The following is a 57,152-nucleotide window of genomic DNA, read 5'->3' as shown; positions in this document are numbered from 1 at the left end:
TTCCTGTTCGTCGGGCGTCGATTGCAGGCAAGTACCTGCTGTCTCCGCCGACAGCGTCGGACTCACGCTCGAAGAAGCCCTGTCCCGTGCGCTCGGTCAGAGCGAGGAAGTGCGGCTGGCCCGCGCCTCCGTCGAGCTGGCGGACGCACAGGTGACCTCCACACGGGCGCAGGCGCTGCCGCAGCTCACCAGCTCTCTGCGCTACACCCGCACCTATTATTCGCCCTTCCAGACGGGATCGTTCACGCTCCCCGATTCGCTCAAGTTCACGCCGGATACCACCGGTTCCATTCTCGAGCGGCTCGCCTACATCGAGCAGAACGCCAAGAATGCGGGACTGGCGGGGATGTCGGGCTTGTTCGGATCGCTGCCGTTGGGGCGGCCCAACACCTACGTCGCCAACCTGAATGCCTCGCAGGTGTTGTATTCGGGTGGCCGGACCGGGGCAGCCCTGCGCATTGCCGCCGACTACAAGCGCGCCGCGCAGTCGGACTACGTCGAACAGGTGTCGGAGATCGCCCTGCAGGTGCGTCGCGCGTATGTGCGTGCGGCACTCGCGCAGCAACTCGAATCCATCGCCCAGGCCGCGCTCGATCAGGCCCTGGCGTTCCAGGCGCAGCAGAAGCTGCGGCTCGATGCCGGCACGGCTTCCGAACTCGATATGCTGCGCGCCGAAGTCTCCGCGGAGAATCTGCGGCCGCAACTCGTCGAAGCGCGCAACGCGGCCGAGGTGGCGGTGCTCGATCTCAAGCGCCTCATCGATCTTCCGCTCACACAACCGGTGCGACTCACGACCGCGCTCGACGCGCCGGCGGCACTGCAGGTGGATACGCTGGCCGAGCCCGATCCCACGCGGGTGGCTGCCCAGCGCGCCTCCGTGGCGGCGGCGGAACGTCAGGTGGCGATTCGTGAACAGCAGGTCTCGATCGCCCGCGGGGCGTTTCTTCCCCAGGTCGATCTCTCCGTCAACTATGGCGCACAGAATCTCCCGCTCTCCACGTTCGGCTTCAACGATAGCCGCTGGCAGCGTGATGTCTCGGCGTCGATCGGGGTGTCGCTGCCGCTGTTCACGGGATTCAAGCGCGGGGCCGATATGCAGCAGGCCCGCATCGAACTCACCCGGGCGAAGCTGCAACTGGGACAACTGCGCGAGAGCGTGCAGCTCCAGTACCAGCAGGCGCGTGGCGAACGTCAGCGGGCCCTGAGCACGATCGCCGCCCGGCAGCGCACGGTCGAACAGGCGCAGCGGGTACACGATCTCACGGTGCTGCGATTCGAGCGTGGTCTGTCCACGCAGCTCGAAGTATCGGATGCACGGCTCGCACTGCTGCAGGCCCGCACGAATGTCGCGCAGGCCATTGCGGACTTCCACATCGCGGACGCCGGCGTGGAGCGCGCCCTCGGACGCCTGCCGGCGGCCGCACGCCTCCCGAGGAGCAACTGATCATGCGCATGCCGTTCTTCGCGCTCCGGGGCGCATCCGATTCCGATGGCCGGGCGACCGGCCTCCTTGCTGGCCACATCACGACTTCCGATGACGGCACGACCCGTCGCTCACTTTCCCGCATGTCTGCCATGTCGACCCCTGTGTCGTTCCGATTGCGTTCTTCCGCGGCGCGTGTCGCCACCGCGGCCATCGTCACGCTGACGCTTGCCGCCTGCGGTGGCGGCAAGGCCGAGAACGCGCCGGCCGCGGCGGCCCGAGACTCGTCCGTCGTGGTGCTGGGGGCCGAGGATGTGGCCGTGGCCCGCGAAGCGGAGATCGGTACCACCATCCAACTGAGCGGCGCCCTGCGTCCCAAGGACGTGGCGGTGCTGCGTGCGCAGGTGGCCGGCACGGTCACCGATCTGCGGGTCGACAATGGCGCGCGGGTACAGGCCGGCCAGCGTCTGCTGTCCATCCGGGCGGCCGGTGTCGTGAGTCAGGCGGCCGGTGCCAAGGCGTCCGTGGCGGCGGCCGAGGCCAATCTGGCCGTGGCGCGCAAACAACTCGAAGCGGCGCAGGCTCTGGCGGCGGCGGGTGCGATGTCGGTCATCGAACGACAGAGCGCGGAAGCCAGCTTCCAGGCGGCGCAGGCGCAGCTCGCGGCGGCGCGCGCCCAGGCCACCAGCGCCGAGGAAGTAGCCGGCCATACCTCGGTGGTGGCGCCGTTTGCGGGGGTCGTGAGTAATCGTCGCCGACAGAACGGAGAGCCCGTGGCGATGAACGACGAACTGCTCACCGTGGTCGACAGTCGTGTGCTCGAGCTGCCGGGCCAGATCGGTGTGGCGGACGCGGGGCGTGTGCGTCCCGGTCAGCGGGTGCAGTTCACGCTCGATGCCTTTGCCGGTGAAACGTTCGACGGGCGCGTGGCGCGCATGGACCCGGTGGCCGACGCGGGGACGCGTCAGGTGGGCGTGTACGTGGAACTGCGCAATCCCGCCGGCCGGATCGTCGGTGGACAGTTCGCGCGCGGACGCATCGATCTAGGTGCGAGCCGGTCGGTCGTGGTGCCCATCACCGCGGTGGTCGATGCGGCGGCCGACGGTACGGGTGGATCGGTGTTCGTGATCGTGGACGGCAAGTTGGTGCGCCGTCAGGTCGTGGTCGGATCGCGTGACGATGCGGCCGGTGTGATCGCGATACGCAGTGGAGTCGCGGCGGGTGAACAGGTGCTGCGCACGCCCACGGGCACGCTGCGTGAAGGCGCGCCGGCCCGCGTCCTGCCCGCCGATGGTGGCGCAGCCAGCACGCCCGCGACGGCGCCGGCCGCCGCGCCGGCATCTGCCCCCACCCCGAAGGACAGCGCTTCCGCGTCGAAGGAGTAATCCATGTCCACACAATCTCCCGGACAATCCCCAGGGCACGGCACGGGTGGCGGTGGCCTGAGCGGCGTGGCGATCCGTCGGCCGGTGTTCACGACGATGATCATGGTGGGACTCATCGTGCTCGGCATCTTCGGCTATCGCCGGCTTGCCATCGACGAGTTCCCCGATGTCGACATCCCCGTGGTGACTGTCCAGACGGTGTATCCCGGCGCGTCGGCGGAAGTGATCGAACGTGAAGTCTCGCGGCGCATGGAGGAAGCGTTCAATCCCGTGCAGGGCGTGGACCGCATCACCTCGGTGTCGCTGGAAGGTGTGTCGCAGGTGATCGTGGAGTTCGACCTGGGGCGCGATGTCGACGTCGCGGCGCAGGACATCCGCACGAAGATCGAGACCATCCGCCGGGATCTGCCCCAGGACATCGATCCGCCCATCGTGCAGAAGCTCGATCCGCAGGCCCAGCCCATTCTCTCGCTGGCGCTGTCCAGCAAGACGATGCCGCTGGTGAACCTCACGACCTATGCCGACGAGGATCTGCGCCGACAGCTCGAAGCGGTTTCCGGTGTGGGTGAGGTGCGGCTGGCGGGTGGCCTGGCGCGCGAGATCCGCGTGAATCTGATGCCGGCCGAACTCGAGGCGCGCGGCATCACCGTGCCCGAGGTGATGGCCGCGTTGCAGGCCCAGAATCTCGAAGTGCCGGCCGGACGCGTGGAGCAGGGCGCGAACGAGCGCATCGTCCGTGTGACGGGACGCATCACCGACGCCCATCAGTTCGAAGACGTGATCGTAGCGCTGCGCAACGGACAACCGGTGCGTGTACGCGATGTGGCGCGAGTGGAGATCGGCACGGAGGAGGAACGTTCGCTCTCGCTCGTCAACGGTGAGCGCGCTGTGTCCATCGACGTGGTGAAAGTCTCGGGCGCCAACACCGTGGCCGTGGCCGACGGGGTGCAGGCGGCGCTCGCGAAGCTGCGGCCCACGTTGCCGGCCGGTGTGGAACTCCAGGTCATCCGTGACAACTCGGTGAACATCCGCCACTCGGTGGACGACGTCATCAAGGAACTGCTGCTCGGCGCGCTGCTCACCATCGTCATCGTCATGCTCTTCCTGAACGACTGGAAGGCCACGGCGATCACGTCGCTCGCCCTGCCGGTGTCGGTGATCTCGTCGTTCGTGCTCATGAGCATCCTGGGCTTCACGCTCAACATGATCACGCTGATGGCGCTGTCGCTGTCCATCGGTATCCTGATCGACGACGCCATTGTGGTGGTGGAGAACATCGTGCGTCATCGCGAGATGGGGCGCGATCATTTCACCGCGGCACGCACGGGCACGACGGAAATCGTGCTGGCCGTGCTTGCGACGACGCTGGCCATCGTGGCCGTGTTCGTGCCCGTGGCGTTCATGCAGGGCATCATCGGCCGCTTCTTCTATCAGTTCGGTCTGACCGTGGCGTGGGCCGTGCTGGTGTCGCTGTTCGTGTCCTTCACCCTGACGCCCATGCTGAGCGCCTGGTGGGGAGTGAATCCGCACACGGCCGGCGCACACGGCAACGTGATCACCCGCACCATCGGGTCGTTCAACACCTGGTTCGATCGGCAGGCGACGAAGTACCGCTCGGTCATCACGTGGGCCTTGAATCACCGCAAGTCGACCATGGCGATCGCCGTGGCCAGCCTGGTGGGGGCATTCGCGCTCGTGCCCTTCATCGGCGGCGGCTTCATGCCCGACACCGACAACTCCGAGTTCGTCGTGCAGATCGAGACGCCGGAGGGCCAGAGCCTGGCTTACACGCGCGAGAAGGCGCAGTTGGCCATCGGGACGCTGCGCGCGTTGCCCGAAGTCGCGTACACTTATACCACGGTTGGCTCGGGCGCGACGGGTACTGTCACCAAGGGCGAGATCTATGTGAAACTCACGCCGGCTGCCGACCGTTCGCGGTCGCAGCAGGAAGTGATGGTGACGGCCCGCGAGCAACTGGCTTCGCTGCACGGGCTGCGGTCGAGCGTGCTCGTGGCCGGTGGACTGGGGGGATCGGTGGCGCCTATCGCCGTGGAAATCCGTGGCCCCGACGTGAACGAACTGCAGCGCATCTCGCAGCTGGCCATGACCGAGATGCAGCAGATCCCGGGCGTGGTGGACATCAAGTCGTCGTTGGGTGATCCCAAGCCCGAGTATCGTGTCGTACTCGATCGTGAGGTGGCCAATCGCGTCGGTCTCGACATCAGCGGGGCGGCGGCCACCATCCGTCCGCTGATGGCCGGCCAGACCGCCACGCGGTGGGAAGACCCCACCGGTGAAGAGCGTGATGTGGTGGTGCAATTGGCGCCCGAGTTCCGGCAGACGCTCGACGATATCGGAGCGATCCCCGTCCCCACGGCGACCCGGGGCGTGGGTGGTGTGGCCACCGTGCCGCTGCGTGAGGTCGCGCGTATCGAACAGGGTGAGGCACCGGCGCAGATCGACCGCAAGAGTCTGTCCCGTATCGTGACCATCGCGGCGAACACGGCGCCCGAGCTCTCGCTCTCGGACGCGTCCACGCAGATCACTGCGCGTCTCAAGAGTGTGCCGCTGCCGGCGGGCTATTCGATCTCACTCGGCGGCGAAACCGAGCAGCTGGCGGAAACCGCCGGCTATGTGGTGGAAACGCTGGTACTGGCGATCATCCTGATCTTCCTCATCCTCGCGTCGCAGTTCGAATCGTTCACACAGCCCGTGGCGATCATGCTGTCGCTGCCGCTGTCGTTGGTGGGCGTGCTGCTGGCGCTCATCATCACCGGTTCCACGCTCAACATGATGTCGATGATCGGTGTGATCATGCTCATGGGGCTCGTGGTGAAGAACGCGATTCTGCTGGTGGACAACGCCAACGAACGCCGGGCAGGCGGCGCCGGTCGTTTCGAAGCGCTGGTGGAAGCCGGGGCCGTGCGACTGCGTCCGATCACCATGACCACACTGGCCATGGTGGTGGGCATGATTCCGGTGGCGCTGGGGCTTGGTGAGGGCGGTGGGTTCCGCGCGCCGATGGCCCGCGCGGTGATCGGCGGTCTGATCACCTCGACGATGCTGACTCTCGTGGTGGTGCCGGTGGCATACAGCTATCTCGACGACATCGGCGCGTGGGTGAAGCGTCGTGTGGTGTCGCCGGAGCGTGAGCGGGAGATCGACGCGGAGCGTGAAGCCGCAGGGCTCACGGCGGGTCCCACCTGGGGAGACTGACATGACCAGACGTGTGCGGACGGATCGATCGGATCGTGCGGTTCCACTGGCCGGGGAGGCGCGTTCGCGCCTCCTCGATGCCGCGGCCCGGGTATTCGCGGAGCACGGCGCCGCCGGCGCCACCACGAAGCGCATTGCCGAAGTGGCGGGGGTGAACGAAGTGACGCTCTTCCGGATCTTCGGTTCGAAAGACGCGTTGCTCGACGCCGCGCTGCATGCCTGCGCGGAGGAGGCGGCACCCACACGGTTGCCGACGTGGCCGGTCGATCCCCAGCAGGAACTGGCGGAGTGGTGCGACGCCGAAATCCGTCGTCTGTCGCGGGCGTCGAAGTTCTGGCGCCAGTGCCTGGCCGAAACGGGTGAGCGACGGCATCACGCCGATGACGCCGGCACCGTGCTGGCGGCCAGTGCCGATATCGTGCGGGGCTACGTCGATCGGCTGTCGCGACAGACGCTGCTGGTGGACGCCGCGGAACGTGAGGCGGCCATCAGCATGCTGGTGTCGGCCGTGATGAGTGATGCGCTGGCCCGCGACGAAGTGCCGATCTTCGGGTGGTTGCCACGGGACACCGCCGCCGCGCGGTACAGTCGGACGTTTCTCCGCAGTATCGGATGGCCCGTGGACGAGATGCTGACTGCTTCCGGTGCGCCAGCGCGTCTGCGGTGGGAGTGGTTCGAACCATCGGAGTGGTTCGATGCCGATGAAGCCCCGGAAGTCACATCGGCCGGGAGCTGATCGCCGTGTGGTCCCGGTCGCGATCCGTGATGCGACCATCGTCACCGCGGTGAACAATGCGATCGATCGCCCAGGCGGCGTGTGAGCACACGATCGGGTGCTCGTGCGCCGTCATGGCTTCGAGGGTGGGCAGATCGTCCGGTGTGCCGACATTGCCCAGGACGACGCAGGCATTGCGTTGCAGCATCCAGAGTTTGGCACGTTTGATGGCCGACCCGCGGAACGTCGTGCGGTAGTCGTCGGCGTCCATCATGAGAATCGACCGGGCCAGCGCGCGCGGGTCGCCGTCGTCGAAGAACGGACGGGCACGAAAGGCCTCGAACCGGATGGGCTGACTGAATCGCTCATTCCACGGACAGACGTCCTGGCAGATGTCGCAGCCATAGATCCACGAGCCGACCGCCGAACGCAACGACTCGGGAATCTCCTCGCGCAACTCGATGGTCAGATAGCTGATGCAGCGACGCGCGTCGAGTTGGCGCGGGGCCGTGAGGGCTTCCGTGGGACAGGCGTCGAGACAGCGGGTGCAGCGTCCGCAGCGATCGGCCTCGAACGGTACGCTCGGTTCGAGCGGATAGGCGACGAACAGCGAGGCCAGAAACACGAACGAGCCCGCGCGCGGTGTGATGAGCATCGTGTTCTTGCCGAACCAGCCGAGTCCCGCGCGCTGGGCCAGATCGCGCTCGAGGACCGGGCCACTGTCCACATAGGGGCGGGCATCGATGCGTTCCCCGGTTTCGTGCTCGAGCCAGTGATGCAGCTCGCGCACACGTTCGCGCAGGTATTCGTGGTAGTCGTCTCCGCGGGCATATCGGGCAAACACACCGGAAGGCTCCTGTCCTCCGTACGATGCGGCCAGGACGACGGCATGCGTGGCGCCGGGATGGGGCCGTCGGCTGTCCTGCCGCAGGGTCGCGCCATCCCCGGCGAGATATCCCATCGTGCCATGATGTTCCGCGGCGATCCACCGGTCGAAGGCTTCGCGCGTTTCCGGTTCACCCAGCGCCGCGATACCCACGGCGTCGAAGCCCAGGCCGTAGGCTTGCGCGATGAGGCGATCGCTCAGCGACAACGGGCCGATCAGGGTTGGCGTCCGAGCCAGCGCGCGTAGGCAATCACGTCGGCCGCCGGAGGCACCGTGTGTTCGTCGCCATACGCCGTGTACATGCGCCAGCGCAGGTAGCTGGTGGCCGGCAGAGGCAGGAATGGCGGACGGCGATACCAGTGGCGATGACGGAAGCGCCAAGCCATGCGGAGCAGGTCGATCGCCAGGGCCGGATTGGCCATGGCGCGCAGTGTCAGAGTCGTCGTCAGGGAGAACCACGCCATCCCGACAATATAGCCGCGGCGCGAACCCCCGATGCCACGGACGTGACGGGCTCCGGTGAAATCGTTCGCACTCGTCCGCTGCGCCGATCAAGGGGGGACGTCAGCCGGCCGATACTCTTTCGAGGACGCCGACGTTGGTGCCACAACTGCGGGCCATTGCTCCGCCGTTGCATCAACCCCGTTTCCGGCCTGGCTCCCCTGCGGACGCCGTCGTCGGAAATGGAACCACCTGCCTCGTCGTCGCGTCATGTCCGAACCGTCTCCCGCCGTATCACTTCGCCCGGTGCGCCTGCGCGTCTGGTGGGGCGATGTGCTGCAGTTCGTGGTGATCACGGTACTGGTGGAACTCGCGCTCTACGAGGCGGTGGTTCTCGCCCCGATCGATCTCAGTGACGGGATGCGCGGGCTGCTCAATGCGCTCGGGCTCGCGCTCATCATCGGCCCGCTCGTGGGATGGACGCTCTACCGGCGTCATGTCGATGCCCGCCTCAGTCGTGTCCGGACGGGGACCTTCCGCGTACCCGGGAGCCCGCATCGACGCGTGCGGATCGCTGTTCATTGCTCGCTGCTCGTGTTCGCGGCGCTGGTGGGCGCGGCGCTGTGGGGCTATCTCGAAATCGAGCGAAACCGCCGTGACGATGGTGAACTGGCGGCGCTGGTCGAAGCCAATCACATCGATTCGCTGACCGGCCGGTTTCAGGCGCTGCAGCAGCATCAGGCCGAGTCGGCCCACCGCCGGATTCACGCGGCGTGGGTGATGGCGGCGTTTTTCGTGGCCATGCTCGTCGGCATCGCCCTCGTGGTCATCGAACCCGCCGTACGGCTGTTGCGCCGTCAGCATCTGGCGGTGACCACGCGGAGCGTGGAGCTCGAGCAGGCGCGGGTCCAGGCCGAGGCCGCCAATCACAGCAAGAGTGAATTCCTGGCCAACATGAGTCATGAGATCCGCACACCGTTGACGGCCATTCTGGGGCACGCGGATCTGCTGCACGAAGAGGCGGTGTCGGGTGGGGCGTCGTCGGAACGGCTGCAGGCGCTGGAGACCATCCAGCGGGCCGGCGGACATCTGCTCACGGTGCTCAACGACATTCTCGACATCTCCCGCATCGAAGCGGGCCGTCTCGACATCGAACACGTGGAGGCGGAGCTTCCGGCCATGCTGCTGGAGGTGGAGAGTCTCATGCGCGCCCGTGCGGCGACGAAGGGACTGATGCTCGAAACACGCCTCTCGACCGAGGTGCCGACGCGGATTCTCGTCGATCCGACCCGGCTCCGGCAGATTCTCATGAATCTGACGGGCAACGCCGTGAAGTTCACCGACCACGGCCGGGTGACCATCGAGGCCGGTGTGGAATCGTCGGCCGGCCGGAACTGGTTCGTCGTGACCATCGACGATACGGGTCCGGGCATGTCCGAGGAGCAGGCCACGCAGCTCTTCCAGCCCTTCACGCAGGCCGATGGCTCGGTGACGCGGCGGCATGGGGGAACGGGGCTGGGGCTCATCATCTCGCGCCGGCTGGCCGCACTCATGGGCGGCGATGTGCGACTGATCCACACCGCGCCCGGACGGGGATCGCGCTTCGAACTGCGTCTGCCGCTGCTCGCGGTGCCCGATGCCGAACGTACCGCGGAACTCGACAGCACGCGGCAACTGAGCACCGTGAGCGGGGATGCGCGGGACGGCAAACACGATGCGAATCGTACCAATGTCCCGGCATTGCGCGGACGGATTCTGCTGGCGGAGGACGGTGAGGACAATCAGCGTCTCATTGCGCTGTTGCTGCGTGTGGCCGGGGCGGAGGTGACCGTGGTGCCCAACGGACGACAGGCGCTGGAGGCCCTGGACTGGGCCGCGGCAGCCGGCGCGCCATTCGATCTGCTCATCACCGACATGCAGATGCCGGAGATGGACGGTTATACACTGGCGGGTACGCTGCGGGCGCAGGGCGCCGGCATTCCGATCGTCGCACTGACGGCGCATGCCATGGCCGAAGACCGCCAGCGCTGTCTCGATGCCGGTTGTGACGACTATGCCAGCAAGCCGATCGATCGGCAGGCGCTGATCGCCACCTGCGCCCGGTGGCTGCGAAGCCAGGAGGAAATTTTCCCGGTGATTCTGCACAGCGAGATGACGGGGGATCCCGATCTGGCACCGCTCGTCGCACGATTTGCCGATGCGCTTCCGCAGCGTGTGGCGACGATTGCCGATGCATTGCAGGAGGGACGTCTCGATCGGGCCGCCCATGCCGCGCACCAGCTCAAAGGCGCCGCGGGCAGCTACGGATACCCGGCGGTGAGTGATCTGGCGCGAAAGCTCGAACGGCAGCTGGAGCAGCAGATCGGGCAGACGACGACCAATGACGGATCGACCGGATGCGAGTCGACCCTGGAGCAATTGCAACACCTGGCGCTCGCGGCACGACGCGGCGCGGAGGCGATGGGCTCCACCATGACTTCCGAAAGCACTTCCGAGTGTGTGACATGACGATGGAACGACGACGCAACGACTGGAACCGGATCATGCAGGAGCCGGCACGTGTCCTGCTGATCGACGACGACCGGGATATCCACGCGCTCGTCGAAGCCATGCTCCGGCCGCTCGGCGTGCAGTTCGCCAGTGCCGTCGATGCCGGCAGCGGTATCGAGGCGGCCGTGGCGATGTGCCCCGATCTCATTCTGCTCGATCAGGAACTGCCCGACGCCACCGGCGTGGAGACCCTGCCGCGCTTGCGGCTGCATCCGTCGCTTTCCGAGGTGCCGGTCATCGTCATCACTGCCAGCGAACGCCGCGAGGTGCTCGCGGCCTGCTTCGAGGCAGGGGCATCGGACTACATCCGCAAGCCGTTTTTCGGCGCCGAGCTGCGGGCGCGCATACAGTCGCTCATCGAACGGCGGCGTATGCTCGACGATCTCGGACGGGCGGCACATATCGATCCGCTGACCGGACTGCCCAACCGGGCCCTGCTGCAATGGCGCCTGCAGCGGGCGATCGACCGGGCGCGGCATGACCCCGATGCCGCGTTCGCGCTGATGTTCATCGATTTCGATCGGTTCAAGCTCATCAACGACAGCCTGGGACATGCCGTCGGTGATCTGCTGCTGACCGAACTCGCGCAGCGGTTGCGCAACAATCTGCGGGTGCAGGACAGTGTCGCGCGTGAAGTGGCCGGTCCGACCGTGGCCCGGCTGGGTGGTGACGAATTCATCGTCATTCTCGACGGGGTCCCCGATGCCGACGCGGCGGCGACGGTGGCCGACCGTCTGATCGAACTCATCGAATTGCCTTTCCATCTCGAGCAGCACATCGTGCGCTCCAGTGCGAGCATCGGCATCGTGCACAGCAACGGCGGGTACGAAGAGGCCGCCGACATGCTGCGGGACGCGGATATCGCCATGTACGAGGCCAAGTCCCGCGGCAAAGGCTGCCATGCGCTCTTCTCGCACGAGATGCGTGATGCCGTGCGCTATCGGATGCAGCTCGAGAATGCGCTGCGGGAAGCGATCGGCACCGAGCAGATGTATCTCGCGTATCAGCCGATCGTGTCGCTCGAGGATCGGCGGCTCGAGAGCGTGGAGGTGCTGTTGCGCTGGAAACATCCCGAACTGGGGACGATTCCTCCGTCGGAGTTCATCCCGATCGCGGAGGAGACCCGTCTGATTCTTCCGCTGTCGGATATCGTGTTGCGCGAGGCCTGTCGGCAGTTCATGGCCTGGCAACGTGAAGCACCGGAGCTCGCACCGCGATATCTCAGCGTGAATCTCTCGCGTGTACAACTCGCCGATGCGCAGGTGGCCGCCCGCACCTTCGCGATTCTCGAGGAAGCCGGCATGCCGCCGGAATGCCTGCAACTCGAAGTCACGGAATCGCACATCATGCAGCAGCGGTCGATGGCCACGGATCTGCTGGCGCAATTCAAGGCGCACGGTCTGCGACTGGCCATGGACGATTTCGGGACGGGATATTCGTCGCTGTCCTGTCTCCAGGAATACCCTTTCGATGTGCTCAAGGTCGACCGGACACTGACGGAGAACATCAGCCGGGGACGGGGCTATTCGGCCTTGCTGCACGCCGTGATGTCGCTGGCGGACAACCTCGGTCTGGAAGTCGTGGCGGAAGGCATCGAACGGGTGGAGCAGCTCGTGCTGCTGCAGGCGCTGGGATACACATATGGGCAGGGATACCTGCTCGCGCGACCGCTCCGGGCGGACGCGCTGGTGGCGTGGTGGAATGCCAACGCCAGCTCACGGGAGGCGGCATGAAAGACGTCGTTATTCGCGTCACACTGAACCAGATCGGTTCGCTGGCCACCCTGCCGGATGTGGCCATCCGGATCATGCGGATTGCCGAGAATCCCGCGGCGACTGAGGAGATGGTGCATGATGTGCTCACCACCGATCCGTCGCTGGCCGCGCGGGTGCTGAAGGTGGTGAACTCCGCGTTCTATCGGCGACAGCGGGAGGTCTCCACACCCCGGGCGGCCATCCGGCTCCTGGGCATCGGCGCCATCCGGAACATCGCGCTGGCGGCCAGTCTCCATCGGCTGTTCCGCGGACGTCGCGGCATTCCGGGATTCGACCCCGCGGACCTGTGGGCGCACAGTGTGGCCGTGGGGACGGCCGCACGCGCCATTTCGCTGCGGACAGGAGTCGGTCTGCCCGAAGAAGCGATGCTGGCCGGCCTGCTGCACGACATCGGGGTCATCGTGGCCATGCAGGCCTGGTTGCCGGAATTCTCGAGGGTGATCCGGCGTGTCGGCACACCGGGCGCTCCATCGTTTCGCGCGCTCGAACTCGAGGAGATCGGTGCGACGCACGAACAGTTCGGCGGCGCCCTCTGTGAAGCCTGGCACTTCCCCGAGTCGCTGGCGCTGGCGTGCCGGCATCACCACGATTTCACGACTCTGTCCGGCGACGCGCAGCGGTGGAGCGCATTGGTGCATGTGGCCGACGCGCTGGCTGCCCGCCTGGAGATCGGCTTCGTCCACAGTGTGGAGGGGGATGCTCCGCGGGCGCAGGCACTGACCCTGCTCGGGCTCGATCAGCTCGAACTCGAAGCGTTGCTCGACGAACTGCATCGGGAACTGCCGCAGGCGACCACGTTGCTGGCCGCGTGACGATGTGCTGTGGTGCCTCGCGGGACATCCCATGGTATCTTTGGTGGATGAACCTCGACGAGTATCAGCAACTCGCGGCGCGTACGCTGGGGCGCGACCGCACGCATGAACAGCAGCTGGCCAATGCGGCGCTGGGATTGACGGGAGAAGCGGGTGAAGTGGCGGAGGTGATCAAGAAACATCTCTTCCACGCCACGCCGCTCGACCGGGATGCGCTGGCCAAGGAGCTGGGCGACTGCCTCTGGTACATCGGGGCGTTCGCCACCGTGCTCGACATGTCGCTCGCGGACATCGCACAGCGCAATATCGACAAGCTGCGCAAGCGGTATCCGGAAGGCTTCGACCCCGAGCGCAGTCGCAACCGGACGGAATGACACGGCGCGGGGATCACGCTGCGTCAACACGAGGCGGTGCAAAGTCAGCGCAGAATCACCGTCGATTCAGCGGGCGCGCAGGAAGGAACGTCCTTCGAATGCGTGGGTGCCCGGCACGCCGAGGAGATCGAGCGCACTGGGCGCCACATCCGCCGTGCGTTGGGGTGTCCGTGCGGGAATGACATCCAGCAGCAATGGCGCCAGCATCTGTTCGCGCAGCAGTGCGCCATGCGTGGAGACGTGGGTGACTGGCTCGTAACGGGCGCGCAGATCCCAACCCTCGGCGGCCGAGATCAGGATGTCTCCTGCGCGCGCCGAGGTCATGAGCAGGGAGAGCTGCACCAGTGCATCGGGGTAGGGCGAGGGTTCGGTCACCGTCCAGGCGTCCGACGCATCCAATGCCGCGTGGGCGCCGCCAAGGCACAACGGGTCGCCACCGTCGATGGGGGCATACGACCACCGCTCGAGAGCGAAATGCGCCGATGGCTGGTGAATGATCCGCGCCGCGCCGCGCTCGGCATGATGGACCCGCGTGATCGTTGGCGACTCGGCCACCGCCAGCAGATCCACCGACGGACGGGCCAGCAGGCGCATCAGCAACGTATGCCAGCGCGGCTCGTGATCGGGCCACCAGCGCCGTGTCCGGTCGCCCGGGGTGAGATAGAGGTGAGCCATGGCGTTGCCGCCCACCATGAGCGCAACGTCGGCGCGGCGCGTGAACAGTCCGGGATGTGCGAGCACGCGCAGGGATTCGCTCTCCAGCCACCCGTGCAGGTCATCGTGGTGTCGCACGGTTGCATGACCATGATCCCCCACCACCCAGATGTGCAGGGCATCACGCCAGACATCGCGCGTGGCGATCGCCAGCGCGCTGGCCGCGGCGTGTTCGATGTCCTGCACCGATCGGCGTACGATGTCGGCGAACGGGCCGCGCTGGTGGGCGAATTTGTCGGGACTCGTGATCGCCAGCACGGAAAGACGGGGACGTACCTGTGCGAAGCGTTCGAGGAAATGCCGGGTGGCGAGTTGTTCCACGCGCCGCCATCCCTCGAGGTCACCGCGGAAATGGGAGGGTGCGGCCCGGAACATCCACGCAATCGATCGACCGATGCGTCCATGAGACGCCCCCCGGGCGAGCATGCTCATGGCCGAGAGTGACGGGCGCACGAGTTCCAGCAGAGTGGGGATGTTCGGGTCCACATCACGGTCCACGTGCCAGATGTCGATTCCGGCATAACTGCGGGCCGGCGCCGGAGCCCAGGAGAGCGAGCGGGCCCGATCGTACCACCGGAGACCCGGCAATCCCGCACGCGCGGGGTGCCGCCCCATCAGAAACGGAACGTACGCCGGTCCCGTGACGGAAGGGAACGATGCCGTCACCGTGTGGTAACTGCCTCGGGTACGCAGGGCGGCAAGCGTCGGCAGGTCGCCCTGATCCAGGCATTCCGCCAGCACATCGGGGCGCAGTCCGTCTGCCACGATGAGCAGCAGGTGCCCGGATGAGGTGATATCATGCATCATGGGCTCACATGGTAGTACATGGACCGTGCTGCCGGTGCCCTGTTTCTCTCAATCGAAATTTCCATGGCCACGTCGCGTCGTTCAGCTGCGAAGACCACCACTGCGAAGACTGCCACTGCGAGAAAGCCCGCGCCGCGGACTGCGGGCGGCAAAGCGGCATCGCCCGGTACCCGAAGAAAAGCGGAGTCGCAGTCGCTCGAAGGATTGATGGAGCGGACGGAAGAAGGACACCGCAAAGCCGGTCGCGAGCCCGCGACGGGACGCACGCTGGTGTCCAGTGGAGCGCGGGCCGTGCGACGCATGGATCCGCGTCTGGTCGATCAGGCCATCCGCGATCGCCCGATGCTCACGGAAGACGAGAAGCTGCTGCAGGCCCCGACCAACGATGCGCCGTCGTTCACGGTCAGCGATCCGTGGCGTGTCATGCGCATCACGTCCGAATTCGTGGAAGGGTTCGATGCACTGGCCGACATCCAGAAGGGCGTCACGATTTTCGGATCGGCGCGTACCGGCCCCGATGATCCGCAATACCAGGCGGCACGGGAAACCGCCCGCATTCTCGCCGAGCATGGGTTCTCGGTCATCACCGGCGCGGGACCCGGCATCATGGAGGCCGCGAACAAAGGCGCGAAGGAAGGGAACGGACATTCGGTGGGATGCAACATCGAACTGCCTTTCGAACAGGGTGCCAATCCATATGTGGATACGCTGGTGAACTTCCGCTATTTCTTCGTGCGGAAGACGATGTTCATCAAGTACTCCAATGCGTTCATCATCTTTCCCGGTGGCTTCGGCACGCTCGACGAATTGTTCGAAGCGCTCACGCTCGTGCAGACCGGCAAGATCTTTCAGTTCCCGATCATTCTGTTCGGACGGCACTACTGGGCCGGACTGGTGCGGTGGATCAGTTCGCGCGTGGCAGCGGAAGGAAAGATTTCTCCCGGTGATCTCGATCTGCTCACGCTCACCGACGATCCCGCTGAAGCCGCGCAGGCGGTCATCGATGCGCACGCTGCGCAGACCGGCGAACGTGCGCCGCGCGTGGAGGCGTGAACACGGGAACCTTTGTGCGCGGTCGGGGTGTGGGCACCCTTCCGGATGGTTTCGCTCCGATGGCTTGAACTCCTGAGGAGAAGTGCCATATTGCCCCTCATAGGAAACGCGCCCGGCCGGGAACGGCCGGGCGCTCGCCTTTTTACCCGCCCGAGAGCTGAAAACGTATGTTTCAGGAACTCATCGCTCAGATGGCGCGTGAAGTGGAGAAGCTCACGCATGAGCTGAACGTCACGCTCCCCCATGAAATCCGGAAGGCCGTGGAGCTTGGCGACTTGAAGGAGAACAGCGAGTACAAGGCGGCGCTCGAACGACAGCAGTTCGTACAGGCGCGCCTTGGACAGCTGACCATGCGTGTCACCAAGCTGGCCAATATCGACGTGGCACTGATTCCCGCCGACAAGGTCGGCCTGGGATCGAAGGTGCTCGTCGAGGATGCGCAGACGCGTTCGCGCGAAACGTTCGAACTGGTGTTCGGCGATGCCGGCGAATTGCAGGACGGACACGTCACGATGGGATCGCCCATCGGTCGCGCCCTGCAGGGCAAGGGGGTCGGTGAAGAAGCCATCCTCAAGCTGCCTTCACGGATCCGCAGGCTGCAGATCGTGGAGTTGTACACCATTCACGATCGCACCGCCGACGACCTGCTTTGAGCGTGTCGGATCACGCCCGCATGGACGGGCGGATGCTTCGCGTGGAGTATGTCGAACGGGGGCCGGCGCTGCAGGATCTGCTGCATCTCGTCGAACGGCCAATGCCGACACCGGGTCCCGGTGAGGCGCTCGTGGCCATGCAGGCGGCTCCGATCAATCCGTCGGATCTGCTCACCATCACCGGACAATACGGCCTCCTGCCTGCGCTCCCTTCGGTCGCAGGCAACGAGGCCGTCGGTACGGTCATGATGGTCGCAGATGATGTGCGGCACATCCGTGCCGACGACCGTGTCGTGGTGCCTCCCGGTTTTGGTACCTGGACCACGCATCTGGTGGTGCCGGCGAATCTGCTCTGGACGGTCCCCGTCGACGCCGATCTGCTGCAACTCGCGATGGTGCGCGTGAATCCGCCCACGGCGGCGCTCATGCTGCGCGATTTTGTCGCGTTGCAGCGCGGCGACTGGGTGATTCAGAATGCGGCCAATGGCAGTGTGGGTGAATGCGTCGTGCAATTGGCCCGCCATCGTGGTATCCGCACGGTGAATATCGTGCGGCGCGACGATGCCGTGCTTTCACTGCAGCCGCTCGGGGCCGATGTCGTGCTGGTGGATGGTCCCGGTCTCGCCGCACGGGTCGCCGAGGCCACCGGTGGTGCGCCCATCCGTCTCGGGCTCGATGGGGTTGGAGGACGGGCCACCGAACGTCTCGCGTCCACACTCGCGGCAGGGGGGACGGTCGTGCACTACGGCGCATCGGGTGGCGAATCGAGTCGTCTGTCACCACGCTCGCTGATCTTCCGCGACATCACGCTGCGTGGTTTCTGGTTGGTCCACTGGTTCCGGCGCACCTCGTTCGAGGAGCAGCAGACATTGTACCGCGAGCTGACGACGCTGATTCAGCGTGGTGAGCTGCGGGTGCGTGTCCAGGCCACGTTCCCGCTGGCGCGTGTGCACGAGGCGGTGACGCTCGCTGCGCAGGATGGGCGGCAGGGCAAGGTGCTGCTCACACCGTAGGGCTGCGGCTGTTGCTTGGCTTCGGCGGGTTTTGACGAGGCGGCGAGTGTTTTGGGGCGCCCTGCGGGCGCGATACCAGCAGGATGCACTGCGGATAAAAGCAGGATAGTCCTCCGCATGAAGCCGGCGATGTCGCGTGACGGATAGGTGGATTTTTTGAATTGAACTGCGGAAAAAACAGCGAGCTCAACGGCACGCCCGTTGTTCCATTTCAAAAACACTCCCGCGACACTCTCATCGCATACACTGGATCGATCCTGCTTTTATCCGCAGTGCATCCTGCTGGTATCGCGCCCGCAGGGCGCCCCCCAACACTCGCCGCCTCGTCAAAACCCCCCGAAGCCGAAGCCAAAGCCGCGCACGCTCGCGCCCCGGTCACGACATCTCGTCGATCGTGAACAGGCGGGTGATGTCGGCATCGTACGCCGCCAGCTGACGATCGAGTTCCGCATCGCTCCAGCCGAGCAGCGTTTGCATGATGGGCGCGATCCGGCGCGCTGCGGTGTGACCATGATTGCGCGTCTCGAACGCCAGATGTGTCCGCCGCACGAGCACGTCGGCAAAGGTGCACGCCCACTCCCGCTCGATGGCGTGTGCCACTTCGGCCGCCAGATAAGGCAGGTCGTCGGAAATCCGGTTGCCCAGCGCCGGCGTACGCTGCACGTAACTCCACACGTTGCGCCACCGGCTGCCATACGCCTGCGCCAGACGTTCACCGACCGCCACGTCGCGCACCGTGCCGCTGGCTTCGGCGGCCACCGCCTCACGTGAGGTGATGTCACCACCGGGCAGGGGCGTGGTGCGACTGCGCTGCTCCATCTCGAGGTGCGCTCCCGCGTGCGACTCGCCCAGTGCCTGCCGGGCATGTCGGAGGATATCCGCCGCCATCGCGCGATAGGTGGTGAGTTTGCCGCCGGTGACACTGAGTTGTCCGTCCGACCGCGTGGTGATGGCATGTTCCCGCGAGGCGGCGTTGGCATTGTGTTCGCCGGCGCGGGCGAGCGCGAGCGGACGGATGCCGCACCACGCGCTGATCACATCGTCGAGTGAAAGCTGGGCGAAGGGGAAGACGCGGTTGATCGATTGCAGGAGATACGTGACATCGGCCACCGTGGCGCGGATCGTGTCGGGCCCGCGACGGGCCGGCTGTTCCGTGGTTCCGATGATCGCGTGGGCGCCCGCTGGCAGCACGAACATCACGCGACCATCGAGTGGCGAGACGATCGTGAGCGCATCGCGGTTGCCGATGCGCTGACGCGGCACCGCCACGTGCGCACCGGCCGACCCGAACACCTGGGCCCCCTGTGCCGTGCCCGTCAACGCGGACGTGGCATCGCTCCATGGACCGGTGGCATTGATGACCACCCGCGCGCGCACGTCGAAGCGGGCCTCCGTCAGGGCGTCTTCGGCCGTGACACCCACGAGACGGCTTCCTTCGTGAAGACCGGCCACCACGCCGCAATGATTGAGCACCACGGCGCCGGCGTCCGCCGCACCCTGGGCATTGGCCAGCGTGAGCCTGGAGTCGTCGGTGGCGGCGTCCCAGTACCGCGCACCCCCCACCAGCGCTTGGCGATCCAGCGCCGGTTCGTACGACAGTACGCCCTGCGTATCGAGTCCCTCGTGGCGATGCACGTTGCGGAAGAGCGCCAGGGCATCGTAGAGCAGCAGACCGGCGCGCACCTTCCAGCGCGGCACGCGGGCACCACGGTACACCGGCCAGGTGAACGCCAGCGGGCGCACCAGATGCGGCGCGAGTGACAGAAGCAGCCGGCGCTCCCGGCTGGATTCGAACACCAGCCCCAGGTGTCCGTGCTCCAGATAGCGCACGCCGCCGTGCACCAGGCGCGAGGAGCGCGAGGATGTGCCGGCGGCGAAGTCGTCCCGTTCGAGCAGGGCCGTGCGATAACCGGCCAGGGCGGCCTCCCGGGCCACACCGGCACCGGTGATACCGCCCCCGATGATGAGAATGTCGAAGGGCTCGCTGGCGAGAGCGGCCATGGCGGCTTCGCGCCACCCCGGAACAGGCTCCATGACAGGCTCCACGACTGGTTCCATGCGCGCACATTGCGCCCGGGGAGAGACCTTGGCCAGCCCCGGCGTCGTTCCCGTCGCCCGCGGCCGTGATGTCCGTCTCCCGGGCGGCGCGCAACTCCGCCCCGCGAACGTTAGCTTCCACGGATGGCCACTCCTGGAAACGGCCGGCGCGTTGCGATTGTCGCCGGTGTGCGCACACCATTTGCCCGCTCCGGCACCCTGCTCAAGGACTACTCGGCCATCGAGCTCGGGCGTCTGGCCGTGGCCGAACTGGTGCAGCGGACCGCGCTGGACGGGGCCCTCACTGATCTGCTGGTGTTCGGCACCGTGATTCCGTCGGTGACCGCGCCCAACATTGCCCGCGAAGTGGCGCTGCTGCCGCACTTCCCCAAAACACTCCAGGCGTGGACCGTGGGGCGGGCCTGTGCATCGGCCAACCAGGCCATCACCGACGCGGCGGACCAGATCGTGCTCGGGCATGCCGACATCGCCATCGCGGGTGGCAGCGAATCGTTGTCCCAGGTGCCCATCCTGCACTCGCGCGGCATGAGCGATGTGCTGGTGGCCGCGTCCAAGGCCCGCAGTCTGTCGCAGCGGGTGTCGATTCTGACCCGGCTGCGCCCGCGCGATCTGGTGCCCATCACACCGGCCATCGCCGAACCGAGCACCGGCGAGACGATGGGGCAGAGCGCCGACAAGATGGCCAAGATCAACGGGATTGCCCGCGAAGCGCAGGACCGGTTCGCGCTGCGTTCGCACCAGTTGGCTGCCAACGGACTCGATGACGGACGTCTGACTGCGGAAATCGTGCCGGTGATGGTGCCGCCCCGGTTCGACAGCATGCTGGCCACCGACAACGGCGTGCGGCGCGATACGTCGTACGAGCAGCTGGCGGCGCTGGCTCCGGTGTTCGATCGGCAATACGGGACCGTGACCGCGGGCAACGCCTCGCCGCTCACCGACGGGGGCGCGGCCGTGCTGCTCATGAGTGAGGAACGCGCGGCGGCGCTGGGGTACACGCCGCTGGCATTCATCCGCTCGTATGCCTACGCCGCGGTGGATCCCGGTGAACAACTGCTGCAGGCGCCCGTGATCGCCGCGCCGATGGCCCTGCGGCGGGCCGGACTCACCCTCGCGGATATCGACCTCGTCGAGATGCACGAAGCCTTCGCGGCGCAGGTGCTGAGCAACCTGCAGGGATTCACGTCGAAAGCGTGGGCCGAACGGGCGGGCTTCAGTGCACCGGTGGGAGAAGTCGATCCCGACCGTCTCAACGTGATGGGCGGATCCATCGCCATCGGACATCCGTTCGGGGCGACCGGCGCGCGCATTCTCACCACCCTGTGCAACGAATTGCAGCGACGCGACGCGCAGTTCGGCATGCTCACCGTCTGCGCCGCGGGCGGTCTCGGACATGCCATGGTGGTGGAGCGCCCATGAGCACGGCCAAGAATACGGACCAGAGTCCGGGTACGGGGATCGACGTGACCACGTTGCCCGGTCCGCTGCTGCTCGAGGACAGCGTCACGGGACTGTCGTTGCGGGTACACGAAGGCATCGCGCTCGTGGCGTACGATCAGCCGGCATCGCCGGTGAACACGCTCAACACGCGGATCGCGCCCACGTTCGAGCAGATCTTCACGCGCATCGATCAGGACGCCTCGATCGTCGGCGCGGTGCTGGTGAGTGGAAAGACCGACAACTGGATCGCCGGCGCCGACATCGACGAACTGCAGCGGGTCACGTCGGCGGCCGATGGCGAGCGTCTGTCGCGCAGCGGGCAGTTGCTGCTGGATCGACTCGCCGGGATGTCCAAGCCGGTGGTGGCCGCGCTGCACGGTGCGACGCTGGGCGGCGGTCTCGAGGTGGCGCTGGCCTGCCGGCACCGCATCGCCACCGAGCATCCCAGAACGGTTCTGGCGTTTCCCGAAGTACAACTGGGACTCATTCCCGGCGCCGGCGGCACGCAGCGACTGCCCCGCACCGTGGGGCTGCAGGTGGCACTCGATCTCATTCTCACGGGCAAGAACGTACGGGCCCGCAAAGCCTGGCAGATCGGACTCGTGCATGAACTGGTGCATCCGGCCATCCTGCTCGACGTGGCCATGCGACGTGCGCGACAGCTGGCACACGGCGATCGTTCGGCGGTGCGTGAACGGCATCACGGCATCGCGGAGTCGTTGCTCGAGGAAAACGCCGTGGGACGGGCGATCGTGTTCCGCAAGGCGCGCGAGAGTGTCATGAAGAAGACACGTGGCCACTATCCCGCGCCGCTGGCCGCGCTTGATGTCATCGAAAAGGGGTATCAGGACACGTTCGCCGCGGGATTGCTCGAGGAAGCCCGGCGTTTCGGCCAACTCGCGGTTTCGCCCGAATGCCGGCAGCTGGTCTATCTGTTCTTCGCCACCACGGCGCTCAAGAAAGACACCGGACTGCCGCCGGGAACCCCGGCAATCCCACGCCCCGTGCACAAACTCGGCGTGCTCGGCGCAGGATTCATGGGTGCGGGGATCGCCTCGGTGGCGGTGCAGGCCGGCACGCTGGTCCGACTCAAGGATGGCTCGCTGGAACGACTCGCGGCCGGTGTGCGGGCCGTGCGGGATGTCGTGCGCGAACGTCTCAAGAAGCGGCAGATCACGCGGACACAGTTCGACGACACCATGTCGCTGGTGGGCGGCACGCTCAGCTATCAGGGATTTGCGAACACCGATCTCGTGATCGAGGCGGTGTTCGAGGACATCGACGTGAAGCACCAGGTGCTGCGCGAAAGTGAACAGGCCGCGCCATCGGCCATCTTCGCGTCGAACACGAGCACCATTCCCATTCACGAGATCGCGCGGGTGGCCAGCCATCCCGAGCGGGTGCTGGGCATGCACTTCTTCTCGCCGGTGCATCGCATGCCGCTGCTCGAAGTCATCGTGACCCCACAAACCGGCGCGGAAGCCACGGCCACCGCGGTGGCGTACGGCAAGCAGATCGGCAAGACCGTGATCGTGGTGCAGGATGGTGCGGGGTTCTATGTGAACCGCATTCTGGCACCGTACCTGAACGAATGCGGACGCATGGTCGACGAAGGCGCGTCGATCGAAGCGGTGGACAAGGCGCTCGTGGAATTCGGATTCCCGGTGGGACCGTTCACGCTGCTCGATGAAGTCGGACTCGATATTGCCGGCAAATCGGGACCGATCATGGAGGCCGCGTTCGGGCCGCGCATGCAGCCGTCGGCCACGTTGCGCGCGGTCATCGCCAGTGGCCGTCTGGGACGCAAAGCCCGCAAGGGATTCTACCGGTACGACAGCGACGGCAAGCGGCAGGGTGTCGACGAGACGATCTACGCCCTCACTCCCGCCGGGCCCCGTCGCCGCACGCTGACCACGGAAGAGATGCAGCAGCGCGCCGTGTTGCCGCTGCTCAACGAAGCCGTGCGTTGCCTGGACGAAGGGATCATCCGATCGCCGCGCGATGGGGATATCGGCGCGGTGTTCGGTATCGGATTCCCCCCGTTTCGTGGAGGGCCGTTCCGTATGCTCGACACGCTCGGACTCGCCGAAGTCGTCACGCAGCTCGATGCCCTGCAGGGCCGGTTCCCCGGGCGGTTCGAAGTCGCCAAGTTGTTGCGCGCCCGTGCCGATCGGCAGCACCCCTTTCACCCGTGAGATGCGGATGACGTCTTCCGAAGCACTGCACCCCCGAACGGTCGAAGTGGTCACCGCGCTCGAAGCGGCCCAGCAGGACATGCACGACATCCTGGCCGCGATTCCGGCCGCGCACCACACCACCGTTCCTCCCAACGGAGGCTGGTCGGTGGCGCAGGTCGTGGAACATCTCGCCTTGCTCGAAGATGGTGTCGGCCGCCTCATCTCGAAGATGATCAAGGAGGTCGAAGGTGTCGACGAAACATCGACCGAACCGATTGCACCGACCATCGAGCGCTTCCAGGTGTGGAATCCCACCCGTCGCATCATCGCCCCGGAGAGCGTGGCGCCCGGAGGCGACGTGTCGCTTGCGGACGCCCTCGATCGGCAATCGATTGCCCGCGGCCGCATGATCGAGGCGCTGGTGCGTGCCTCCGGCCGTGCGCTGGGCACCGTCTCCGCCCCACACCCGGTTCTGGGCCCGCTAAACGGGTACCAGTGGGGACTCATCATCGCACAACACCAGCGCCGTCATCTGCTCCAGATCGCGACCGTTTCCTCCAGCCTGTCGTCCTGATGTCCGCGATGGAACCCACCTTCCGCCGCACCCGCCTGCCCGCGGGCCTCCTGAGCCTTGGCCTGCTCGGTGCCTCCCTCGCGGGGACCTCGATCCTCGAAGCGCAGGACAACACCACGCGCGGTCCGCGCACCCGCGCCGAACGCACGAACTATCTCGAAACGTCCACCCACGAGGAGGTGGTCCGTTTCGTCGATTCGCTGCGCACGATGGGCGCGCCGATCACGGTGACGGAGCTCGCCAAGTCGCCGAACGGACGGATACTGCCGCTGGTGATCGCCTCGCGCCCGAAGGTGTCGACTCCCGCCGAAGCGCGTCGTCTCAACCGGCCGATCGTCTACGTGCAGGCCAACATCCATGCCGGCGAAGTGGAAGGGAAGGAAGCCATGCTCGCGTTGCTGCGGGAATGGTCGTTCGGCAAGACGCCGAACGTGCTCGATTCCCTCGTGGTGATCGTGGTGCCCATCTACAATGCCGATGGCAACGAGAAGTTCGCCGATCAGGCACGCAATCGCGGTGCGCAGAACGGCCCCGCGATGATCGGTGAGCGTCCGAACGGCATGGGGCTCGACCTCAATCGTGACTATGTGAAAGCCGAGGCGCCCGAGACGAAAGGGGCGCTGACGGCGTTCAATGCGTGGGATCCCGATGTGTTCATGGATCTCCACACCACCAACGGCAGCTATCACGGCTACGCGCTCACGTATTCGCCTTCGCTGCACCCGGCGGCGCCGTTGGCACCGTTCACCGCCGACACGCTGTTGCCGGAGATCCGCAAACGGATGAAGGCGCGGCATGGTTTCGAGGTGTTCCCCTATGGAAACTTCTCCTCGGGTGACGGCCGCGAATCGATCACCGCCGCGGAGAAGTCGGGGTGGTGGACCTACGAGCACAAACAGCGCTACGGCACCAACTACTACGGTCTGCGCGGTCGCATCAGCATTCTGAGCGAAGCCTATTCGCACGATCCGTTCGAACGGCGGGTGGCCAGCACGCGCGCGTTCGTGCAGGAGATTCTGTCGTACGTCGCCGAACGTCGTCCGGCGATACTTGCCCGTGTGAAGACGGGCGTGGCGGCGAGCACGTATGCCGCTTCCTCGAAGGCCGCGCGCACGGGGGTGCCGGTGCGTTCACGTTTCTCGACGAAGCCCGATACACAATCCGTGCTGGTGGAGCGTCTCGAACGTATCGCCGATTCCACGCAGCGCACGCAGCCCGGTGTGCCGCTGGGTGTTCGCCGCACGGGAGAGATCACGGCCCAGCGCATGCCCGTGGTCGACCGCTTCGAAGCGGCGCTCACCCGAACACCCGCTGTCGGCGGTTACACCTTCGACGCGAGCTGGACGGCGGTGGCGGATCTGCTGCGTCTGCACGGCGTCACCGTCACCACACTGAATGCGCCACGACAGGTCAGCGTGGAAGTGTTCCAGGTCGATTCGGTGATCAAGTCGGGCCGGCCGTTCCAGGGACATCAGGAGGTCTCGCTGAACGGCAACTGGCGCACGGAGACGCGGACGCTGCCGGCCGGAACGTTCGTCGTGCGTACGGGAACGCCCCGCGATCTGCTCGCGATGTTGCTGCTCGAACCGGAGAGCGACGATGGCCTGGTGACCTGGAATCACTTCGATTCGGGGCTGGCCAAGGGGAAGGATGCTCCCGTGGCGCGCCTGAAAACCCTCCTTCGCTGATCCGCCCCACATGCTTCGCACCGGATTGCTGTACCTCTCGCGCCAACAGCGCATTTTCAATCTCATCAAGAATGTCGGCTTCGCACGCAAGATGGCATCGCGTTTCGTGGCCGGAGAAACCATCGCCACCGCCCTCGAGGCGGTGGCGCAGCTCAATGCCAGGGGGATCACCGCGTCGCTCGATCTCCTTGGCGAGAGCGTGCACAGTGAAGCGGAGGCCCGCGCCACCGGCCGTCAGTATCTGGAACTGCTCGATCGCATCGCCGACCGGAAGTTGCAGGCCAACGTGTCGGTGAAGCTCACCGCGCTCGGTCAGGACATCTCCGACGAACTGGGCGTGGAGGTGGTGCGCGAGGTGCTCACGCGGGCGAAGCAGTACGACAGCTTCGTGCGTCTGGACATGGAATCGAGCGCGTACACCGACCGTACGCTCGACACGTTCGAGCAGCGACTCTATCCCGATTTCCCCGATACGGTGGGGATCGTGCTGCAGAGTGCCCTGCGTCGCACGCTGACCGATGTCGACCGGGCCAACGCCCTGCAGTGCCGGGTGCGCATCTGCAAGGGTGCCTATCTCGAACCGCCCGACGTGGCCTTCCCGGACAAGGCCGATGTCGATCGCCAATACGTGGAGGCGATGCATCGGCTGATGGAACATGGTCGCTATCCGGGTATCGCGACGCACGATGAGAAGATCATCGCCGAAGCCAAGCGGTTCGCGAAGGAGCGGAACATCGCGCCGGAGCGGTTCGAGTTCCAGATGCTCTATGGAGTCCGCCGTGATCTGCAGGACCAGGTCGTGCGGGAAGGGTTCCGCATGCGTGTCTATGTGCCGTTCGGCAGCCAGTGGTATCCGTATCTGATGCGCCGTCTGGCGGAACGTCCCGCGAACATCGCCTTCATGGCCGGGAATATCGTGAAAGAGAGCTTCCGTCGCTGAGGAACGAGTGAGCACTCATCACGGGCATCATCTGCCGCCCGATCATGATGCCGGCGACGAGCGGACGCTCGGCGGCTACATGGCGGTCCACAAACGGCCTGCGGCGTTCGAGGGTGTGGATGGCCACGCCTACTCGGCCGACATTCTCACCGATACCACGGGCGATCGGACCGCGCCGTGGGGCGCATATCTGTTCTTCGTGCGCTGGGGACATGGAGAGCCTGAAGTGCAGGGACATCTCGAAACCGGTTTCATCGTCACGGGCACGAGTGAGGCCGTGGTGCGTCATCAACTCGGCGCCATGCCATTGGCGTCGGTGAAAGCCACACTGGATGCCCTCATTCGTGGACGGCAGACGTGAGTGAGGAGACACCAGAGTCGAGTGAAGGACGGAAGGAACCGGAAGCCCGCGCCGACGTGTCCGCGACGTCCGGCGTGGTGGTGCAGGGAACGGGAGGCGTGTGGGAGGTCTTCACCGAACAGGGGGAGACACTGCTGGCGTCTCTGCGTGGGCGTCTCAAGCACGAAGCGCATGGGGCCCTCAAGCTCGCCGTGGGTGACCGGGTCACCTTGAAGCAGGACGCGCAGCACGCGGACACGTGGGCCATCACGGGCATTCATCCGCGGGTCAGCAAGCTGGCGCGGCGTACGCCGGGAGGCCGCTATGGTGAACGCATCGTGGTGGCGAATCTCGACCAGGTGCTGATCGTCTTCGCCGCGGCCCGTCCCGAACCACACCCGCGCATGCTCGATCGGTTCCTCGTCATCGCCGAAGCGAACGATCTGGCCGCGCGCATCGTCCTCAACAAGATCGATCTCGTGTCACCGGATGTCTCGGAGGGGTTGTTCGCCGAGCATGCGGCCGCCGGGTATCCCATTCATCGGGTGAGTGTGCGCACGGGGGAAGGGCTGGATGCCCTGCGTGACGAGGTGGAGCATCGCAGCTCCGCGTTGTCGGGGCCGTCGGGTGTGGGGAAATCATCGCTCATGAATGCGCTGTTTCCCGGTCTCGATCTGCGCACAGGCGCGGTCAGTGACAGCATGAACAAGGGTCGGCACACCACCGTGGGCGCGATGCTGCATCCGCTGCCGCATGGCGGGTTCATCGCCGACACGCCGGGGCTTCGGGAAGTGGGGCTCTGGGGAATCGATGCCCGGGATGTGGCGGGGTGTTTTCCGGAGTTCCGTCCCCTGCTGGACGAATGCCGGTTTGCCGACTGCACGCACATCGTCGAGCCGGGATGTGCGATCCGCGAAGCGGTGGAAGTCGGGGACATTCCGGCGGGGCGTTACGAGAGCTACGTGAAGCTGCGGGACGAGCTGGCGGCCTGATCGCGTGGAAGGCGATAGTTTTCCGCTGTGACTTCAGACACGACCTCCAACTCCGCTCCGCCACCGTCGCCGGATCCCGAATCGGACGAAGCGTACGTGCAGGCGATGGCGCAGGGCCTCGAACCGGCTCTGCAACATCTCTATGCACGGCATGCGGCGGTGGTGTATGGACTCGCGCTGCGTATCACGGGGGATTCCACCCTGGCCGCGGACGCCACGGTGGGGACCTTTGCACAGGCCTGGAGCAGCGCCGCACGGTATCGTGGTGTGCGCGGCACTGTGCTGGGATGGCTCACCACCATGGCGCGTATCCGCGCACTCGAGCTCCGGCGCACTGTGGGCGGGCCGGAACACGATGTGCTGGCGGGTGGGACTTCGCCGCTCGTGGTGGCGCTGCCGGAGGAGACGCAGCAGGTGCTCTCGCTGCTCTATTTCGGCGGTCTCACGCAACAGGAGGTTGCCGATCGTCTGCAGGTGCCGCTCGAGACCGTGCGCCGGCATGTGGAGAGCGGCATGCGCGCGCTGCGCGTGAAGCGGGAGGTGACATGAACGACTTCCCGTCTCTCGACGCGTTGCGTGCGGCGATGCCGGCCTATGTGCTCGGGGCATTGTCTCCGGAAGAACGGGTCGTGTACGAGCGCGCGCTGCGGTTGCCGGAAAACTCCGCCGTGCTGCGCGGCGAGTTTGACGCCTGCCAGGCGACGATGAACGTGCTGGCGAGTGCACAACCGGTGGAGCCTCCGGCGGGATTGCTGGAGCGCGTGTACGAACGGATTCGCGCGGAGACGCCGGACGTGCACGCCGCATCGGCATCTCTCGACGCCTCCGCACCCACGCTCGATCGCCGATCGGGCGAGGATCGCCGGAATGACGAGCGTCGAAACGACGATCGTCGACACGATGAGCGCCGGGAAGAAGATCGTGCTGGTGATCATCAGGAACGACGCCAGATGGATCGTCGCGCGGACGATCGCCGGCAGCAGGAGCGTCGACAGGAAGAACGTCGACATGATGAGCGCCGTCAGGACGAGCGCCGTCATGAAGAACGTCGCGCCCACGACGAAGTGGCCGCATCACGTCCTGTCGATCGCACTCCCGCGGCTCGCCCGGCACTGACCAGCCGCGCCACGCGCGCGATCACCCCACCACCGATGGCCGCGGTGGAACCACGCTCCGGATTGGTGCAGTTGGCGGGATGGTGGACGGCAGCGGTGTTGTTCGTGGCGCTGGTGAGCGTCGGATATTATGCCGCCTCATTGCGACGCGATCACGCCGAGATCGAGGGACGTCTGCGCGAGAGCCGCGTGCTGTTGTCGCGCAGCGACGCGCGACTGGCCGAGCGGGAGCGCCTCATGACTACGCTGCTGGGAGGGCGCGCGTCGGTGCTGCTCGTCAATCTGCGCAGTGAGACGCCGGAGGGTCCCGCGGCGCAGTTGTTCTGGAACACCAGGGAAGGACGGAGCATTCTGAACGTGTTCGGTATGCCCGTGTTGCCGGCCGATCGTCGTTATCAACTCTGGATGATCCGCGACGGTGTGCCCACGCCACTGGTGGACGTCACACCCAACGATGGCGGTGCGGTGCTCGTGCCGGGCATCGAGATGCCTTCGTCGCCCACCGGTGTCACGCAACTGTTCATCACGAACGAAGCGCGCCAGGGGACACCTGCTGCCCCCAGCGCGCCTCATGTCGTCAATGGTGTGATCCCGATACGGCAGCCGTAACGGTTACTTCCAACTCTTCACGTCGCCCCAGTCGCTCCAGCGGAGCGCATTGCCGCGGAAGAGCGGTGTGAGTTTCCTGATGTTCGCGGCACGGGCCGTGAGCGCGGCCTGTTCTTCCTCGGTGAAGACGCCCTCCTTGCCCACTTTGATGCCCGGCGTCTCCTGCAGCATGGCCCAGAGCGCGATACGCTCCCGGAGACGTCCGAACTGCACGGTGGTCAGCTCGGCCTTCACGGAGGCCGGTGGATCGAACGATCCGGCATCGGCATCGTGGTCGCCCGACATGCCATTCGTGGCGAGATCCGCTTCGATGAGCACCGGAGGGGTGAAGTCGAACGCGCAGGAGGCACCCACACTCAGCGCGGCCTGCCGCATCTGGATCGTCTGCAGTGTGTCCTGAACGAAGCGCATGGTGCGCATGTCCTGTTTGGAGGCCGCCTCATTGAGACGCTTCGTCAGCGGTATCTGCTGAGCCTGCAGTCGCTCCAGCGCTGCCTTGTTCTTCTCCATGGCGGCGACGATGGCCATGGGATCGGCCCCCTGGCGGGTCTGTTTCTCCAGGCAGGCCCTGTTGGTACTGTCCTTCACCGCCCACTCACGACGGATTTTTTTCGCTGCCTGACGCTTCTCCGCGTCCTCGACCCGAGGGGTGAGCGCCGCAAGCACGAGATCGATGCGATCGCCTGACAGGACGTAACTCACGGTGGTCCTGGCCGCGGTCGCGCCGCTGGCCTCGCCGGCACTGGACGTCGCATCGGAACCCGAGGTCCCCGAAGCTGCATCCTTCTTCCCGGTCACCTTCTCCTCGGCGGCTTTTTTCGCCGCCTCGGCGCCCATCTTCTTCAGTCTGCCCAACTGTGCATGCGCCGGCACGGCTGTGGCCATCGACAGCAGCATCGCCAATGGCATCGCGAACGGGATCGCGGCCAGCGTCGGCGCGCAGGTGATACGGAAGCGTCGCATGCGTCTTCTCCAGGGGTGTGAACAACATGCCAAATCAATGTGCTCCCGTGCCGGACGCAAGCTCGGCGTTGGTCGTGTGACGCAGGTGGTATTGCCGGAGGTGTTTCCGGTGACGTTCCCGGTGATATTTCCCGTCACGGCGGACCGCCGGATGCGATTCCGGCCTGGACTCAGCGACGGTCGGTTGTGCGATGCCCCACGAGGGCCAGCGGCACGCGCCGGAGGCCGTTCCAGCGCATCGTGTTGTCGCCATCCCTGCCGCCGCTCCCGTCCCGCAGGAGCAGTTGCGCGGACAGCCCTCCGTCGAGCATGACGGCGCGCGTGGCACCCAGGTCGCGCATGATCGTGGCCATTTCGTCCGTGGTGGGTCCGATGGGCAACCGGCTCCCCGCACTGCCCACACCGGCGTAGCGCGTCAATGCCAGCAGTACATGGCCGTTGGGCAACGTTCCGATGGTCAGGCGGATGTCGCGATGTTCGAGATCCACGGCGCCGGGCTGACACAATGCCGGCGGCATGCGCGCATCGTCGAGAATCAGTGGAAACGATTGCAGGACTTCCGTCCACCCGCCACGCCGCCGAGCGTCGGCGATTTCATCGGCCCGCAGAATGACCGCGCGTCCGCTGGTGTCGATGGCAAATGCCGCCGACAACGGACCCTGACCCGGCGCCTGCCATTCGCGCCCCCGGTGTATCACCCAGCCCCACGGACCGGCGTCGGTGAACTGCCCGGCATTCAGGGCCAGTGCGGCGTCGGCCGGTGCATCGTCCAGCGACCAGGGTGCCAGCGCATCACCGTCCCGTGCAATGTCCAGCGACAGAGCGATGCGCGCCGGATCGATGTCCACCACGATGATGGTGGCGGATATGGCCCGCGTTCCGAGGCGCACCGGCCACTCCGCCCACGACACGTCGCGGCCCCTCCAGCGCAGTGAGGGCGCGGACGGAGCGGGCAGAGCGTCGCTGCACGACAGCGGTTGAATGCGACGTGGTGTGCTTGGCTGAGCGGCGAGACCGCCGGGAAGTCCCGACAGGCCCGCCGCCATCAGCGCCGACCACGCTGCCGCCTTGTTCACGGCGATAGGCGTCGCGTCACCCACTGGCCGGCTTCCCGGCGATACTGGATCCGGTCGTGCAGTCGGCTGGGGCGCCCCTGCCAGAATTCGATCTCTTCGGGCACGATGCGAAATCCGCCCCAATGATCGGGCAGCGGCACATGCGCGTCGGCAAACCGGCGGGCATTGGCTTCCAGCTCCTGCTCGAGTGTCGCGCGGGAAGGGAGCACGCTGCTCTGTACGGAGGTCCATGCGCCGATGCGACTCGGCAGCGGGCGGGACTGGAAGTACTCGTCCGATTCGGTCCGGCTCACCCGCTGCACCGCGCCATTGATGCGCACCTGGCGTTCCAGTTCACCCCAGAAGAAACAGAGCGAGGCGCAGGGATTGTCGGCCAGCTCCTGTCCCTTCCGGCTCCGGTAGTCGGTGTAGAACACGAATCCCCGGGCGTCGGCGCCCTTGAGGAGCACCATGCGGGCCGACGGGTATGCATCGGGGGTGGCAGTGGCCAGGCACATCGCATTGGGTTCGAGCACCTGCGCGGCGAGGGCTTCGTCGAACCAGGTCAGGAACTGCGTGATGGGGTCGGCGGCCACGTCCTGCTCGGACAGCGAACGCTGGCGATAGTCGGTGCGGATATCGGCGATGGACATACGATGGTGCTGACGATGGTGCTGGAAGACCGTGGGACTGCAGTTCCCCTGCACACAAACGTACACTCCGTATCATGGCCTTCACGAAACTGGTGAGTCTCGAGCTGTACGCCGATCTGGTCTGCCCGTGGTGCTGGATCGGTGACCGTCGCCTCTGGCGCGCCCTGACGCAGGTGCAGGCCGCTCATCCCGAGGTGGGATTCGATCTCGTCTGGCGCCCGTTCCAGCTCGATCCCACGCTTCCGCCGGAAGGGCGGGACTGGGAAGAAGTGATCGAGAACAAGTTCGGTGGACGGGCGCGCGCCGAACCCATGTTCGCGCGGGTGGCGGAAGCGGGGGCCGCCGATGGCTGTGTCTTCGCGTTCGATCGCATCACGCGCATGTCCAACACGGCCCGGGCGCATGGCCTGGTGCTGCACGCGCAGCAGACCGAGCGCGATCCATGGCCGTTGGTGGATGCGATCTTCACCGCGCACTTCTCAGAAGGGGCGGACCTGGGCGATCCCGAAGTGCTCACCGGACTGGCCCGCGCCGCCGGATTCAGCGACGCGGACATCGAGGCCGTGGTGACGGAAGGACGGTACGACCTCGATGTGCAGCAGAGTCAGCGCGAAGCCGCGCGACTGGGCATTCAGGGGGTGCCGTTCGTGGTGCTGGACGGCCGGTACGGTGTGAGTGGCGCGCAGCCGGAGTCGGTGTTCGTGCAGGCGCTCACGCAGGTGGTGAGCGAAGCCTGACCGGGCTCGCGAGTGGGCAGCTCCTTCTGTTCGTAGACCGTGTCAGACGTCGACGGAATTTGATACTTTCTGTTCCGCGGAAGAATTTGACGACACCACCAAAGAGATGCTCATGAACGCGAACAAATTGCATGAGAAACGTCTGGAAGCCCTGTGTGCGCACACAGAACGTGGCTGGCAAGACTCCGAACATGGCTGCCTCGTCGCTCCTGAGATCGTGGCTGACGAGATCCTGGCCAAGAGTGTGCAACGCTGCAAACAGCGCGGATAGGGTATGGGTGCTTGCTGCCCTCACAGAGACCGCCGCGCGGGATCTCCACGCAATCTGGGATTACATCGCCGATGAGCGCAGTCCCGACATCGCAGATAGGATCTTTGGCGAACTATTGGACGAATGTGAGCGTCTCGCTCATGAGCCCGGCATGGGTTACACAAGGGCAGATCTCGTTCAGGATCACACCGTCGATTCTGGCAGCGCTTCAGGCTAAAGGATCGCCGTCCGATTGATTTTGGTTCTAGATCATTCGGTCAACTCCGGGGAGGTAGTTGTGTTCAGTATACGGCGCACATTCGCAGCCGACCAATCAGCATCAGTTCCCCAGACCAATCGGGCTCGCTGAAGAGCAGATTCGGACTGAATCGCGAGTATTCCGATTAGATCACCGGCCACGATCGAAGCTCTATCAGCAAAAAATAGCTGAACTGATTCTACAATCTGTGCCTCTGACATAGAATTCCCTGCCATGACTCGCCATGCATGGAGAAACTCTTGCTGCGAAAAAAGATCACGTGCGTCTGGGCGTCCGTGCGCTGTGCTCGACACAGAAATTTGTGATAAGGGTTGCAAACGGGCGGTTGGAGACGTTGTGACAGAAAGGTAGCAGAAAAGAACTTGACGCGCGATTGAAGCAGATCTACAATTCGTCGCCTTCACCTAATGAAGTATGAGGGATCATTTAACCTGTGGAGATCCGAAATATGCGGTTGGGTAGATCTTATGCGGCGTTCTTGGCAAGCATCATCTTGTCTGCTTGCGCATCGGAGACGCCGACGGTGTCCGCTCCAATTCCTGATAGAGGACAGGTACCATCGATCAGGACAAGCATAACTTCAGATGATGGGTATTACACCCTCACCGAGTTGCCTGAAGCGATGCAAGAGCCGATCTGGATTGGAGATTCCCCGCCGCTTCCGGTTGGAGCAACGTTCGTATGCCCCAATCCATTTCCACCGCCGGGCTTCCTAACTCTTCCGCCGCTTGCTTTGTGGGTTACGACTGCCCACATGGGTGGCTACCCGATCCAGCGGCGCTTTACCTTCCCATTTCCCTACACCTATCAGTACCAAGGAACGAGTGGCGGTAAGCTGTATTGTGGTTACACTACTCCACCTGCGCTATCAGCAGATGGCGATTGGGAGTTGTATGGAGGAACCTTGGTAGCCCGGAGTTCGATCGTTTGGACGTTGGCCTTCAAGGGCGGACTGCTCACTGCTGTTCGCTATGAGGGCGGAAATGCCAAGCGCATCGCCTGTGGTGGTCAATTCATCTTTGATCCGTCTCAGCCTTGTGATCCACCGGGTGGCCCATCGGATCCGGGCTACGGCGGTGGTGGATCCGGTTGTGAAAACGTTTGGTTGATCGTAGAGATCAACTATGGTGACGGAACGGGCTGGCATGAACTCTGGTCTGGATATGTCCTGGTTTGTGACTGACACCGCTCAATTCAACCGCCCTATCCGCATCTCTCCCCACACGATGAACAACACTTATCGCTGCACTCGTCAGCTTCTCGCCTCTTTGCTCCTCACGTTCGCTTTGCCGCTGGGAGCACAGACTATGACTTCTGAGGCTAACCCCGAGGCGGTCCGAACCAAGGAACTGGCACGCCGAGTAGAAGTCAGAGTCGCATTGGTAGACAAGCTGCCAATCGAATCGTCCGCTCCACTAATCTCCCGTCAAGGGTCGCAGGGCGACTTTATCCTGATGGACCGCGCAAGCATGAGTCGTGAAGGTCTAGCGAGGGCTGTGTACCACCTTGCTTTGCTCCGAGATATCCAGGGCGACACTGCTCGACTCGCAGGGAACATCCGAGTCCCTGCATCAAAGGGCGCCGACAGGATGCTCGCGCGAGAGGGGAAAGTAATTGATGGTATGTTGGCTCGGATCGAATCTGCGGATGTGAAGCAATTGGCAGTTGGTGGATCAGGCCGGGCAATTTCGGTCTACCTTCCTTCAAAGGCGATGAAGGAAGAACTGAACATAAGTGTCGCCCGAACCGTTCGACGATAGCAGTGGGCTTGAAGTGCAGAGAGCCTTCCAGAATAGTCTGGAGGGCTCTCTATTTGCATACTACTCAAACTCAAACCTTTGTCTCGACATTGTCGAGACAATCCGCGCCACATATTTGGCATGCTTGCGAACGAGCACGCGCGCGGAGAATCGGTAGCCGATGTGCCAGTGAAACGGCGCCGACCGGCGTTCGGAATTTCCAAACCCCAAGCCCCACAATACTGCGGCCCCGAGGAACTCTCCCCGTCAGACCTCAAAGATCGGTAGCGAACCACTGAACGGAATGACGGTGCTGGTCTATCCGCTTTGCGCACGCTCATCGCCGCAGCAGCGGAAGCGGATCCACCAGATCCCATTCCCCGGCATCCCGGATCATATCGCGAAGGATGCGAGTATGTCCGGCGTCGATCAGCACCAGCACCCGGGTATCGGGTGCGGTGACCGTGCGCGCAATGTTGGCGTAGATGTGGAGATTGCGGGAAAACCAGGCGCTGGTCATCTGTGCGCCGATGTACGTCGAGTCCCGCCCGATCTGCGCTGCGCGGAGGTAGTACGCATGCGCGGCGTCCATGCGCGGTTCGTTGTGCAGTGCCACCAGTTCCGGCACACTCATCGTCGGGAATGCGCGGCCGATCCGGGCGACTTCGGCCTGCACCGTCTGTCGCATCTACTGCGCGAACGGCGCGAATCCATTGGCCATCGCGAACTGCACCACGCCCATCATGTCGAGTTCCTGAGGATGGTCCACGGCATACACGTGCTGCAGTCCCAGCGACGCCGCCAGTCGAAAACCCACCTGCTCCGACTCTGATCGACTGAGCGTCTGTTCGCCGCGTCGAAAGGCGGCGTACCGGGTGTCGAGGCTTGCCTGGCGTGCGAACGGCACCTCGACCGCGACGACCGTGGGCCGGAATGCCGCGAGCAGCTCGACCAGCCGGCCACTTCCTGCTGACGCTTCGGTGCCAGGATGTCATCCGCCACGACGTTGCCCAAGTCGGCCCCGGGATTGGCCATGTGGTAGGTGCCCACGATGAGGACCGCAGGGCGCGGCTGCGCCGAGGCGGGAGCGGCCGGCAGGCCGGAGAGGATCAGCAATCCAACGAGGCATCCGAAGCGCGTACGAGGCATGGTCTACTCGGCTGGACGTGGTTGACGCGTCGCCTCCCGCGGGCGTATAGATAGACGGTCTGTCCATACGTTACAGTAAGTCTATCTATCCATCAGTCCATGCTTCCGCAACCCCCCGACTCCGCCACGCCCCAGGAGATCCCGCCCGGGACCCTCGAGATGCTGATCCTGCGCTCGCTCGCCGCGCAGCCGATGCACGGCTACGGCATCGCGCAGCATATCGAACGCCTTTCGGGCGACGTGTTCCGTGTCGAGAAGGGATCGCTCTATCCGGCGCTCGACCGTGTCCTGCGAAGCGGGTGGGCGACGGCCACATGGGGGACATCGGGGACCGGACGGCGGGCGCGATACTATCACATCACCCCCGCCGGCCGTCGGCAGCTCGGCGAGAAACGGGCGAATTTCCTCGAAGCGTTTTCGGCAATCCAGCGCATTCTCGAGGGCTGAGCGCATGGCGGTGTTCGCCGGATGGCGCTACCGACTCCGGACAGTGCTGCGGCCGCGCAAGGCCCGGGCAGAGCTCGAGGAAGCGATCCGTCTCGACCTCGAACTCGAGGCGATGCATCGTACGATGCCTCATGCGACGCATCACGCGATGCATCCTGCGATGCTCCACGCGGATGAACGCCCGGCGACCGACGAGGCTTCCCGTCTTGCCGGCATGGTCGAGGAGACCTGGGGATTGCCCGGTGTGCGAGACGTGATGCTCGATGTGCCCCACGTGCTCCGCCTTGTCCGGGCGACACCGGCCTCCACGCTCTGGATCCTCGCGGTCGCGAGTCTTGGCGTCGGGGCTATTCAGGCCGTGTTGAGCGTAGGGGCCGTCCTGCGAACGATCACACCGGCAGAGCCGCAGTTCCTGCAGGTGCTGCATCTGCTCATCGGGGCTGCGGTTCTCCTGTGGGGAATGGCGACCCTCGTCACGACGCGATCACTCGTGGCACGTACGGCCGGCCGCCGAGAGATGATGGTGGCCCGCGTATCCGCCGGGGCGGCCGTGCCGGACGTCCTGCGTCATCTGCGTTTCGAAGCGCTGATGCTGGCAGGAGGGCGGTGGTTCTGGCCGTATTCGTCGCACGGATGGCGACTCCGGTGTTCTGGGCGATTGTTCCCGATCTGTCGCTGTTCTTCGGGCAGACCATCAGTCTTCGCTGGAGTCCCTGGAACGTCGTTATCGCCGCGACGTCGGTTATCGTCCCCGGACTCGCGCTCGAGTTGTTCACCGCACGCCGGTGGTTCGGAGTAGCACCCACGGTGGTTCGTGCCGACGGCCGCTGGAAACGATCGTGGACGAAGCCCGTGTGAGGGCGCTGACGCTCGGTTTCGGTGCCAGCGCGATCGGGATCGCCAACGCGTTCTGGGCCAGTGCACGGGCCATCGCGGCGGCCGATATCGGATTTCCGGTTAACGGCCTGTTCGTGCGTGAGGCGCGTTGTTCGGTGGGCGAGACCATCGCTCCCGCGGGCGCGCTGTGTCTCGAGGCCGCCTCCGTTCCCATGACGGGTGGAACACATGAGTGGCGCCGAGTGGAAGGGATGAATGGACGTGGGGTCCCAAATGTCATCGTCCTGCGTGTCGTTCCCGGCTACTTCGAGATGCTCGGTGTGCCGATCGTGTCTGGACGGGATTTCGAAGCGGGGGAGGGGGAGGGAGCCGCGGCGCACACCGTGATCGTGTCGAGGAATTTGGCGATCGCCCTGGGCGGTGTGCGTTCGATCGTGAATGAACGAATCCGCGTGGCCGATACGATGGTGCGTGTGGTCGGCGTCGCGGGCGACGTTCGTCATTTCGGTGCCGCGGCGGGCAATCCGTTCATCGTCTATGCGCTCGATGCTCCGCGATCAACGGAGCGACACCTTCACGTGTGGCGCGAAACTGGTGTCGCCGCCGCTCCGGATCGGTATGCCCATTTCATTCGCGAGTATCATGCGGCCTACTTCGCACCGGCGTGGGTGCTGGCGACATTCGGTCTCGTAGCCTGTCTGCTTTTCTTCTTCGTGCCGGACCATGATGAACGTCTGCTGCTGACGATCGGCGGTGGCATCGGTGTGTCGGTCGTCGTGACATGGGCCATGCGCAGCCTTGTAGGGCCGCTGCTGTATGGCACGCAGGTCAGCGTTGTGCCCGTCGTATGGATCGGCACTGCGGGCGGTGTGGTGGCGTGGCTGGTACACCGCCTGCGGCAGAGGAACCGTCGCTAGTGTACCACTTGGGAGGTCGGAGATAGTCGCAGCACTGCTGCGACTATTCTCTTGAGCACCTCAGTCTCGTTGGACTTTGCTCATCACACCTCGACCAACGGCAGCGGCGCGCGCGGATACTGCTCCGGCACCCCTTCGAACGGATCGCCGGTGAACGGCTCCCCATCGGGCGTCTCGAGCACGAAGCCGGCGTCTTCGATCATGCGCATGTCGTCACGCGCCGTCTGCCCCTGCGTGGTGAGATAGTCGCCCACGAAGATGGAATTGGCCGGATAGAGGCCCATCACCTGCATGCTGCGCAGATGCACCTCACGGCCGCCACTGATGCGGATCTCCTGCGTGGGCAGCAGGAGACGGTAGAGCGTGAGAATGCGCAGGCAACGGCGCGGATCGAGTTCGCGCTTGTCGGCGAAGCTCGTGCCGGGCACGGGGATGAGGAAGTTCACCGGGACACTCTTCACATCGAGTTCACGCAGCGACAGCGCAAGATCGATCACGTCGTCGTCGCTCTCGCCCATACCGAGGATGCCGCCGCTGCACGTCTTCATGCCCGCGGCTTTCACCGCCTGCACCGTGCCCACCCGATCCTCGAACGTGTGCGTGGACACGATTTCGGGCGTGTAGTTGGCCGAGGTGTTGAGATTGTGGTTCACGGTCTCCACACCGGCTTCCTTGAGGCGCAGCACCTGCTCTTCGTTCAGCAGGCCCAGGCAGGCGCAGATCTTGAGATCGTGCTTCTCACGCACGGCGCGCACGGCATCGAGCACTTTGCCGAAGACCCGTTCACCGGGTGAGCGTCCCGAGATCACCATGCAGAGCGTGCCGGCCTTGAGCGCGGCAGCGCGGTCGGCGGCTTCGAGGATGCGCTCCTGCGCCAGCATGGGATACTTCTCGATTTCCGCCGCCGAGATCTTCGACTGCGAGCAGTACCCGCAGTCTTCGGGGCAGAGACCGCTCTGCGCGTTGAGGAGGAAGTGCAGGCGCACCCGGTTTCCCCACGTGGCGCGGCGCACCCGATAGGCCGCGGCCAGTTGATCCAGCAGCACGTCGTCGGAAGCGGTGAGCACGGCGCGCGCTTCGTCGCGCGTGAGCAGGTCACCAGCCAGGGAGCGATCGGCGAGACGCTGCCAGTCGAGGAGATGATCGGTCATCGGAGTGTCGGTCGGCGAACGGGAAATCGAGGGGCCGCGTGTCAGGACACGACGCGCGACAGAAGCTGGTCGAAACCGGCCGTGGCGGCGGTCGCCGCCAGCACATCCGGATCTTCGACCTGCTCCACCCACGGAAACTGAAACAGGGGAAGGTGCGGCAACAGTTGTTGCAGGGCCTCGAAGTTCGTGGCCCGGGAGGGATCGGTGGCGACCGGTGACTCGGGCGGGGTGAGTGCGGCGAGGATCATGCCCCTTATGCGCAGCCCCGCGGCTTCGATGGCCCGCACCGTGAGCAGGGTGTGGTTGAGCACTCCCAGCCGATTGCCGGCCACCAGCACCACTCCGGTCTGCCAGCGCACGAACAGATCGACGTAACTGGTATGGACATCGAGCGGCACCAGGATGCCACCCGCGCCTTCCACCAGTAGCAGATCGGCCTCGGCCTCCAGCAAGGCACGACATCGATCGAGCTCCGCCATCAGGACCGGCCGACCCGAGCGGACAGCGGCGATCATCGGGGCGAGAGGCTCGTCGTACGCGAAAGGGCGTACGAGATCGAGCGGCGCCGTACTGCCCGCTGCGGCGCGCAGACGTTCGGCATCGGAGTGCACCGTACCGTCAGTGGGCGAAACATCGATCCCGCTTTCCACCGGCTTCATCACGGCCACGCGCAGACCCCGTTGCCGGGCGCGCGCGGCCAGTGCGCAGGCCACCACGGTCTTGCCGACACCGGTGTCGGTACCGGTGACCGCGAGACGATCGATGAGACGATCAGTCATCGAGACGATCAATCATCGAACGGCCCGCCGGTGCCGATCGGGGCCGCACGTTCACCGCTCAGGAAGCGCTGCATGACCGTGTACACCGCATCGAGCTCACGATCGGTGGTACAGTACGGCGGCAGGCAGTAGGCCACGTTGCCGAGCGGACGCAGCAATACGCCCTGCTCCAGCGCGTAGGCGGCCAGTTCACGTCCGATGTCGCTCAGATAGCCCGGCGGTGCATCGAGTTCGACCGCGGCCACTGTGCCGATCTGCCGCACGGCACGCACGCCGGTCGTGCCCGCGAGCGCGGCGAGATGATGCATGTGCGCCACTTCGATGCGCACCCGTTCGTTTTCGCTGTCGTCGTCGAAGAGTTGCAACGACGCCAGCGCCGCCGCGCAGGCGATGGGATTGGCGGTGTACGAGTGGCCGTGGAAAAACGTCTTGCGACGATCGGTGCTGCTGAATGCGTCGAAGATCTCTTCGGTGGCCGCCGTGGCGCCGAGCGGCAGCAGGCCACCGGTGATGCCTTTGGACATGCACAGGAGATCGGGGCGCACTTCGGCGCGATCGCAGGCGAACAGCGGGCCCGTCCGACCGAAGCCGGTGAGCACTTCATCGGCGATGAGATGCACGCCGGCCGCACTGGTCCGCTGACGGATGCCCTGCAGTACGTCTTCATCCCACACCCGCATGCCACCGGCGCCGATGAGCAGCGGTTCCACGATCACCGCGGCCAGTTCGCGCCCCCGGTCGGCAATGAGTGCGTCGAGCGCGGCGAGTGTATCGCCCTCCGAGGGATCGGGCAGGCGCGCCACCTCGAACAGCAGCGGTTCGTACATGTTCGTGAACACACTGCGGGCGCCGGCGGCCATCGCGCCGAACGTGTCGCCGTGATAGGCGTGATCGAGCGCCGCGATGAGCCGCCGCGATTCACCGCGATTGGCGAACGACTGCACCGACAGTTTGATCGCGACTTCCACGGCGGTGGACCCGTCATCCGAGAAGAAGATGCGCGAGAGTCCGCGGGGCAGTCGGCCCACCAGTTCCGCGGCCAGTGCCGCCGCCGGTTCGTGCGTGAATCCGGCAAAGATCACCTGATCCAGCGTGGCCGCCTGATCGGCGATGGCCTGCACGATGTCCGGATGGCAGTGCCCGTGCGTGGTCACCCACCACGAGGAGATGGCATCGAGAATCGGACGACCGTGCGTGTCGTACAGCCAACTGTCCTTCGCCCGTGCGATGGGTACGGGCATCGGGGCCTGATGATGCTGCGTGTACGGATGCCAGACGTGCGCGGTGTCGTGCAGCAGAATGTGCTGACGCATGAGCTGACTCTGCGACTCGGCGGGGCTGTCCGCTTCGTTCACTGTATCCGATCCGTCGTCGTACACCGCCCCCGACATTCCGTCAGGCTCGTCGTCGGTGAAGTCTTCGGCAAAATCGTCCGTGAAATCGTCGAACGGATTCATCGGACCCTCAACGCGTCGCAGAGACTGGCCGCCAGCGTATCGACCAGTTCCATGGGATGCACGGCCGAGAGGGAGATGCGCAGACGGGACGTGCCCGGTGGCACCGTGGGAGGACGCACTCCGCCCACGAGGAATCCGCGCCGGCGCAGGTTGGCCACCAATTCCATCGTGCGCTTCGCATCACCGATGATCACCGGAACGATGTGTCCTTCCGCATCTCCCGGCACATCGAGACCGCCTTCACGCAGACGCTGACGCAGACGCCGCGCGCGCTCGCGCACCGCATCACGCCGCCATCCCTCCACTTGCGCGATGCGCAGGGCTTCGAGCGTGGCGGCAGCCATCGCCGGCGGCGTGCCCGTGGTGAAGATGAACGAACGCGACCGACTCACCAGCAGTTCCACCAACTCCTGCGAGCCACCCACGTAGGCGCCCACCGTGCCGAGCGCCTTGCCCAGTGTACCGACCACTACGTCGATCTGTCCGTCGACACCGAAGTGTTCGATGGTTCCCGCACCGGTGGCCCCGAGCACACCCGTCCCATGCGCGTCGTCGACATACGTCCACGCCTGATGTCGGCGCGCCAGCGGCACCAGCCGGTCCAGCGGGAACATGTCGCCGTCCATCGAGAACACCCCTTCCACCACGATCAGTGCGCGGCGGAAACTGGCACGCTCGGCTTCCAGCATGGCCGACAACGCATCGAGATCGTTGTGCGGGAAGATCCGCACCTGCGCGCGCGAGAGCCGGCACCCGTCGATGAGTGACGCGTGGTTGAGCGCGTCTGAGTAGATGACGTCCCCATGGTCCGCCAGCGCGGCAATCACCCCCACGTTGGCCATATAGCCCGACGGGTACAGCAGGGTGAAGTCGACCTGCTTGAGACGGGCGAGCGTGTGTTCGAGGGTCTCGTGAATCGGATGATTGCCCGAGATCAGGCGGGCCGCGGCCGCGCCGGTGCCTTCGGCCTGCAAAACGGCCCACGCGGCACGCGCCACGCGCGGATCGGCGGCGAGACCGAGGTAGTCGTTGGATGCAAAATCGGCGACACGCTCGCCGTTGAAAATGACCGTGCCGGCACGACGCTGCTGCGCCTGACGCAGCGCGCGCTTGAGCCCCGCGGTTTCGAGGGCCCGCAACTCCTCGTCGAGCGCGGCGCTCATCGTGGACGGGGGCAACGTCATGGATGTCTCACGGGCCTTCGATTCAACCAGCGGTTCAGCCATCGTTCAGCGAATGACGAAGGTGAGTTGCGTCTTCGTCGGATGCGCCGAACAGGCTCCGCCGAATGTTCCGGGCGGGACCGTGTAGTCGGTACGGCCGCCGGCGGGAATCGTGAACATCGCCAGCTGATGTTTCACCGTGTCGTCGTTGACCACCCGGATGGTGCGGCGCGCGCCACTGCCGCCCACGAAGACGGTGTCGCCGAGTGGGTTGGTGCGTCCCAGGGCATCGGTGACTTCGGCGATACCGCCGCGGCGCACGCGGATGAGCGTATCGGGGCGCGGCCAGGTGAGCCAGGCGATGGTCGCGGTGAGCACGATCAATCCCGTGATGCCACCAAGACGGGCCGGATTCATGGCGCGCGCACGGGAATCATGAGTGGAATCAGGTCGCCGCTGGAGAGCTGCAATACCAGCGGAACACTGTCGCCCACCATCAGAGCGCGATGCAGACCGATGAGCATCACATGCAGACCGCCCGGCCCCATCACCAGCGAATCACCGGGCGCGATGGGGACCGACGGGCGCGGCGTCATGTGCATCATCCCATCGTGCTGCATCGTTTCGTGCAGTTCGACGGCATCCGCAGCCGTGCTGGCGGCTCCAGCGATCTCCACTGGATCGGGGTTCCCGTTCACCAGCGACACGTAGGCGCCGCCCGTGGCCGCGGAGTCGGCGATGCGTGCCCAGGCATCGCGCACGGTGATGCCATGGATCACGGGCGACGGCGCCGCCGCGGCTGGAGTCGGGGACATCTCCGCGTGTTGTTCCGTGTCACCACAGGCGATGCACAGCGGCGCCAGGACGAGCATGGCTACCACCGATCGAGGGAGAGAGCGAAGCAAGGCAGGAAACCTCGGGGAACGTCGGGAACTTTCAGAGCAGGCGATCGAGGTCGGCGGCGAGCGCCTCCCACGGTGTGCCGAACGGATAGAGCGCGACGAGACGCCCCTGGTCGTTCACGAGAAACACCTGCGCGGAGTGACTGACGAGATAACCATTGGCCGTGGGGACATCCTCCCGGGCCGCCGCCACTCCGAACGCTTCCATGATGCGGGCCGTGGTGAGACCATCCCCCGAGACGCCGATGAAGCTCGCGTCGTACTGTTTGGCGTACCGTTCGGCGACAGCCGGCGTGTCCCGTTCCGGATCGACGGTGACGAAGACGAACCGCACGCGCGCCGCGTCGTCACCGAGCTTCGCCTTGACCCGCTTCCAGTCGGCGAGGGTGGTGGGGCAGACGTCCGGGCAGTGCGTGTAGCCGAAAAACAGCACCATCGGCCGACGCGACTCGGGCGTGGTGCGGTACGGCGTGCCGTCGGCCTGCGTGAATTCGAACGTCGGCATGTCGCGCGGCGGATCGATGGCCATGCCCTGGAAACCACCGCCCAGGTCGCAGGCGGCGAGCAGCAACGCCGCGAAGCCCAGGAGTCGCCGTCCGCCCGCGCGTGCCGCTCCCCTCAGTCCGCCGCGCACCGCGCGCACAGACCGTACAGCACGACTTCGTGACTCTCCAACCGGAAGCCAGCCGGCGCCAGGTCCCGCAATTCCCCGGGACACCCGTGGATCTCGAAGACGCGGGTGCAGGTGCGGCACCGGAAGTGGTGGTGATGCTCGCTGCCGGAGCGCTCGTAGCGCGGCGGTTCGCCCGGGAGTTCCACCGGAACGAGCCACCCACTTTCCACCAGTGAGTTGATCGTCCGATAGACCGTGGCGATACCGAGTTTGGCGATGCGATTCCGACCGGCTTCGAGAACCTCAGCCGGCCCCAGGGGGCGCGGGATCTCCTCGAAGACCTGCCGGATGGCGTCCCGCTGCTTCGTGTTGCGTTCCATTCCCCAAATATGGCAGCCGTCCACCTCGATCATAGTGGCGGGGCTCCGTCCGCCGCCCTTGATTTCCGCGCATGAATCCTTTTGCGGGAACCGGGCTGGCGGATGCCCATGTCGATGCCCAGGTCGATGCGCACGACGACCGTACGGATCGTGCCCAGGACAGCGCTCTGGAACGACCCCGTACGCGCTGGACACGATGGTTGCTGGTGACGGCGGTGGTGGTGGGCATCGCGCATGTGCTCGATCCATGGGCATGGCAGCTCCGCATGCCCACCGTCTACGAGAAGGACTGGGGACGACTGCTGCGCATCCAGGGATTCCTGCCGACGTGGGGCGTGGTGGCGCTGGCCTGGTGGCTGCAGCGGGTGGGCCACGCTGATCGGAAACGGGGCGCCGCGCTGCTGCTCTTCTCGCCGGTGGCCGGCGGTATCGCGGCCGAATTGCTCAAGCTCCTGCTGCGCCGGCTGCGCCCCGACGCCGAGCATTTTGGGTACGCCTTCCGGGCTTTCAGCGACGGTCCCTGGTCGAACCGGGGCATGGGCCTGCCCAGTTCCCATGTGCTCGTGGCGTTTGCCGGGGCCTTTGCGCTGGGGCGGCTGTTTCCCCGCGCCCGCTGGGTGTTCTACACGCTGGCGGCGGGCTGCGCGATGACGCGAGTCCTGGCCAATGCCCACTACCTGAGCGACACCGTGGTGGCTGCCTGTGTGGCCTGGGCGGTGGTGGCTTTGATCGATGCCCGCGTCGGCACGGGGATCGCTGAACGATCGGAACGGTCGCCGGGGTAATCACCGGCCGTTCGACATGCCTTCGGCCTGCCTTATGGGCGAGTGTCACGCGGGTGGGGCACGACGCCATCGAACATGTGCAGGCGGGAGTCGCGGTCAGCAGCGGCGGATCGCCGCGGCCTGACGTGTGGTGACATCGACGCGACGGTGCAGGTGTGCACGGCAGGTGTGCACGGACACGCAGCGGGATCGCGATTCGAATGAAGTGCGTCACAGCTCCATGATGATCTTCCATCGCCTCAACCGCGCTCCTTGTAGAGCGTGATGCGTTCGCCGTCCATCTGAAAGCCCGCCGATCCGTAGATCGACTTGACCGTGATCACGCGCAGCACGCCCTCCACCCATACCGGGGCCCACCAGGAGAGCGGTGTGGTGCCCCGCATCTTCACGTACACGAGCTGATTGGGCGGCGGGGGCGGCAGGTGCACGCATGCGCCGAAGTACGGCACCAGCAGGAATTCCTTGGCGCGATCCTGGAAATCCTCGAGCGGCACGATGAACCCCGGCACCCGCACCCGTCGACCGACGAGTTTGCGCAGCGAATCACCGGGTGCGCCCGTGCGCACATCGAGGGTGCTCAGCAGGCGCCAGTCGATGGTGATGACCTCGTCGGCCACCTCGTCGCCCGCGTCGGTGGTGTCCACCGGCAGGGCCGCGAGTGTGGCTTCGAGTTTTTGCGGAACGGGACGTGGCCGGACGCCGCACACGGCGGCAGCGGCGACGATCACGAACCAGGAGGCCAGACGGCGTAAGGGCATAAGACGGGTGTTTTAGTAAATGATATTGCAATATCAAATATATCACAAGGCGTTGTCTTCACCGACGCCACAGGTGAGTGTACAGGATGATCCCGTTGGTGCTCCTCGCCGGATTTCTGGGTGCCGGCAAGACGCGATTCCTCACCGAACTGGTGCCCGCGCTGGCCGCGAATGGCACCCGTGTGCGGGTGGTGCTCAATGATTTCCGCGATGCGCGCATCGACGCGTCGCGTCTGGCGGAGATGGAAGCGCTGGTGACACCCCTCAATGGCGAATGTGTGTGCTGCGGCTCGCTCAGGGAGTTGCTCAACGTGCTGTATCAGGTGCCGCCGGAGTCGGGCAGCGTCATGTGCATCGAAGCGAACGGTGCGACGGAAACCGATGAACTGCTGGCGCATCTCACGGCCGACGCCAGGCTGCGGCATTACACGCTGCCGTTGCAGCTCACGGTCATCGACGCCACGCGGTGGCAGAAACGCTGGTGGCACAACGCGCTCGAACGCGCACAGGTCAGCACGGCCACGCATGTGTTTCTGAATTGGACGCAGCGGGTGAGTGCCGAGCGTCAGGCGTTGGTGCGTGGAGCGTTGCAGGAGCTCAACCCGCGCGCCGAACTGGTGTCGAGTGCGGCCTTCGCGGACTGGTTGAACGCGCTCACCACGCGGGTGGCGGCAACCACACATCGCGAAGTCGCCGGTGTGGCCGCGGCGGCGCGCACGGATGTGGCGCATGGGCGGCACGCCCACCCCTTCGGTGCGGCATCACTGATGCTGCCGGCCGTGGTCGAGCGCGATGCGTTTCGTCGCTTCGTGCAGGAATTGCCTCCGGCGGTGGTGCGGGCCAAGGGGCTGGTGCGTTTTGCCGACGCTCCCGGCAACATGTACGTCTGGAACAAACTGCCTGGCCGCAAGGGACTGCGTCTCGATCTGTCCCGTCCGCACGCGGACGCACAGCCGACCGGTGTGTTCATCGGGGTCGGGATGCCGGTGGCGGAACTGGCGGAGCGGCTGGCGGCATTGGGGCCGCCTGGGGCGACGATACCTGCTCAATGAACAGCAGGATACCTGCACGACTCATGTAGGGTGAGGTCGGTAGTTCCGACGGTCGCATAGCAGCTGCTCGTCGCCGTTGCACAGTCGATGTCCGAGGGGCTGTCGTCGCGGGGCGTACCGCGAGTCAGGGGCTGTCGCCTGGGGGGATTGTCGGAAGGCTCTTGGGATGTTAATGATATAGCACGATCAATATCGTAACATGAGCCTCATAACCACCGCTGCCGCCCCAGCCCCCGCCGTTTCCGCCACGCCCTCACGGCTCGTCGCCACAGCGCTGACCAAACGCTACGGCGATGTGCTCGCGCTCGACAACCTCGATCTCGCCATCGGGACCGGGGAGGTCTACTGCCTGCTGGGCGCGAACGGCGCCGGCAAGACCACCACCATCGGCCTGTTCCTGAACTTCGTGCCGCCCACGGGTGGGGAAGCGCTGGTCTGCGGTATCGGCGTGACCCGCGATCCGCTGAGCGTTCCGGCGACTGCGTCGCATCACGATCACAGGACAATGACCGGATGATCGCCGGATATCGCCGGATATCACCGGATGATCGCGACACACTCTTTCATCAGCGAGGCCGTATGGGCGTCCGCGTCAACGTGAAGCTCCGGTCCACCGAGAGCCACCACATGTACGTCACCACGAAAAATCCCCGCACCACGCCGCAACGCATGGAAAAGCGCAAGTACGATCCCATCGCCAAGCGGCACGTGCTGTACAAGGAGTCGAAGTGATCGCTCCCGTCTCCACGACCGTTTCCGCCTCCGACCGGCGGCTTCCGGTGACGGTGCTCTCGGGCTTCCTGGGCGCCGGCAAGACCACGCTGCTCAATCACGTGCTGGCCAATCGCGACGGCCTGCGTGTGGCGGTCATCGTGAACGACATGAGCGAGATCAACATCGACGCGCAACTCGTGCGCGGTGGGGATACGGCCCTCTCGCGCACGCAGGAAACGCTCGTCGAGATGAGCAACGGGTGCATCTGTTGCACGCTGCGGGACGATCTGTTGCAGGAAGTGACGCGGCTCGCCGGAGAAGGGCGCTTCGACTACCTGCTCATCGAGAGCACGGGCATCGGTGAACCCCTGCCCGTGGCCGCCACGTTCACGTTCGAGACGGAAGACGGACACGCGCTCTCACGCCTCGCGCGTCTGGACACCATGGTCACCGTGGTCGATGCGCACCGGTTTCGCCGGGATCTCGGTTCGCTCGACGATCTGCGGGCGCGTCAATTGGCCCTGAGTGACGACGACGAACGCACCATTCCGGATCTGCTCATCGATCAAGTGGAATTCGCGAACGTCATCGTGATCAACAAGGCCGATCTCGTGAGCGCCGAGGTGCTTGGCGAACTGCAGGCCCTGCTGCGGCATCTCAATCCCGAAGCTACCCTCGTGACGGCCACGCGCGGTGTGGTGGAACCGCGGCGCTTGCTCGGCACGGGCGCGTTCGATTTTGCGCAGGCCGAAGCCGCGCCCGGCTGGCAGAAGGAGCTGGCTGGCGAGCACATGCCCGAAACCGAGGAGTATGGCATCGCGAGTTTCGTGTATCGGGCGCGTCGACCATTTCACCCCGGGCGTCTCTGGACGCGCATCGACGCCGGTCTGCCGGGGGTGCTGCGTGCCAAGGGGTTCTTCTGGGTCGCGAACCGGCCCGATCTCGTGGGCAGCTGGTCGCAGGCCGGGCAATTGCTCGAGGTGAATCCGGCGGGCTTCTGGTACGCCGCCTCACCGCCGGAGACGTGGGCGCTGGACGAGGAGCAGCACGCCGAACTCGAGGCGCTGTGGCATCCGGAGCTCGGCGATCGCCGGCAGGAGCTGGCCATCATCGGACAACGTCTGGATCGCCCGGGGCTCACCGCGCTGCTGGACAGTTGTCTCGTCACCGAAGACGAGCTACGTGCCGGGCCGGGGCTCTGGGCCACCTTCGATGACCCGTTCCCGGCCTGGGCGGCGGTCGAAGAGATCGACGACGAAGACGACGACTGAGGTATCGAGAGTGCAATTGCAATTGGAGCTTCTGGCCGACTATCGTTCGGTCATGCCAGTCAGCGCGCTTCTCCCCGCCAGTCTGGGCGCGCTCGTCGTGGGCCCCCTGCTCAGTCGGTACGCGCGATCGCGTCCCGGCGTGACGGCGTTCGTCGACGGTTTCATCGTGGTGTCGATCGGCGGACTGGTCCTGCTCGACGTGGTGCCGCATGCGCTGGAGCACCGCGATGTGATCGCCATGGCCTGCATGGCGCTGGGCTACCTGGTGCCCGGTATGGTCGAGCGGATGCTGCGCTATGGCGTGCGTCAGACACACACGGCCATCCTCTCGCTGGCGTTGCTCGGCGTGGCTGTGCATTCGATGCTCGACGGCAGTGCGCTGGCCCAGTCGCATACGCAGCCGGGCAGTCTGCTGGGCTACGGCGTGCTGCTGCACCAGATCCCAGTGGGGCTCACGGTGTGGTGGGTGCTGCGCGACCGCGCGCGGGTGATGTCGTGGATGGTGCTGCTCTTCATGGCCGTGATGACGGTGGCCGGGTATGTTGCCGAGCCTACCGTGCTGGCCTGGCTCCCCGACCGCGCGGCGTTGTGGTTCGAGGCGCTGGTCGGTGGCTCGCTGCTGCACGTCATCGGACATGCCGCGCACGAACACGGCGATGAGCAGGATGAGGAACATGTCCATGAACATGTCCATGAACATGTCCACGAACATGTCCACGAACATGCCGGCGAAAGATCCGGTGAGGCCGTGTCCGCGCCGGCCCATGCCCGCCACCACGTGCACGACCATGACCATGCGGAGACGCACGCGCATGGACACGCCCACACGCATGCCGCTCCAGCGCCATCGGTCAGCGACCTGGCGCGGCGCAATGGTGCCGGGTCCCTGCTTGGCCTGCTGGTCCTCGTCGCGCTGCAACTGATCAACGCCGGGACGCATGACGAACATGCCGTGGGCCTCGGCCAGGTGCTCTGGCGGCTCATGATGGCCAGTGCGCCGGCCGTGCTGTTCGCCTATGGCGCCATCGCCATTCTGGGTACGATCGCTTTCGTCCGTCGTCGCCCCATCCGGCTGCTGGGCATCGCGGTCGAGCCCGATGGTGGCGGACGTGCGGCCAACGGGGCGTTGTCGCTCGAAGCCGCGTTGCTGTCGGTGCCGCTGCTGGGGGTGGCGATCGCCATTGCCCGCCTCGCACTGGCGCAGGTGATCGCGACGATTGGGGCCCGCACCGACTTCCTGCCCGGTGAACGAGCCGCCGCCATGCCGGCCGCCGTACCGGCCCCCGTGCCGCAGGACCCTCAACAGGCGTGGATCGCTGCGGTCGAACAGTCCGCGCCGTGGATCATCGTGGGGCTGATGACGGCCGCGGTGCTGACGCCCGTGCTGGAGCAGTCTTGGCTGACGCGGCTCCCGTCCGGCGTCGATGTGCTGGTGTTGACGCTGGCCGCGTGCCTGGTGAGCGTGCACGCGGCCGCGCTCGTGCCCGTGGGTGCGGTGCTCATAGCCGCGGGGGGGTCGCCCGGCGCGGTGCTCGCGCTGTTGCTGGTCGGGCCGCTCCCGGATGTGCGTGGCTGTGTGTCGGTGGCGCGTCGACGCGGCATGGACGTCGGTGTACGCGCGCTGTTGAGCGGTCCCGTCATTGCCGTGGCCAGCGGCATCGCACTCAATGTGATCGATGATCGGGTGCGCGCGGGCGCATGGAGCGGACTCACGGAAGGCGCCGGCAACCGGCCCGCCTTCCTGGCCGCGAGCCTCATGGTGCTGCTGTACGTGTGGGTGCTGGGCCGACGCGGCATCCGTGGCTTCCTCGAACCGCTGCACGGGGGACATGACCACGGGGGGCCAGCCATGCCCGATTCCGCCTGATTCTGCCCGATTTCGGCTGACGATGTCCGGTCACCGCCGAGCGCTCCCGCCCGATTCCGCCGGTGGGAGCGCTCCGCCTATCGGTGCCCGATGTCAGGGCACCAACTGTCCCCGGTCTCGGCTGATGGTGGCGCCAGTCTGCGCCGTGTCGGACACCAACTGCACCACCACACGATCGATACCGGGGAAGGCGGTGCTGAAGCCGAACCGGATGGGTTTGCCCTGTGGCGCCACCCGGCAGGCGATCTGATAGGCCGCCACGACCTCACCGTGCTCGCCGGAGGTGTCGATCCGGACATCACGTGCCGTGACCTGGCAGCCGAGTGCCGGATCGAATCGGAGGAGGGTACCGCCGGAGGTGCGGAGTCTGGTGAGTGCCTGCGTCTGCGTCTCACGCTCCCTGGCGGTTCGGGGCGCGTGTTCGAAACCGAAGACGTCGTCCCCGGTGGCGCGCAGTTCGGCCTGCCCTGTGCGGCCTTCGATGCCCACACTCAGTCTGGCCTGCCCGTGCACGTGCTGGGCTTCGAGGTGCCGGCCGGACCATATCGGCGCGGTCAGCAGCAGTGCGGCGGTCGCGAGCGGACAAAAGCGTGGACGGGCCGGGACGTACATGGCGTTCTCCAGTCTGTGAAATGGTAGTGGCCTATCATTATCATACGACACAGTCCGATGTGGCGTTGAGCCAGCAGGCGGCGACCCTGGGTCGACCTGCAATTGACACCGCTGCCCGGGAGCCCATACGATTCGGTATGCGACCCGCACGCGCACGGTGGGCAGGTTTCCTGCTGACGATGGTATGGATGGTGGCGCGACTCGCGCTGCCACTCCAGCCGACGTGCCCGCATCATGCCCCGCACCTGAGCGCTTCCGCCGGGACTGCGACCAGCGGGGCGGTCGATGGTGCCGCGACGCATCACGCGCATCATGGCGCGTCGTCGGCGTCCTCACAGGAGGCCATGCCGGATTCCGCTCCGGCGTCCACGGCTCCTGAATGTGAATGTGCCGCGCACTGCTGCGCGGCGCCGGGGGTGCAGTTCATCGCCTCGGCCTCCATTGCTTCGGTCGTGCTGCTCGATGCGCCCCGTGGTGCATCGACGCCTGAAAACCGTCGCCTCCGGCCGGCGCTGCGCCTCGATGTGGCGCAGCCTCCGGCCACCGCCCCGCCCGCGCTGACGCTCTGAAAGGTTTGCACCCGGTTCCCGGGTGCGGTCGTTCCGTGCGTGTCCCCGTGTGTCTTTCATCGGGCAGCGCGTCGTCATGGGTGATGCATGTCGGTGATCCCTGGGGATGATCCCTGCGGGTGATCCCTCGGGATGATCCATGACACGCCGCGGTCTCATCCCCTCGAGGCTTTCATGTCTTTTGTCACCTTCGTCGCGGCCACGCTGATCGCGACGATCCCCGCGACCGATTCTCTCACGCCCATCACCATCCGGCTGCAGGCCATGGTGGCCGATGCGCCTTTCCAGTGCGGCCGGAGTTATTCCGGCATCGGCACCACGGGTGCCAGCATCACCGCCAGTGATTTCCGTTTCTACGTCCACAACGTGCGTCTGGTGAATGCGCGTGGGGACACCGTGCGCGCCGCGCTGGCCCCGTTGGCGCCGTGGCAGGACCGGGATGTCGCGTTGGTGGATTTCGAGAACGGCACGGCCACCTGCGCCAACGGCACGCCGGAAACGCATCCGGAAATCACGGTGCTCGCGCCGGCCGGTGAGTACCGGGGGGTGGCGTTCACGATGGGGGTGCCGTTCGCGCGCAACCACGGCGATCTCGCTTCGCAGGCGCCGCCGCTGTCGCTTTCGCGTCTGTTCTGGTCGTGGAACGCCGGCTACAAGTTCCTCCGCGTGGACATGCGGGCCACGCAGGGCGATTCGGCGGCGACCGCGTGGGTCATCCATCTGGGCAGCACCGGCTGCACGGGCGCGCCCGGTGCCAAGGCGCCCACGTCGTGCAGTCACGGCAACCGGCCGGAGATCGCGCTCAGTGGATTCGACCCGGCGCGCGATGTGATCGTGGCCGACCTCGCGGCGCTGCTATCGCGCAGCGATGTGCGGAAGAACCAGCCGCAGACGGCCATGGGGTGCATGGCGGCGCCCAACGATGCCGATTGCGGCGGACTCTTTGCCTCCCTCGGACTGGCGCACCCCAATGCGACCGGCGCGGATACGCCGAAGTTCTTTCGCGTCGGGCGGGGAGCGCTGACCGGTGCCTCGCGTTGACCGGCGACGACCGATGACGCGTCGACGCAGGTCCTGGTGGTCTCACGCGGTGCCGGTGCTGTTCGGTGTCACCGGTGCCGGCGCCGCTGGTGCCGCGCTCGGGGCCATCGGTGCACAGCCACCGGCGCCCTCGGCGGCGGCCAGACCGACGGCCCGCACTGTGCCACCCAACGGGTATCGCTGGCAACTGCCGCCGGGGTTCCCCGAGCCGGTGGTGCCCGCAGACAATCCGATGAGTGACGCGAAGGTGGCGCTGGGGCGTCATCTGTTCTACGACACGCGGTTGTCCGGCAACGGCACCTTCAGTTGCGCCAGTTGCCATCTGCAGTCGCGTGCCTTTGCCGACGCGCTCCCGCGCGCCGTCGGCTCCACCGGCGAGGTCCATCCCCGCGGCAGCATGGGACTCGCCAACGTCGCCTACAGTCCGGCGCTCACCTGGGCGAATCCGCTCATGCGTTCACTGGAACAGCAGGCGCTGGTTCCGATGTTCGGGGAGGATCCGGTGGAACTCGGACTCTCCGGACGCGAGCAGGAGCTGCTGCAGCGGGTGCGCGCCGAACCGCGCTACGCCGCCCTGTTTGCCGCCGCCTATCCGGGCGGTGGCGACCCCGTGTCGCTCGATCACATCGTGAAGGCGCTGGCGAGCTTTCAACGGACGATGATCAGCGGTCGTTCCCCGTACGACGTCTTCAAGCAGGGAAAAACGTCGGCCATCAGCGCGTCGGCCCGGCGTGGGGAGGAACTCTTCTTCAGCGAGAAGACGGAGTGCTTCCACTGTCACGGCGGCTTCAACTTCACGGGAACGGTGAACTACGTGGGCAAGGGGTTCGTGGAGATGGAGTTCCACAACACCGCGCTCTACAACGTCGACGGGCAGGGCGCGTACCCGGCGACGAACACCGGGGTAGAAAGCATCACCCATGATCCCGAGGACATGGGGAAGTTCAAGGCGCCGAGTCTGCGGAATGTCGCGGTGACGGCGCCTTACATGCACGACGGCAGTATCGCCACGCTGGAAGAGGTGATCGAGCACTACAACGCAGGTGGTCGTACCGTGAAGAGTGGACCGCACGCCGGGGTCGGCGCGGAGAGTCCGCTCAAGAGTGAGTTCATCAAACCGATGGAGCTCACGCCGCAGGAAAAACGAGATCTCGTGGCCTTTCTTCGTTCGTTGACCGACAGCACGTTTCTGCGCGATCCGCGCTTCACCAATCCCTGGAGATCCACCCGATGACCCGCTCTGTCCGTTCCCCGTTCCTGCGTCGTTTCGTTCCGGCAGTGGCTGTCATCGCGGCCGTCGCCATTCCCGTGGTGTCGCAGGCGGACATGATTCCGCATCTGCGCCTCAAGGCGTCGTTTCCCGCCAAGGACACGACGCTCGCCTCGTCACCCGAAGACGTGAAGCTCTGGCTCAGCGAGCCGGCCGATCTGGCCACCTCGCGTATCGCCGTGACGGATGCGGCCGGTGCGGCGGTGCCCACGGCGAAGCTCACGCGCGGCGTGCGGAGCGATGATCCCATCGTGGCGAAGTTCACGAAGGCGCCCGGCAACGGGAAGTACACGGTGAAGTGGAAGGCGATGTCGGACGATGGTCATGTGGTGGATGGCACGTACGGCTTCACCGTGCAACTCGCCAAGTAATGCTGGAACTGACGACGGTCGCCAAGGTGCTGCTCTATGCCGGGGCGACCGTCGCCATTGGAGAGGTGGTGCTGCCGGCATCGGCATGGCCGGCATCGGCCTTGCCGGCAGCATCGCCGACGGTCTCATCGACCGGTGCATCCGGGAGTTCACCCAGCCGACGCGTGCTGCACATCGGTGCGGCGATCGCGCTGCTGCTCGCGCCGTTGATCTGGCTGCAGGCACAGTTGAGCGCCCTGGATATTCCGTGGCCCGAGGCGGCGACGCTGCTGGGCAGCGGCTGGGGCCGGAACTGGGGGCCGCTGGCTGTGGCCTGTGCCGTGACCGCGGTGGCATTGCCGCGGCTCTTCGGTCGCCTCTCGACGCCACTGCTGTGGATCGGCGCGCTGGCGGTGGGTTTCGCCATGGGCGGCCTCGGACACGCCAACGCCGACGAACGGTGGCCCGTGGGTGCGCGCGTGCTCGATGCCCTGCATGTCCTGGCGATGGGCGCGTGGATCGGGGCGCTGGTGCTGGCCCTGGCCGACGACCGGGTGTGGCCGGCCGCCGCCGCCGTCCGCTGGCGCCGCGTGAGCCGGATCGCCACGATCGCCGCGCCACTGGCGGCCCTCACGGGTGTGCTGAGCAGCCTGCGGTTACTCGGGGCCGCCACGCCCGCCGCGGTGATCGCGTCGCCCTATGGCCGTCTGCTGCTGGCGAAAGCGGTCATTGTGCTGACCATCCTCGCCCTTGGCGCCACACAGCGCCGGCGGGTGCACGCGGGCGAGACGCCCGCCGGCAATACGGTGCGTCTCGAGGTGGCCCTGGCCCTCGTGGTGATCCTGCTGACCGCGGCCCTGACGGGGAGTGAACCGCCGGAGTAGGCAAGCGATGAGGCAAGGTGACGATGACCATGTCCTGTCGTCACCAGTGATATGCCCACATCCGAGCACTTCCCATCCGACGGGCTCTTCCTGGCATTCCAGCAGGCGCTGATCGGGCGCTATTCACTCGATCGGGAACTGGGACGCGGCGGCAACGGCATCGTCTACCTCGCCCATGACGTGCGCCTCGATCGTCCAGTGGCGATCAAACTGCTGCCGCCCGCGCTCGCGGGGCAGGCCTCCACGCGTGCGCGTTTTCTGCGGGAAGCGCGTCTGGCTGCCGGGCTCTCGCATCCGCACATCGTTCCCGTGCATTCCGTCGACGAAGTGGACGACTTCGTGTTCTTCGTGATGGCGTTCATCGACGGCGAGACGCTGGCGGATCGTGTGCAACAGCGCGGTCCCGTCTCATCGGGAGACGCGGGCCGGTGGCTTCGCGAAGTGGCATGGGCATTGAGCTACGCACACGGCCGCGCCGTGATTCATCGCGACATCAAGCCCGACAACATTCTCATCGAGCGGGACAGCGGACGTGCGCTGGTTGCGGACTTCGGTATCGCGCAGATGGGCGACGACGTTGGTGAACTCATCGGGACACCCGAGTTCCTGAGTCCCGAAGTGGCACTGGGCGGCGTACCATCGCCGGCCAGCGATCTCTACGCACTGGGCGTCACCGCGTGGTATCTGTTGACGGGACGTCTGCCGTTTTGCGGGGCTACGACGGCCGAAGTCGTTGCGCAGCATTGCATGCGTGCCG

General features: G+C 65.8%; 53 protein-coding genes and 2 pseudogenes (2 of these 55 only partly in view). 37 read left to right on the top strand and 18 right to left on the bottom strand.

Annotated features, from left to right (window positions below; genetic code table 11):
* The 4 genes in view from WG208_RS03115 to WG208_RS03100 are tightly spaced (at most 3 nt apart) and all read left to right on the top strand, a layout consistent with a single transcriptional unit that may run on beyond the window.
* A protein-coding gene (locus tag WG208_RS03115) for a TolC family protein (RefSeq protein WP_337169857.1) crosses the window boundary here: on the top strand, positions 1-1,444 show its 3' portion. The gene continues 107 nt to the left of window position 1, outside the view; only the last 1,444 of its 1,551 coding nucleotides appear in the window; its start codon lies beyond the left edge, outside the window; it ends in the stop codon at positions 1,442-1,444.
* Between the two features lie 2 nt (positions 1,445-1,446).
* Complete coding sequence (locus WG208_RS03110) at positions 1,447-2,808, top strand: efflux RND transporter periplasmic adaptor subunit (protein ID WP_337169856.1); 1,362 nt, start codon at positions 1,447-1,449, stop codon at positions 2,806-2,808.
* Between the two features lie 3 nt (positions 2,809-2,811).
* Positions 2,812-6,024: an efflux RND transporter permease subunit gene (locus tag WG208_RS03105; RefSeq protein WP_337169855.1), complete on the top strand. Its 3,213-nt coding sequence runs from the start codon at positions 2,812-2,814 to the stop codon at positions 6,022-6,024.
* A 1-nt stretch (position 6,025) separates the two neighbouring features.
* The gene (locus tag WG208_RS03100; protein WP_337169854.1) at positions 6,026-6,760 is read left to right on the top strand and encodes a helix-turn-helix domain-containing protein; all 735 of its coding nucleotides are present in this window, start codon (positions 6,026-6,028) and stop codon (positions 6,758-6,760) included.
* On the opposite strand, the gene queG is transcribed toward WG208_RS03100, so the two are convergent.
* On the bottom strand, positions 6,741-7,832 hold the full coding sequence (queG, locus tag WG208_RS03095; RefSeq protein ID WP_337169853.1) for a tRNA epoxyqueuosine(34) reductase QueG: 1,092 nt from the start codon (positions 7,830-7,832) through the stop codon (positions 6,741-6,743). The two genes, WG208_RS03100 and queG, sit on opposite strands and share 20 nt — an antisense overlap.
* An 8-nt stretch (positions 7,833-7,840) precedes the next feature.
* Positions 7,841-8,089 (bottom strand): hypothetical protein, encoded by a 249-nt coding sequence (locus WG208_RS03090; RefSeq protein ID WP_337169852.1) that lies wholly within the window; start codon positions 8,087-8,089, stop codon positions 7,841-7,843.
* A 247-nt stretch (positions 8,090-8,336) separates the two neighbouring features.
* On the opposite strand from WG208_RS03090, the gene WG208_RS03085 reads away from it, so the two are divergent.
* The 4 genes from WG208_RS03085 to WG208_RS03070 are packed head-to-tail and all read left to right on the top strand — an operon-like array spanning position 8,337 to position 13,577.
* A complete protein-coding gene (locus tag WG208_RS03085; protein ID WP_337169851.1) occupies positions 8,337-10,574 on the top strand; it encodes an ATP-binding protein in 2,238 nt (745 codons plus the stop codon).
* Entirely contained in the window at positions 10,571-12,349 is a 1,779-nt protein-coding gene (locus WG208_RS03080; protein ID WP_337169850.1) for an EAL domain-containing protein, read from the top strand. The genes WG208_RS03085 and WG208_RS03080 overlap by 4 nt, the downstream gene beginning before the upstream one ends.
* Positions 12,346-13,203 (top strand): HDOD domain-containing protein, encoded by an 858-nt coding sequence (locus WG208_RS03075; RefSeq protein WP_337169849.1) that lies wholly within the window; start codon positions 12,346-12,348, stop codon positions 13,201-13,203. Before WG208_RS03080 ends, WG208_RS03075 begins: the two co-directional genes overlap by 4 nt.
* 47 nt (positions 13,204-13,250) lie before the next feature.
* Positions 13,251-13,577 (top strand): nucleoside triphosphate pyrophosphohydrolase family protein, encoded by a 327-nt coding sequence (locus tag WG208_RS03070; RefSeq protein ID WP_337169848.1) that lies wholly within the window; start codon positions 13,251-13,253, stop codon positions 13,575-13,577.
* A 66-nt stretch (positions 13,578-13,643) separates the two neighbouring features.
* On the opposite strand, the gene WG208_RS03065 is transcribed toward WG208_RS03070, so the two are convergent.
* On the bottom strand, positions 13,644-15,098 hold the full coding sequence (locus WG208_RS03065; protein ID WP_337169847.1) for an alkaline phosphatase family protein: 1,455 nt from the start codon (positions 15,096-15,098) through the stop codon (positions 13,644-13,646).
* Positions 15,099-15,440: 342 nt separating this feature from the next.
* Between WG208_RS03065 and WG208_RS03060 the strand changes: the two genes are divergently transcribed.
* From WG208_RS03060 to WG208_RS03050, 3 genes are all read left to right on the top strand, one after another.
* Positions 15,441-16,151 (top strand): TIGR00730 family Rossman fold protein, encoded by a 711-nt coding sequence (locus tag WG208_RS03060; RefSeq protein ID WP_345786958.1) that lies wholly within the window; start codon positions 15,441-15,443, stop codon positions 16,149-16,151.
* A gap of 167 nt (positions 16,152-16,318) precedes the next feature.
* Entirely contained in the window at positions 16,319-16,804 is a 486-nt protein-coding gene (locus tag WG208_RS03055) for a GreA/GreB family elongation factor (RefSeq protein ID WP_337169845.1), read from the top strand.
* Between the two features lie 20 nt (positions 16,805-16,824).
* Positions 16,825-17,817 (top strand): zinc-dependent alcohol dehydrogenase family protein, encoded by a 993-nt coding sequence (locus tag WG208_RS03050; RefSeq protein ID WP_337169844.1) that lies wholly within the window; start codon positions 16,825-16,827, stop codon positions 17,815-17,817.
* 375 nt (positions 17,818-18,192) lie between these two features.
* On the opposite strand, the gene WG208_RS03045 is transcribed toward WG208_RS03050, so the two are convergent.
* Complete coding sequence (locus tag WG208_RS03045; RefSeq protein ID WP_337169843.1) at positions 18,193-19,851, bottom strand: glycerol-3-phosphate dehydrogenase/oxidase; 1,659 nt, start codon at positions 19,849-19,851, stop codon at positions 18,193-18,195.
* 147 nt (positions 19,852-19,998) lie between these two features.
* Between WG208_RS03045 and fadI the strand changes: the two genes are divergently transcribed.
* The 9 genes from fadI to WG208_RS03000 are packed head-to-tail and all read left to right on the top strand — an operon-like array spanning position 19,999 to position 29,750.
* The gene (fadI, locus tag WG208_RS03040; protein WP_337169842.1) at positions 19,999-21,294 is read left to right on the top strand and encodes an acetyl-CoA C-acyltransferase FadI; all 1,296 of its coding nucleotides are present in this window, start codon (positions 19,999-20,001) and stop codon (positions 21,292-21,294) included.
* Positions 21,291-23,510, top strand: coding sequence for a fatty acid oxidation complex subunit alpha FadJ (gene fadJ / locus WG208_RS03035; RefSeq protein WP_337169841.1), 2,220 nt, complete (start codon positions 21,291-21,293; stop codon positions 23,508-23,510). The genes fadI and fadJ overlap by 4 nt, the downstream gene beginning before the upstream one ends.
* 7 nt (positions 23,511-23,517) lie before the next feature.
* The gene (locus WG208_RS03030; RefSeq protein ID WP_337169840.1) at positions 23,518-24,066 is read left to right on the top strand and encodes a DinB family protein; all 549 of its coding nucleotides are present in this window, start codon (positions 23,518-23,520) and stop codon (positions 24,064-24,066) included.
* Positions 24,066-25,754 (top strand): M14 family metallopeptidase, encoded by a 1,689-nt coding sequence (locus WG208_RS03025; RefSeq protein ID WP_337169839.1) that lies wholly within the window; start codon positions 24,066-24,068, stop codon positions 25,752-25,754. Before WG208_RS03030 ends, WG208_RS03025 begins: the two co-directional genes overlap by 1 nt.
* 10 nt (positions 25,755-25,764) lie before the next feature.
* Positions 25,765-26,694 carry a proline dehydrogenase family protein gene (locus tag WG208_RS03020; protein ID WP_337169838.1) on the top strand — a complete coding sequence of 310 codons (930 nt, stop codon included), beginning with the start codon at positions 25,765-25,767 and terminating at the stop codon, positions 26,692-26,694.
* A gap of 7 nt (positions 26,695-26,701) precedes the next feature.
* Positions 26,702-27,055 (top strand): hypothetical protein, encoded by a 354-nt coding sequence (locus WG208_RS03015; protein ID WP_337169837.1) that lies wholly within the window; start codon positions 26,702-26,704, stop codon positions 27,053-27,055.
* Between the two features lie 56 nt (positions 27,056-27,111).
* Positions 27,112-28,026, top strand: coding sequence for a ribosome small subunit-dependent GTPase A (gene rsgA, locus WG208_RS03010; protein ID WP_337169836.1), 915 nt, complete (start codon positions 27,112-27,114; stop codon positions 28,024-28,026).
* A 27-nt stretch (positions 28,027-28,053) separates the two neighbouring features.
* Complete coding sequence (locus tag WG208_RS03005) at positions 28,054-28,575, top strand: sigma factor-like helix-turn-helix DNA-binding protein (protein ID WP_337169835.1); 522 nt, start codon at positions 28,054-28,056, stop codon at positions 28,573-28,575.
* On the top strand, positions 28,572-29,750 hold the full coding sequence (locus WG208_RS03000) for an anti-sigma factor (protein ID WP_337169834.1): 1,179 nt from the start codon (positions 28,572-28,574) through the stop codon (positions 29,748-29,750). Before WG208_RS03005 ends, WG208_RS03000 begins: the two co-directional genes overlap by 4 nt.
* Positions 29,751-29,753: 3 nt before the next feature.
* On the opposite strand, the gene WG208_RS02995 is transcribed toward WG208_RS03000, so the two are convergent.
* The 3 genes from WG208_RS02995 to pdxH all read right to left on the bottom strand — a co-directional run bounded on the left by WG208_RS02995 (position 29,754) and on the right by pdxH (position 32,421).
* On the bottom strand, positions 29,754-30,713 hold the full coding sequence (locus WG208_RS02995; RefSeq protein WP_337169833.1) for a hypothetical protein: 960 nt from the start codon (positions 30,711-30,713) through the stop codon (positions 29,754-29,756).
* A gap of 170 nt (positions 30,714-30,883) precedes the next feature.
* Positions 30,884-31,813, bottom strand: coding sequence for a phosphodiester glycosidase family protein (locus tag WG208_RS02990; RefSeq protein ID WP_337169832.1), 930 nt, complete (start codon positions 31,811-31,813; stop codon positions 30,884-30,886).
* Positions 31,786-32,421 (bottom strand): pyridoxamine 5'-phosphate oxidase, encoded by a 636-nt coding sequence (gene pdxH / locus WG208_RS02985; RefSeq protein ID WP_337169831.1) that lies wholly within the window; start codon positions 32,419-32,421, stop codon positions 31,786-31,788. The genes WG208_RS02990 and pdxH overlap by 28 nt, the downstream gene beginning before the upstream one ends.
* Positions 32,422-32,495: 74 nt before the next feature.
* Between pdxH and WG208_RS02980 the strand changes: the two genes are divergently transcribed.
* Positions 32,496-33,158: a DsbA family oxidoreductase gene (locus tag WG208_RS02980; RefSeq protein WP_337169830.1), complete on the top strand. Its 663-nt coding sequence runs from the start codon at positions 32,496-32,498 to the stop codon at positions 33,156-33,158.
* 1,284 nt (positions 33,159-34,442) lie between these two features.
* On the top strand, positions 34,443-34,871 hold the full coding sequence (locus tag WG208_RS02975) for a hypothetical protein (RefSeq protein ID WP_337169829.1): 429 nt from the start codon (positions 34,443-34,445) through the stop codon (positions 34,869-34,871).
* Between the two features lie 893 nt (positions 34,872-35,764).
* Here the strand turns inward: WG208_RS02975 and WG208_RS02970 are convergent.
* Positions 35,765-36,334 (bottom strand): annotated as a pseudogene (locus WG208_RS02970) (DUF5694 domain-containing protein).
* Positions 36,335-36,675: 341 nt separating this feature from the next.
* On the opposite strand from WG208_RS02970, the gene WG208_RS02965 reads away from it, so the two are divergent.
* The 3 genes from WG208_RS02965 (at position 36,676) to WG208_RS02955 (ending at position 38,777) form a co-directional block, all read left to right on the top strand.
* Positions 36,676-37,023 (top strand): PadR family transcriptional regulator, encoded by a 348-nt coding sequence (locus WG208_RS02965; RefSeq protein WP_337169828.1) that lies wholly within the window; start codon positions 36,676-36,678, stop codon positions 37,021-37,023.
* A gap of 633 nt (positions 37,024-37,656) precedes the next feature.
* Complete coding sequence (locus tag WG208_RS02960) at positions 37,657-37,881, top strand: hypothetical protein (protein ID WP_337169827.1); 225 nt, start codon at positions 37,657-37,659, stop codon at positions 37,879-37,881.
* Complete coding sequence (locus WG208_RS02955) at positions 37,863-38,777, top strand: ABC transporter permease (RefSeq protein ID WP_337169826.1); 915 nt, start codon at positions 37,863-37,865, stop codon at positions 38,775-38,777. The genes WG208_RS02960 and WG208_RS02955 overlap by 19 nt, the downstream gene beginning before the upstream one ends.
* 83 nt (positions 38,778-38,860) lie before the next feature.
* On the opposite strand, the gene bioB is transcribed toward WG208_RS02955, so the two are convergent.
* Genes bioB through WG208_RS02915 form a run of 8 tightly spaced genes read right to left on the bottom strand, consistent with a single transcriptional unit; the run spans position 38,861 to position 45,222 of the window.
* On the bottom strand, positions 38,861-39,928 hold the full coding sequence (bioB, locus tag WG208_RS02950; RefSeq protein ID WP_337169825.1) for a biotin synthase BioB: 1,068 nt from the start codon (positions 39,926-39,928) through the stop codon (positions 38,861-38,863).
* 41 nt (positions 39,929-39,969) lie between these two features.
* A complete protein-coding gene (bioD, locus tag WG208_RS02945; protein ID WP_337169824.1) occupies positions 39,970-40,707 on the bottom strand; it encodes a dethiobiotin synthase in 738 nt (245 codons plus the stop codon).
* A gap of 8 nt (positions 40,708-40,715) precedes the next feature.
* Positions 40,716-42,164, bottom strand: a complete 1,449-nt coding sequence (locus tag WG208_RS02940) for an adenosylmethionine--8-amino-7-oxononanoate transaminase (RefSeq protein WP_337169823.1) — start codon at positions 42,162-42,164, stop codon at positions 40,716-40,718.
* Positions 42,161-43,348: an 8-amino-7-oxononanoate synthase gene (bioF, locus tag WG208_RS02935; protein WP_337169822.1), complete on the bottom strand. Its 1,188-nt coding sequence runs from the start codon at positions 43,346-43,348 to the stop codon at positions 42,161-42,163. The genes WG208_RS02940 and bioF overlap by 4 nt, the downstream gene beginning before the upstream one ends.
* Before the next feature lie 45 nt (positions 43,349-43,393).
* A complete protein-coding gene (locus WG208_RS02930; RefSeq protein WP_337169821.1) occupies positions 43,394-43,744 on the bottom strand; it encodes a hypothetical protein in 351 nt (116 codons plus the stop codon).
* A complete protein-coding gene (locus WG208_RS02925) occupies positions 43,741-44,232 on the bottom strand; it encodes a copper chaperone PCu(A)C (protein WP_337169820.1) in 492 nt (163 codons plus the stop codon). The genes WG208_RS02930 and WG208_RS02925 overlap by 4 nt, the downstream gene beginning before the upstream one ends.
* Positions 44,233-44,263: 31 nt before the next feature.
* The gene (locus WG208_RS02920; protein ID WP_337169819.1) at positions 44,264-44,863 is read right to left on the bottom strand and encodes an SCO family protein; all 600 of its coding nucleotides are present in this window, start codon (positions 44,861-44,863) and stop codon (positions 44,264-44,266) included.
* The gene (locus WG208_RS02915) at positions 44,848-45,222 is read right to left on the bottom strand and encodes a transcriptional repressor (protein ID WP_337169818.1); all 375 of its coding nucleotides are present in this window, start codon (positions 45,220-45,222) and stop codon (positions 44,848-44,850) included. The genes WG208_RS02920 and WG208_RS02915 overlap by 16 nt, the downstream gene beginning before the upstream one ends.
* A 71-nt stretch (positions 45,223-45,293) precedes the next feature.
* Between WG208_RS02915 and WG208_RS02910 the strand changes: the two genes are divergently transcribed.
* Positions 45,294-46,007, top strand: a complete 714-nt coding sequence (locus WG208_RS02910; protein ID WP_337169817.1) for a phosphatase PAP2 family protein — start codon at positions 45,294-45,296, stop codon at positions 46,005-46,007.
* A gap of 239 nt (positions 46,008-46,246) precedes the next feature.
* On the opposite strand, the gene WG208_RS02905 is transcribed toward WG208_RS02910, so the two are convergent.
* Positions 46,247-46,765, bottom strand: coding sequence for a DUF3299 domain-containing protein (locus tag WG208_RS02905; protein WP_337169816.1), 519 nt, complete (start codon positions 46,763-46,765; stop codon positions 46,247-46,249).
* Between the two features lie 86 nt (positions 46,766-46,851).
* On the opposite strand from WG208_RS02905, the gene WG208_RS02900 reads away from it, so the two are divergent.
* The 5 genes and pseudogenes from WG208_RS02900 to WG208_RS02880 all read left to right on the top strand — a co-directional run bounded on the left by WG208_RS02900 (position 46,852) and on the right by WG208_RS02880 (position 51,669).
* The gene (locus WG208_RS02900; RefSeq protein ID WP_337169815.1) at positions 46,852-47,817 is read left to right on the top strand and encodes a GTP-binding protein; all 966 of its coding nucleotides are present in this window, start codon (positions 46,852-46,854) and stop codon (positions 47,815-47,817) included.
* Positions 47,818-48,016: 199 nt separating this feature from the next.
* Positions 48,017-48,283, top strand: a pseudogene (locus WG208_RS02895) (ATP-binding cassette domain-containing protein); the annotation flags it as partial.
* Positions 48,284-48,396: 113 nt separating this feature from the next.
* Complete coding sequence (rpmG, locus tag WG208_RS02890) at positions 48,397-48,549, top strand: 50S ribosomal protein L33 (RefSeq protein ID WP_337169813.1); 153 nt, start codon at positions 48,397-48,399, stop codon at positions 48,547-48,549.
* Positions 48,546-49,802, top strand: coding sequence for a GTP-binding protein (locus WG208_RS02885; protein ID WP_337169812.1), 1,257 nt, complete (start codon positions 48,546-48,548; stop codon positions 49,800-49,802). Before rpmG ends, WG208_RS02885 begins: the two co-directional genes overlap by 4 nt.
* A 52-nt stretch (positions 49,803-49,854) precedes the next feature.
* Entirely contained in the window at positions 49,855-51,669 is a 1,815-nt protein-coding gene (locus tag WG208_RS02880) for a hypothetical protein (RefSeq protein ID WP_337169811.1), read from the top strand.
* A gap of 93 nt (positions 51,670-51,762) precedes the next feature.
* On the opposite strand, the gene WG208_RS02875 is transcribed toward WG208_RS02880, so the two are convergent.
* Positions 51,763-52,281, bottom strand: coding sequence for a DUF2796 domain-containing protein (locus WG208_RS02875; RefSeq protein WP_337169810.1), 519 nt, complete (start codon positions 52,279-52,281; stop codon positions 51,763-51,765).
* 137 nt (positions 52,282-52,418) lie between these two features.
* Between WG208_RS02875 and WG208_RS02870 the strand changes: the two genes are divergently transcribed.
* The 6 genes from WG208_RS02870 to WG208_RS02845 all read left to right on the top strand — a co-directional run.
* Positions 52,419-52,850, top strand: a complete 432-nt coding sequence (locus WG208_RS02870) for a hypothetical protein (RefSeq protein WP_337169809.1) — start codon at positions 52,419-52,421, stop codon at positions 52,848-52,850.
* Between the two features lie 174 nt (positions 52,851-53,024).
* Complete coding sequence (locus WG208_RS02865; RefSeq protein ID WP_337169808.1) at positions 53,025-53,891, top strand: MbnP family copper-binding protein; 867 nt, start codon at positions 53,025-53,027, stop codon at positions 53,889-53,891.
* A gap of 49 nt (positions 53,892-53,940) precedes the next feature.
* Positions 53,941-55,125, top strand: coding sequence for an MbnH family di-heme enzyme (locus WG208_RS02860; RefSeq protein ID WP_337169807.1), 1,185 nt, complete (start codon positions 53,941-53,943; stop codon positions 55,123-55,125).
* Complete coding sequence (locus tag WG208_RS02855; protein ID WP_337169806.1) at positions 55,122-55,532, top strand: copper resistance CopC family protein; 411 nt, start codon at positions 55,122-55,124, stop codon at positions 55,530-55,532. The genes WG208_RS02860 and WG208_RS02855 overlap by 4 nt, the downstream gene beginning before the upstream one ends.
* Positions 55,532-56,395, top strand: coding sequence for a CopD family protein (locus tag WG208_RS02850; RefSeq protein ID WP_337169805.1), 864 nt, complete (start codon positions 55,532-55,534; stop codon positions 56,393-56,395). The genes WG208_RS02855 and WG208_RS02850 overlap by 1 nt, the downstream gene beginning before the upstream one ends.
* 51 nt (positions 56,396-56,446) lie before the next feature.
* Positions 56,447-57,152 carry the start of a serine/threonine-protein kinase gene (locus WG208_RS02845; RefSeq protein ID WP_337169804.1) on the top strand. 1,325 nt of this gene lie beyond the right edge of the window, so 706 of the gene's 2,031 nt are visible here — the first part of the coding sequence; the start codon lies at positions 56,447-56,449; its stop codon lies off the right edge, out of view.

The organism is Gemmatimonas aurantiaca (assembly GCF_037190085.1).
Lineage (GTDB): Bacteria > Gemmatimonadota > Gemmatimonadetes > Gemmatimonadales > Gemmatimonadaceae > Gemmatimonas > Gemmatimonas aurantiaca_A.
The sequence above is the reverse complement of the archived record's forward strand: the minus strand, read 5'-3'. Positions and strand labels throughout refer to the sequence as shown.

Excerpts from the sequence above, each read along its gene's own strand:
- WG208_RS03110 (WP_337169856.1), top strand. The coding sequence starts at position 1,447 with ATGCGCATGCCGTTCTTCGCGCTCCGGGGCGCATCCGATTCCGATGGC.
- WG208_RS02865 (WP_337169808.1), top strand. The coding sequence starts at position 53,025 with ATGTCTTTTGTCACCTTCGTCGCGGCCACGCTGATCGCGACGATCCCC.
- fadI (WP_337169842.1), top strand. The coding sequence starts at position 19,999 with ATGGCCACTCCTGGAAACGGCCGGCGCGTTGCGATTGTCGCCGGTGTG.
- WG208_RS02940 (WP_337169823.1), bottom strand. The coding sequence starts at position 42,164 with ATGAATCCGTTCGACGATTTCACGGACGATTTTGCCGAAGACTTCACC.
- rpmG (WP_337169813.1), top strand. The coding sequence starts at position 48,397 with ATGGGCGTCCGCGTCAACGTGAAGCTCCGGTCCACCGAGAGCCACCAC.
- WG208_RS02880 (WP_337169811.1), top strand. The coding sequence starts at position 49,855 with ATGCCAGTCAGCGCGCTTCTCCCCGCCAGTCTGGGCGCGCTCGTCGTG.
- WG208_RS02870 (WP_337169809.1), top strand. The coding sequence starts at position 52,419 with ATGCGACCCGCACGCGCACGGTGGGCAGGTTTCCTGCTGACGATGGTA.
- WG208_RS02915 (WP_337169818.1), bottom strand. The coding sequence starts at position 45,222 with ATGGAACGCAACACGAAGCAGCGGGACGCCATCCGGCAGGTCTTCGAG.
- WG208_RS03100 (WP_337169854.1), top strand. The coding sequence starts at position 6,026 with ATGACCAGACGTGTGCGGACGGATCGATCGGATCGTGCGGTTCCACTG.
- WG208_RS02930 (WP_337169821.1), bottom strand. The coding sequence starts at position 43,744 with ATGAATCCGGCCCGTCTTGGTGGCATCACGGGATTGATCGTGCTCACC.
- WG208_RS02850 (WP_337169805.1), top strand. The coding sequence starts at position 55,532 with ATGCTGGAACTGACGACGGTCGCCAAGGTGCTGCTCTATGCCGGGGCG.
- bioF (WP_337169822.1), bottom strand. The coding sequence starts at position 43,348 with ATGACGTTGCCCCCGTCCACGATGAGCGCCGCGCTCGACGAGGAGTTG.
- WG208_RS03070 (WP_337169848.1), top strand. The coding sequence starts at position 13,251 with ATGAACCTCGACGAGTATCAGCAACTCGCGGCGCGTACGCTGGGGCGC.
- WG208_RS02980 (WP_337169830.1), top strand. The coding sequence starts at position 32,496 with ATGGCCTTCACGAAACTGGTGAGTCTCGAGCTGTACGCCGATCTGGTC.
- WG208_RS03045 (WP_337169843.1), bottom strand. The coding sequence starts at position 19,851 with ATGGAGCCTGTTCCGGGGTGGCGCGAAGCCGCCATGGCCGCTCTCGCC.
- WG208_RS03000 (WP_337169834.1), top strand. The coding sequence starts at position 28,572 with ATGAACGACTTCCCGTCTCTCGACGCGTTGCGTGCGGCGATGCCGGCC.
- WG208_RS03085 (WP_337169851.1), top strand. The coding sequence starts at position 8,337 with ATGTCCGAACCGTCTCCCGCCGTATCACTTCGCCCGGTGCGCCTGCGC.
- bioD (WP_337169824.1), bottom strand. The coding sequence starts at position 40,707 with ATGACTGATCGTCTCATCGATCGTCTCGCGGTCACCGGTACCGACACC.
- bioB (WP_337169825.1), bottom strand. The coding sequence starts at position 39,928 with ATGACCGATCATCTCCTCGACTGGCAGCGTCTCGCCGATCGCTCCCTG.
- WG208_RS03075 (WP_337169849.1), top strand. The coding sequence starts at position 12,346 with ATGAAAGACGTCGTTATTCGCGTCACACTGAACCAGATCGGTTCGCTG.
- WG208_RS02900 (WP_337169815.1), top strand. The coding sequence starts at position 46,852 with ATGATCCCGTTGGTGCTCCTCGCCGGATTTCTGGGTGCCGGCAAGACG.
- WG208_RS02855 (WP_337169806.1), top strand. The coding sequence starts at position 55,122 with ATGACCCGCTCTGTCCGTTCCCCGTTCCTGCGTCGTTTCGTTCCGGCA.
- fadJ (WP_337169841.1), top strand. The coding sequence starts at position 21,291 with ATGAGCACGGCCAAGAATACGGACCAGAGTCCGGGTACGGGGATCGAC.
- WG208_RS03050 (WP_337169844.1), top strand. The coding sequence starts at position 16,825 with ATGGACGGGCGGATGCTTCGCGTGGAGTATGTCGAACGGGGGCCGGCG.
- WG208_RS03025 (WP_337169839.1), top strand. The coding sequence starts at position 24,066 with ATGTCCGCGATGGAACCCACCTTCCGCCGCACCCGCCTGCCCGCGGGC.
- WG208_RS03055 (WP_337169845.1), top strand. The coding sequence starts at position 16,319 with ATGTTTCAGGAACTCATCGCTCAGATGGCGCGTGAAGTGGAGAAGCTC.
- WG208_RS03030 (WP_337169840.1), top strand. The coding sequence starts at position 23,518 with ATGACGTCTTCCGAAGCACTGCACCCCCGAACGGTCGAAGTGGTCACC.
- WG208_RS02960 (WP_337169827.1), top strand. The coding sequence starts at position 37,657 with ATGGCGACTCCGGTGTTCTGGGCGATTGTTCCCGATCTGTCGCTGTTC.
- WG208_RS03060 (WP_345786958.1), top strand. The coding sequence starts at position 15,441 with ATGCTCACGGAAGACGAGAAGCTGCTGCAGGCCCCGACCAACGATGCG.
- WG208_RS02875 (WP_337169810.1), bottom strand. The coding sequence starts at position 52,281 with ATGTACGTCCCGGCCCGTCCACGCTTTTGTCCGCTCGCGACCGCCGCA.
- WG208_RS02905 (WP_337169816.1), bottom strand. The coding sequence starts at position 46,765 with ATGCCCTTACGCCGTCTGGCCTCCTGGTTCGTGATCGTCGCCGCTGCC.
- WG208_RS02995 (WP_337169833.1), bottom strand. The coding sequence starts at position 30,713 with ATGCGACGCTTCCGTATCACCTGCGCGCCGACGCTGGCCGCGATCCCG.
- WG208_RS02910 (WP_337169817.1), top strand. The coding sequence starts at position 45,294 with ATGAATCCTTTTGCGGGAACCGGGCTGGCGGATGCCCATGTCGATGCC.
- WG208_RS03020 (WP_337169838.1), top strand. The coding sequence starts at position 25,765 with ATGCTTCGCACCGGATTGCTGTACCTCTCGCGCCAACAGCGCATTTTC.
- WG208_RS02975 (WP_337169829.1), top strand. The coding sequence starts at position 34,443 with ATGGGTGGCTACCCGATCCAGCGGCGCTTTACCTTCCCATTTCCCTAC.
- WG208_RS03065 (WP_337169847.1), bottom strand. The coding sequence starts at position 15,098 with ATGATGCATGATATCACCTCATCCGGGCACCTGCTGCTCATCGTGGCA.
- WG208_RS03090 (WP_337169852.1), bottom strand. The coding sequence starts at position 8,089 with ATGGCGTGGTTCTCCCTGACGACGACTCTGACACTGCGCGCCATGGCC.
- WG208_RS03105 (WP_337169855.1), top strand. The coding sequence starts at position 2,812 with ATGTCCACACAATCTCCCGGACAATCCCCAGGGCACGGCACGGGTGGC.
- WG208_RS02965 (WP_337169828.1), top strand. The coding sequence starts at position 36,676 with ATGCTTCCGCAACCCCCCGACTCCGCCACGCCCCAGGAGATCCCGCCC.
- pdxH (WP_337169831.1), bottom strand. The coding sequence starts at position 32,421 with ATGTCCATCGCCGATATCCGCACCGACTATCGCCAGCGTTCGCTGTCC.
- WG208_RS03080 (WP_337169850.1), top strand. The coding sequence starts at position 10,571 with ATGACGATGGAACGACGACGCAACGACTGGAACCGGATCATGCAGGAG.